The organism is Clostridioides sp. ES-S-0005-03, from assembly GCF_020658455.1.
In the GTDB taxonomy this organism is placed as follows: domain Bacteria; phylum Bacillota; class Clostridia; order Peptostreptococcales; family Peptostreptococcaceae; genus Clostridioides.
The window spans coordinates 1,730,143-1,787,813 of record NZ_JACVWI010000001.1; the positions used below are offsets into that span (position 1 = coordinate 1,730,143).

A 57,671-nucleotide genomic window follows, 5' to 3' on the forward strand; every position below is an offset into this window, starting at 1 on the left:
GCTAGTGCATCTATTGCTACTACTCTATCTGGCTTAACTTTCTCAACTAGTGACTTCACTACTTCACTAGTTTCTATCCCAGTAACACCCATAACCCCTGGACTTAGAGCTGATACCTCAGTAAAATCATCATCATAATCCTTGTTGTAATTTTTAAAGAGATGTCTAGTTACTAGTGTTTTAGATACACTTTTGGGACCCAATGCATCAGAAGTAATATTTCTATTTCCAAGACCAATTACTAGTGTCTTTTTATTTTTGTCTTGTCCAAATACATCTACTAATTCATCTTTTAGATAATTTATCATCTCTTCTCTTGACTCATCATCATCAAACTTCATAAGATTACTTTCTAGGGTTATATACTTTCCTATATCTTTGTTCATTATCTCTGAACCTTGTTCATCTATTACTTCAACTTTTGTTACAACACAATTTTCTAATTCTTTAGTTTCTATTTCCACCCCAGGAATACTACTTCCTTCTTGAGATTTTTCACACATTTCACTAGCTTCTAAAGCCAAATCTGTTCTTACATTAATCATATAAACCTCCAGTATAAATTAAATGCTAATTATAATTGTTAACAAAATTTAGTATTTTATAACAAAAAACTATAAATTTATTTAAAACAAGTAAAATTAAGGCTTTCAATGTAAGAAAATTGAGTTTGGTCAGTAAATAGTCAGTAAACTTCCTTAACTATCATCTATTTACAAATATAAAAAGGTAGCAACTATTTATATAGGCGCTACCTTTTAATCTATTTATCAATTTCATATTATCAAATTCCTGTCAAATTTTCATTCATTATACATTTCTTTTTATCAAAATAACTTTATAATTTCTATATCATTTCATTCTGTTGAAAAAATGGTTCAGTAATCTCCAACCACTCATTTGGCAAATAAATAGCTAGATAACCATGATTATATCCCTTAGCTTCATAAATTTTACAAGAAGGTACATAAGACTGAAACATCTTTGCAGAGTTTTTTACACATTTCATTTCCTTTTCACCATACCAATACATCACTTGTGCTGTAGTTTCTCTTAAACTCTCCTTAAGTGTGTACTTCATCATATAAGTACGATACATAGCATAGAGTGTTTCTTTTCTGACATGTGGCATATCTTTCATATAATAGTTCTTAATTTCATCTGGATATTGCATGTTTTTTGGAAATAATTTTGACATCATAGCAATTTGAAATCTACAAGCTTTTTCACTAAATAAAAGCCCTCTAAAAAATCGAATCGACATCATACAAGCTCGTGCCATATTGGGTCTAGGATAGCAAATACTGCCATCAATAATTGCCTTTTCAGTAATATCGGGTTTTCGAGATAAAATCTCTATAACAATCTGTCCACCAAGAGATACTCCACACAGAGAAAAAAGATGACCACCACACTCTTCATCTATATATTTCATCAATTTATCTGCTGTATCCTCTGTAGAAATATATGCAGTCTTGTATTCTTCTCCATGACCATCCAGTGTAGGAAGTATTACATGATAGTATTCAGACAATACTCGTGCTTGTCGTAAATAATTCCACCATGCATTCCCACCTCCATGAATCAGCATGATATGTGGATTGTTTTTATTCCCAAATTCATGAAAGTTCATATATAATACCTCCTTATAAAAACAAAATGTTTGTTATTTCTTCTTCTCATCATTTTTTGCAGGTGGAGAAGATATAATTGAGAGTTTTCGGAGTTTTAAATCTGATTTGGGTTCTTGGTCTATGTATGGCTTCAATAAATCAACTATACTTTGAAGAAGATTTTCATATTCTCTATCAGTTATATATAACAATGCTGAAGTGAAAAATACATTGTCTTTCTTATTGTCTTGATTTTTCAAACTAAAATATTCATTCATTTCTTGCATCAAACCCATATGAAATGCTGTAGAGAGTGAAACAGATGCATCTACTTCCATATCCAAAGCATATTCCTTTAATGAATAAATTTTTTCAATTGTACCACGTACACGATTTTCTTTAACTACTTCAATCATATTGTTATCTTCCAAAATTTTAACATGGTGGTAAACTGTTGCACGAGGAATATCACTTAGATACTTCACAATATCAGATGTACGAACACTACCATGAATTCTGATATACTGTAAAATTCGGAGTCTAGCTGGATTTAAAATTAGTTTTGTTGTATCCACTTTATCAATCCTTTCTTTAATCCATAAAATTATTATAGTCTAATTTTTTAGACTATACAAGAGTATGATATAAAACTATTAAACAGTCAACAGTAATAAAAATAGCGATAGTATAGTTCTGCTTATCTGCGACAATAAAAAAATTACCTTTAATTAATAGAAAACTTTCATATTAACCATATAAATTCATATTTTTATAAAATTTATTACTAAGTCCATAAAAATGAGTAATTTCTTGTATTATCTTATAATTATTGGAAATACTATCAAAATGTATGTTAATAATTTGTATTATTTCAAGATATATGTTACAAAAATAAAATATTAAATTGTATCTATTAAAATATTTAAAGAACAAAATATATCAACATAAAAACAAAATATTTCAAATTATTTATACATAATTTATAGTCTAAAAAATCAAAACAAAAAACATTATTAAAATATATAAATAATAATCCTTGATTTTTAGATTTATTTCTGTTAAAATCTAATATGTTGACGATGAATATGAGAAAAAAATACAGGGAGGTGAACACGGTGGCAAATATAAAATCAGCTAAGAAAAGAATAAGTGTTATCGAAAAGAAAACTGCTTTAAATAGAGTTAGAAAATCTCAAATAAAAACTGCAATAAGAAGATTCGAAGATGCTGTTGCAGCTGGAAACAGAGAGGATGCTGTTGTTAAGTTCCAATACGCTCAAAAAAGAATATACCAAGTAGCTTCTAAAGGAACTATACATAAGAATGCTGCAGCTAGAAAAGTAGCTAAATTAGCTCAAAAGTTAAACGGTATGAACGCTTAATTACCAGTTTATATTTCTTATATATAATAACCCCTATGTAGGGGTTTTTTATTTTGGAAATTTATACAATAAAAAATAAATAGTTAGACATATTATAGTAGATTATATACTCTTAGACTCAATCTAGCCTACTTGTACTTTGAACTATAACATATCTTGCTATTTATTTTTTATTAATGTATAATTTTTTTACACTGCTTGTCTTTTACAGTATCTACTAACCAACATTTCTACTGCTAAGGTATCCCTTATAAGACCTGTTTTTATTTTATAATCACTTTCTAATATATAGTTTAAAATTTCTATGATTATATCATCAGAAAAGTTCTTAGCCTGCTTTAATGCTTTTCCTATTACAAATTGATGAATTTTTAATTTATCTGCTATAAGTTTTGCTGAGTATCCCTCTAATTGTAATTGTCTTACTTGCATAACTATTTTAAACTGTCTAGCTATCATAGAAAATATACCTAAAACAGATTCGCCCTCCTGTATCATATCATTCAATATTTTCATTGCATTAGAAGCACTTTGCTCTCCAATATAATCAATTAACTTAAATATATCATTTTCAACCTTTTTAGGAGATAATTTATCTATTATATCATTAGTTACACTATTTCCCTTTCCAACAAATGAGCTAATTTTATTTATCTCGTTTTCTAAGTCTGATAAAGTCTTTTCACTACTTTTATCTCTATATCCTTCTTGTTCAATAAAATACATTATCTGAGAGTTTTCTATTATAACTTCATTTAGAGCAAAAGATTTTTTTATCCACTTAAATAAGTCCATATCAGAAAGCTTGTCACAGTTAAAAACAATTCCATTATTACTTATCTTTTTAACTAAAGATTTTCTTTTGTCAATATCTCCGTATACAACAAAAACTATGGTAGTAGTGTCTGGAGTATTATCTAAATGCTCTATCAAGTATTTTTCGTCACTATCTGTAAAATTCTTTTTCTTTCCTTTTAGTAACTCAAAGTCTTTTACTATTACTATTTTTCTATCATCCATAAAAGGAAGTGTCTCTATAGAGCTTATAAGCTGATTTAAGACTATTTCCTTTCCATCTATTATATCTAAGTTAAAATCGAGCATTCCTTCGTTTAAATTCTCTTTAAAGACTTTTATTGCATTTTCTATTAAATAATACTCTCTGCCATAAAAAAGATACATTTTCTCAAGTTTTTTATCTTTTATATTCCTTATAATATCCTTGTAATCCATTTTCTTGCTCCTTTATCTCTTTTCCTTCTATGTAAAATATGTAAAAAAATACTCCTATGTAATAAATCACTACAATATAAAGTTTAGGGTTATCTATATCAATATATGTAAAATTTAAATTGCTGAGTTTCTCTAGTAAAAAAAATATGATTTCTATCAATGTACTGTTAAATAAAGCTATTATTTTAGCTATTACTACACTTATTTTAAATATTATTAAACTTGCAATACTCAAATACATTATTATACCTATAAATGGTACTATGATTAAATTTCCTATGATTGAAACCAATGGTATACCTTTAAATGTATAATATATTATAGGCAAGGTTAATATATTTGACGATATTGTCAATGATACCATACTTAATTTTATAATACTATTTATTTTATTGTAAAATATTAGTATAGAGAATGTAGCTAAAAAAGATAATTGAAAACTTACATTATATATAACATAGGGGTTATTTATAATTAAAACTATCCCTATTAGAGACAGTGTTGATATTCCATCCTTTTTTCTATTAATAAAGACTGATAAATAGAAAACCATAACAAATGTTATAGACCTAATTATAGATGGAGACGCACCTACCATTATACAATATAAAGATATAAAAATCGACAATATTAATAATTTATACAATTTATTTATACCTCTTAATAAAAAAGCAATTACAACACATAGTATGCCTGTATGAAGACCAGATATAGATATTACATGGCTAGTTCCTGTTCTGGTGAACATTTCTTTTTGCTCATCTGTCAGATTTTCAACTTCTGCTAACAATATAGAATTTATAAAATCCGAATTTTTCTTATATAAATATCTATACGTTTTATTTATGTAAAACTTTACTTTACCTATTAAGTCATATATTTTATTCTTACCAATAATTTTATAGCTATTTATATATATTATACCTTTATATCCAGTGCTTTTTATATACCTTCCATAATCAAAATCTTCATATTTCATTTTAGCTAAACTTTTAAATTTGCCTGTAATATTAACTTTCTGACCAATTTTCAAATTTTTAGTTCTTGTGTAATCATTTATTAAGAAAGCTCCTACTTTATACTGATTATATCTAGGCTTTTCAAGTCTTCCTTTAACTGTTCCTTGTATAGTTATTATCTTATCATTAAATTTTTCATCCTCTTTCTTCTTATTTGTGATAATAAAAGATACAGCTATCACAAATATTAATATAATTAGTAAAGGTCTTCTTATTTGAATCATAATCACTCCTCTATAAAACATATTATTTAGATTATTTTCAAATAAATATTTTTTAAACAAAAGAAATTATTCTATAAACAAAAGAATACGTCAAAAGATTTATTAAAATCTTTTGACGTATTTTCATTTCTATATATATTCATTTATATAATTATCTTTTTTAGAAAAAATGCAATTAAGTATTTCTATTGTTTTTTTTGAAATACCCTTTATATTATTTAATAAAAGTGCTTCTTCAATGTCTATATAAGAAAATGCCAATTGTGTTAAAGCATTTATATCTAATTTAATATCAAAACACTCTTGAAGCTCATCTGTACATTCTTTATTTAATTTTTCTAACATTACTTTTTTATTTTGTATAGATATTTTGAATAGTCCATTATTCTCTTCTATATATTTATCTTCTATATATAATTTTATAGAGCCATTAATATCCTTATCAATATCTATATCTTCAATAAATTGCTTTACATTTATAACTCTTCCCATCATAAAAGGTTTTATTTTTATCTCACAGTCTTTAGGATTGTCTAATATAAACCTTATCTTATCTATCATAGGAGTAGCTATAGTAACTATCTTACATTGAGTATTGTGATTATATATAAATTTAAGCATTGATTTAAGGGCATCTATGTTTTTATAAAATAGCTCTCTGACAAACATTTTATCTCCTTGAAGAAAATAAATTACATATCCATCTTTTTCACTATCTTCATGGATATATAAATGTCCATCTTCACTTTGGATTTCTTTAAATAAGTTTTCATAATAATGTTCATCTTTTAACACATTACCATTAACCTCATTTAAAAATACTTTATCTATTTTAATTAAATCATCAATTTGTGATAAATTAGCTTTTATCATTTTTCCATTTGCCTTGAAAGTTTTTAAATCATCTGTTTTGATAGTATATTCAATTTGGTCATAACAATGCTCATATCCAAACCTTCTATAAAGTCTATAATCAATTGGCATTAATATAGATACTAGTTGTCCTTTCTTATACAACTCATTTAAAGTAAATTTAATAACTTTACTCATATAGCCAGTTCCTCTCCCCTCAGGAAGTGTGGAAACCCCTACTACATACGATGTATTGTATACCTTACTATTTAAACTTAATTTATACTGGTTTAGCTGAAGAGAGGAAACAATTTTTCCTTCATCTAAAGCTATTACAGTATTTTCATATTTATATTTATCATTAAAATAGTATTTCATAAAACTTTCACTATCATTAAAGCAATAACTCCATATTTCTTTTATACTTTCTATTTCTTCTTCTTTAGCATACCTAATCTCCATATAGTTTATTAAGCCTCCCTAACACTGTACTTTTCAACAAATCTACAAGGGTGGTAAGAAAGTTTAGCTTTTCTCAGACCTTCAATACCTAAGTCTTCTTCTCTATTTACAAACTCAACATCTTTAAATTCACTTACTAAAAATTGTTGGTTTATAAATGGATATAAACCTCTTATATCTGGATTGGCTTTTTCTATATGAATTAATGCCATGTTTTTATTTAAAAGCTCTCCGATACTAAATGCTTCTAATTTTCCATCCACATATACACCAAATACTTTTACTTTATCTTTTAAAATATCATAATTGTTAAATATCTTTTTGATACCAACTAATTCATCATCCATACTTTCATCAAATTCGTTATTTTCTTCTTTGTTACTTTCCCATTCTTTCATTAATACTAAACATTCATTGAAGTTTTCTTTATCTAATAATCTTGCTTCATATCTACCTGCATATTCTTTTAAGAAATAATTTATATGATTTCTCTTCTTTTGATTCTTTTTACCTGCTAGCGTTCTTAAACTTTCTGCATCATAGATATAATCAAATAAATCTCTTTCTTCTATATACTCAAATCTATTTGGGTATTTTTCTTTTAAAAATTCTACCACTTCAGTAGTAATACCTCTTAAGTATATTTTTTTGTTGTTATGTGAAAAATACTCAAGTACAAAATCTACAACTTCTGGAAGTTTGTCTTTTTTAGCAAGTGGTAATATTGAGAAACTATCTCCTTCATATTCACCAACTAAAACAGCAAAATCTTCACCTATATAGTATCCTGTCTTATAAACATGTTGCCACATATATAAAGTACTAAAACAGTACTCACAAGCTTCATAATCTACTAAATCAAAATAAGGGTCTAGCTCCTTTTTTGAATTTAGTTCAATATCTTTGAAAAACATAAAATCCTCCTACCTTTTTATTGCTTAATTTTTTAAAATTTTATTTTGTATCTATAAAAACTCCAATTTAGTTATGGTATTAATTTCACTTATATTGTCTAAAATATAAAATAGGATAGTTCCCATATATCTTATATTACCCATCATAAAATTATATAAACATGTAATGACTGGAGTGATTTTTTATTGAGAAATAAAATTTTTTTATTAATACTTATTATAATATCACTTTTAAGTGCTTGTGACAAAAAATCTCTACTATCTATACATATGATAGATGTTGGACAAGGTGATAGTCTTTTAGTTCAAACACCTACAAAGAAAAATATATTAATTGATGGAGGTGATGAAGATAGTGGAAATATAGTTACTAGTTACTTGAAACAAAAAAGAATAAAAACCATTGATATAATAATAGCTACGCATCCAGATTCAGACCATATAGGAAGTCTTGATAATGTCATAAAAAAATTTAATGTAAACTCCATCTATATGCCTGAACAATCAACAGAAAGTGAAGCTTATCAAAATCTAATAAGTTCTTGTAATGATAAAAACCTATCTATACAGTATCTATACAGAGATGATGTTTTAAATATCGATAACAATATAAATATATATGTATTAAGTCCTTCATATATACAGGAAGAACCTAATTTAAACTCAATAGTTTTTAAATTAAATTTTAATGACACCTCATTTTTATTTATGGGCGATGCTGAAGAAGCAATTGAAAAAGAAATTTTACATTATTTTAAATTAGATAACATCAATTTTATAAAAATCGGTCATCATGGAAGCAATTCATCAACTACTTTAGAATTTATTGAAAAAATTCATCCAGATATAGCCGCAATATCGTGTGGATATAAAAATCAATATGGACATCCTCATAAGGAAGTTATCAATAATTTAAAACAAAACAATATATCAATTTATAGGACAGATAAAATAGGTGATATTGTTTTTTATAGTGATGGTAAAATGATATTTACAAAACACAAATATAAAATAGACACTTAACATAAGAAATAAAACTGTAACTACATAACAGAACTAGGCTAAAAGTATCAACATAAAATGGTTTTATATTGATGCTTTTAGCCTTTAAAATATGTCCATAAAATTTATAGATAAAATATTTAGTATTATTACCCTAATAATTCATTAACTATTACAGATGCAATTACTAGACCTCCAACAGATGGCACAAATGATACACTACCTGGTGTTACCTTTTTACCATTCATGACTTTCTTTTTAAGTTCTATTGGTTGTTCAGTTGAATATACCACCTTTAATTTTTTAATTCCTCTATCTCTAAGCTCTTTTCTCATGACTTTAGCTAAAGGACAAGTACTTGTTTTGTGTATATCAGTAACAACTATTTTAGTTGGGTCCAATTTATTTCCCATACCCATAGAACTTATTATTTTTAAACCTCTTTTTTCACATGTTTCAATTAAATGTATCTTCGAGCTTACCATATCTATTGCATCCACAACATAATCATATCTTTCTGTTAGTATTTCACTACTAGTATCTTTATTATAAAGATTTCTTATTTTTTTTATATTAATATTAGGATTTATATCTAAAATTCTTTCTTCCATAACATCGACTTTATATTTTCCCACAGTTGAATGTAATGCTGGTATTTGTCTATTTATATTTGTTATATCTACATCATCAAAATCAACAATAGTGAGATTACCCACTCCAGCTCTTGCTAAAGCTTCAACAGTAAAACTACCTACTCCTCCAACTCCAAATACTATTACATTTGAATTTTTAAGTTTTTCTATACCATCATCTCCAACTAGAAAACTAGTTCTCGTTGTAAAGTTATTTTCCATTTTTCCACTCTCCTAGACTTTTATATACCTAATATTAGTATTAGAAAATTTACATTATATAATACTAGATATTATATATTACTAAAACTAAATTATCTCAAAATAATTTTTAAATTTAAAAAGGTATCTTTTAATATTAAAAGATACCTTTTATACTGGCGGGAATGCGTGGGAATCGAACCCACCTAAGAGGCTCTTAACCCCTCATACTAGTTTTGAAGACTAGAGGGCACACCGGCACCCATCCACTCCCATAACGAAACGTTTCTCAACGAAATCTATAATATCATATATTTTGACTCTTTGCAACAATTTTTATAGATTAATTTGATAGCAAATCATATTTTAAATAGTTTTTATCTATAGCAATTAATATTTATATATCTTCTTATTATATTTGTAACTATATTTATAAACTTAAAAACTGGAAACCATATTTTAATTATCTATAAAGAATTTTTCCTCTATTTAATCAAAATACAATTTCCAGTATAAATATAAATTATTTAATTATTTTAATATACGTATATCTATAGTTTTTCTTCCCCAGTTATAAACTGTCTTTGAATCATTCATAAATATATCAATTTTATTTCCTTTTATCGCACCACCACAGTCTTCAGCAGTAAATACCATATCAAACTGAGGTATATATACTTTCGTTCCATATGGTATAACCTTAGGGTCTACAGCTATTGTTCCCCACTTAGGCTTTGTTCCTGTTGCAGTTATACTATGACCAGAATATGCAGTTGCCACAACTCTCATACTTCTACCATTGTTACTACTGCTACTACTTGAAGAAGATGAAGCCATCCTTCTTGAACTTTCTCCCCTTGATGAAGCTACTTGCATTTCTACTTTTGTTCCTTTATTTACAACTTTATTAACTGGCTCAGATGTAACAACTTTTTTCACAAATTCCTTTTCTACTTTCTTACCATTGTGATAAGTTTCTTTATATACTAATTCACTTTTACCAGATTTTCCTTCTTCTTTAACTTTAGAATCTCCTTTTGATAAAGAGTTATCTTCAACAACTGTAACTTCAAACGGAATGTCTTTAGTCTCTACAACTGTTTTTTCCTTAACATCAATTACTTCTATTTTATCTCCATTAGATAACTTTGAATTTACATCCAAACTAACTATATCATTTCCATCATAGCTAATGTTTTGGGCTTCCAAAAGGTCTCCTACATTAGAACTAAATGTAGATACAGTTCTTTCTTCTCCTTTTACTACTAATGTTACTTGTTTATTAAGTGCAGAGTATCCAGATAAAATTCCAACTGATAAAACAACCGCCATTGCCGAGACTTTAACATTACTCAATTTCTTTAAATTCATATAAAATTTCCTCCCTCAAATTTTTTACACTATATATTTTGCTTCGTAATATTCTGCTTCGTAAATTTCTTTTTTGTTTTTTGTGTAACTAAATTGTAACTATTTTTTCAAGAGTTGTCAACTTGACAAAAAAATAGAAATATGCATACATAGTATTTTCAACTATTGAAGCATATTTCTATTAGTTACAACAATGTCATTGTTTATTGTTGTTTTGTTATCATTTTGTTACCTTTTATCTTTATATATTTTCTATCTGCCAATTGATAGGTTCTTTTCCTAGCTTTTCGAGAATTTCATTTATCTTAGAGAAGTGCTTACATCCAAAAAAACCTTTACTTGCTGATAATGGACTTGGATGAGGTGCTTCCAAAATATAATGCTTACTTGTATCAATCAATTCTACTTTTTTACGCGCATTACTTCCCCACAGTACAAAAATTACTGGGTCTTCACGATCACTTAAAATAGAAATCACTCTATCTGTGAAAATTTCCCACCCTTTATTTTTATGAGAATTGGCTTCATGTGCTCTAACAGTAAGTGCTGTATTTAAAAGTAACACACCTTGGTCTGCCCAAGGCATTAAGTATCCATTATTAGGTATAAAGCATCCTAAATCTTCTTTCAACTCTTTGTACATATTTAATAGAGATGGTGGAGTTTTTACTTGTGGTTGAACTGAAAAAGCTAAACCATGAGCTTGATTATCTCCATGATAGGGGTCTTGTCCTAGTATTAAAACTTTTGTATCTTTATATGAAGTGTGTTTTAAAGCTTCATATATGTTATGCATATTAGGAAAAATTTGACGTGTCTTATATTCATCTATAAGGAATTTTCTTAAATTTAAATAATATTCTTTTTCAAATTCTTCCTTTAATAATTCATTCCAATCGTTTCCTAAATTAACCATAGTTATCACCAATTCCTTTCAGCTATTTTTATTTATTGTTTTATTTAGAAATTATGTCCTCTTGATTGTCATTTTTTTCATTAGTATTTATTTTTATGCTCACTCTGTTAGGTATACAAACTATACTTTGACTTGGTTTGTTTATAAAACCTGTATGTACACACACCTTATCAGGACATGAAGCATCTATTATCTCCACACCTTTGTCATGAATTTTAACTATATTGTACCCTCCTCTATTTTCTATTTTAAATTCTTCTTTGGCATTTATTGAAACAGTCTTATACAATTTATTATCTACATAAATTTCAATACTTCCAGCATTTTTAGAATTTATAACATTTATTATTCCATAACATGCTGTGATAACAATCAAAACACCTAAAATAAGAAGAATGTCTTTTTTCTTCATTTTTTGTCCTCCTATGAAATTATGCTATAATAAGATAATAACACAATTTCATAGGAGGAATATACCATGAATAAGAAAAAAATCACATTTATTTTTGTGATATTGATTTTAGCATTAATTTTATTTTCATTTTTTAGGAGTTCAAGTCAAAATACTAAATATAGTAAGACAAGCTATTACCTTGGTACAGTAAATGAAGTTACTATATTTAATATAAAAGAATCAAAAAGTGATAAAATTTTAAATGAATGTGATTCAATTTTAAGATATATTGATAACAAGATGAGTACCCATATACCAGGAAGCGATGTTTCTAAAATAAATGATAATGCTGGTAAAGATTTTGTCAAAGTTTCTGATGATACATTTTTTGTTGTACAAGAGGCTATAGAATACTCTAAGTTGTCAAATGGATACTTTGATATAACAGTTGGTCCACTATCCAATCTATGGGCAATTGGAACAGACAAGGCTAAAGTCCCAAATGACTCTGAGATAAACGAACTTCTGCCACTCATTGATTACAAAAATATTATATTAGATGAAAAAAATAAATCTATAAAGTTAGCTAAAGAAGATATGAAAATTGATTTAGGGGCAATAGCTAAAGGATATGCTGCTGATAAAATCGTAGGCTATTTGAAATCAGAAGGTATAAAAAAAGCTTTAGTAAACTTGGGAGGTAATATATTTACTCTAGAAGATAGCAAAAATAACAAACCTTTTAAAATTGGTATTCAAGACCCAACTAGCAAAAATGGAGAATCTATAGGGAATATAGAAACTACAAATAAATCTGTTGTTACATCTGGAATTTATGAGAGATTTATAGAAAAAGATGGTAAAATATATCACCATATGTTAAATCCATTTACAGGATACCCTTTTGAAAACAACTTAAGCAGTGTTACAATAATCTCTGATAAATCTATTAATTGTGATGCTTTATCCACTTCTACATTTGGACTTGGACTTGAAAAAGGTATGGATTTGATTAATAGTATTGATAATGTAGATGCTATATTTATAACCAAAGATAAAAAAGTATATTTAACTAATGGCATACAAAATAATTTTAAACTTACAGACAAAGCTTTTTCTATTAAAAAGTTCAATAAATAATGAGTTTAAATAATAACTATATCTATTATGCATACAAATTTATACATACAAATTTAAATAACTCTAATATAACTAATGTAAATTTAAGTTTTATATAAAATATGGTATATACTAAGTAGTCTAAAACAAATTGTACTTATGTATATACCATATTTATAGCTTGATTTATATAAAACACTACCCATTACTCTTTAACTTTCGATAATAAATAACTCCTACAACATATAAAACAATCCACAAAACAAATAAATATATGATTATTACCAATGAGTTGTATATATCTAATGCATTTAGTACAGAGAAAACAAAAGCAGATATAGGAATTATTATCATACATACAATGTAAGCATATCTTCCTGCTTTATCTCTATACATAACATTTCTTTCATCATGAAGATTAATGTTTTCTATTTCGAGCTTTTCTTTGTATTCTTCTTTATGCTTATTCCAGTAAAAGTAACGATAAATGGCAGAAATTCCACCAAATCCAAAGCCTCCTGCTAGTCCAGCAAACAAAGAACCTAACTTATCACCATTCATTAAACAAAGAAACAAGAAAATAACACCTAAAACTACAAATACAATTCCTATTCTTAAATTTCTCTTTTCCATGAACTATTTCTCCTTCCATAAAAATATTTCTTCAATCGACATTTCAAAAAAATCAGATATTTGAAATGCAAGTTCTAAAGATGGATTATATTTTCCATTTTCAATAGAACTAATCGTCTGCCTTGAAACCTTAAGAATTTTTGCAAAATCTTCTTGATTAAGACCTTTTTTCTTTCTTAAATCTTCTACACGATTTTTCAAAAAGATTGCCTCCTTTTTGTAAAGTTTCCTTTACATTTATAATATACCACTTGCTTTTATTTTTGTAAAGGAAACTTTACAAAATATATATAAAAATAGACATTTCATTAGAAATGCCTATCATTAAACATATTTACTTTTATAATTGAATTACATCTTGCTGTCTATAAACCTTATTTTTTAATCTTTTTTAGTACAACTTTGAAACAACCTACATTTTTTTATTTTTAATAAATAACTCAACTAACTTTTTATAACGACTTTACAAACAAATCCATTCTATTTAATGCCTCAATTACATTTTCTTTTTGAGTTCCTAAATTTATCCTAACATACTTTTCTCCATCTTTTACAAAGTGACTTCCATCTTCTATTAGCACTCCTGTATTGACAGCTAACCTATCTGTAAATTCACTTGCACTTAGTCCTAGATTGCTTATGTCCATCCAAGCCAAATAAGACGATTCCATCTTCATTAGTTTAATCTTCTCATATTTATTTACCCAATTCTCTAAAAGTTCATAATTTGATTTTATATACTCATTTACGTTCCTTAACCACTCTCTACATTCATCATAAGCTGTTATTAATCCTATTATTCCAAATACATTTGGAGAAGTTATAGAATTTTGTTTTAGTTTCTTTCTAAAAGTATCTCTTATATCCTTATTTATAACTATTGAATAAGAGGTCTTTAATCCTCCGAGATTAAACCCTTTATTTGGTGATGTCAATAGGATAATATTTTCTAAAAGTTCCCTTTCAAGCTTAAGAATAGAATTAAATTCGCCATAATGAATATGCTCTGCATGTACTTCATCTGCAACTAAAATAACATTGTTTTCTTTACATATAGTTGCTACTTTCGTCATTTCTTCAATTGACCAAATTCTTCCTGATGGATTATGTGGTGTACAAAACATCATTAACTTAGGTTTATTTTCTTTAATTTGAGATTCTAATCTATCAAAATTTATATAATATCTATCATTTATCACATCTAATGTATTACAAACTACATTTACACCCTGCTTTTTAGCTGATGATTCAAATGGGTCATAAACTGGTGTATTTAATATTATACTATCTCCTTTTTTACAAAAAGCTTGTACTACATAGTGAAGTGTTGACACAGTTCCATAAGTCAATGTAATCCATTCTCTTTCTACATTTACTTTATGCATATCATTTTGCCACCCAATAACTGAATCATAAAATTCATCATAACAGTATGTATATCCAAATACACCTCTTTTTACAGCTTCAATAAATTTACTTTCTATTTCTGTTGGTATTTTAAAATCCATATCAGCAATCCACATTGGTACAAAATCTTCTTTAATATCTCCAAATTTATCTCTTATAATATTTAAATCCCACTTTCTACACTTTTCACTTACTCTATCTGGTCTATCATCAAAATTATACATTTAAATTTACCTCGTCTTTTCTTATTATTATAAAAATACTTAGCTACAATTTATTTTTAATTTACAACTATTAAATCTTTGGTAGATACAGTCAATCTCATACACCCATCTTGAGTTATAAGTACATCATCTTCAATTCTTACTCCTCCAAGTTCTGGCACATATATACCAGGCTCTATAGTTACAACCATGCCTTCTTTTAATACTTCATTTGATTCTGAAGTTAATGCTGGATACTCATGAACCATAATACCTACACCATGACCCAGATTGTGTCCAAAATTATCACCATATCCATATGAACTAATTATATCTCTTGCAACCTTATCTATTTCACCAGCAGTCATGCCTGGCTTTAAAACCTTTATACACTCTTCATTAGCTTTCTTTACTATATTATATATTTTTTCTAGTTCTTTATTTGTAGTTCCCATACAAATAGTTCTAGTAATGTCTGAACAATAATTATTATACTTTGCTCCAAAATCGAATGTAACAAAATCTCCATATTCTATAATTTTTTCACTAGCTTTTCCATGAGGTAAGGCTCCTCTCAAACCAGATGCAACTATAGTGTCGAATGATTCTTTTTGTCCGCCTAATTCTTTTATGAATCTTACAATTTCATTTTCTACTTGTCTTTCAGTCATACCAACTTTTATAAAGTCAATTATATGATAAAACGTAGCATCTACTATTTCACAAGCTTTTTTTATATATTTTATTTCATCTTCATCTTTCTCTTTTCTTAAAGTAGATAAATCAATTGATTTTAAAGTTACATTTAATTTGTTATTCATACTTTTATATGAGTCAAAAGATACTTCACTTCCTTCAAAGCCAATTTCTTTTATATTTTGATTTCTGCAAATATCATTAATTATATCAAAATACGTTCTATTTTTATCCATTAATATAACATCAAATAAATCTGATTTTCTTTTAACTTCTTCAAAGTATCTAAAATCTACTATTATATATTGTTTATCTTTCGTTATAAAAACATAGCCTGATGAACTAAATAGATTTCCAATATAAAACTTATTGGTAGAACTATTAATAAGAATTCCATCTACATTATACTCTTTAAGATACTTTCTTATTTTTTCTATTTTATTCATAATTTTATCTTCACCACCCTTAATTAGTCATATAGGTAAGGCTGGTAATATTGTTTCAATCAATATTACCAGCCAAGGTTATTATAGATAGTAAAATTTATAAATTAATCAATATAATCTACAACAAGTTTACCATCCTTTATTAATTTATTTCTGTAAAATACATTTCCTACAGCTATGAATATAGCACCAACTGCTATACCTATTACATATCCAAATAAGTTATCTACTAGAGGCCATGCCCATATAGCTGACTCTGGGAACCACTGAATTGCCCCTAAAACTATACCTGTAATAGCTCCTATTATACTTCCTACGATATTTAAAGGTATAACAAAACCTGGTCTCTCAAGTGCAAATGGTATTGCTCCCTCTGATATACCCATAAATGATAGGAATATAGAAGTTTTTCCTGCTTGATAGAATTGTCTATCATATACTCTTCTTCCCACTAATCTTTTATCTAATAAAGTTGTAAGTCCTAATCCAATTGGAGGAACAACTATAGCTATTGTTCTTGCTGTTATTGGTAGTACATTTTCTGTAGTCAAACCAAGTGCAACGAATCCTGCTGCTTTATTTATTGGCCCACCTAAGTCAAATGCTGTAGCTGCTGCTAAAGCTGTTGCATATACATATTCTCCCGCTGCTCCTGCTGCTGTTAAGAAGTTTTTCATACTTTCATTAATTAATCCACCAAATGGAGTTATTATAAATATCATCAATACCATACAAGTTAATGATGCTATTAGTGGTATTAAAAATGTTGTTTTAAAAGCTAACCAGTTATGAGAAACTTTTATAGATTTATTTAACCATTTTACAAAATATCCTATTATAAATGCGATTAATATGGCACCTAAGAATCCTGATGCAACTGGTACAACTTCTGTCCATTGTCCATCTACGAATTGTGGTACACCTACAGGTTTATTAGCTATATATCCACCTATAAATCCTGCGATTAGGGCTGTTTTTCCACCTATAGAATTTGCACAGAATGCTGCAAATAGTGGTATTGCAAATCCAAACAGAGTAAATCCGAAGTTTGACATTAATTGTGCCATGTTTAAAAGGCTAAGTTTAAATCCTGTAAATTCACCTGAGTTCATAGCATCAACTATACCTACAGATGGGTCAAGCCCTAATATTGCATATGGTATTAATTGAGATAAAGCTCCTATAAGTCCACCCATTACTAAGACTGGTATCATATATGATATACCTGTCATTATATGTTTACTAATTTCTTTCCATTTTCCATTTCCCTTTGATTGAGTTGGATTAGATGGAGTAGTTTTTCCTGCGTTATTGCCTCCTGTTGTAGAAGCACCTGAACTGTTTATAACTTTTTTCTTGATTGCCATTCTATTTCCTCCACAGTAAATTTATTATATTCCTAAATCCTCTTCTATTTCCTTTATAACACCTTCTGCATTCTTTATAGCCTCTTGTAATTCAACCTCATAAACTTCACAACCATCAAATCTTTCCATACCTTCTGGTGTTATTGCTACTGCATGTATTATCATAGTTGCTCCTAATATGTCTTCTCTTGTTAATTCATTTTGCACACCATCTGCACCTTGAGTTTCAACTTTTGCTTCATAACCTAATGCCTTTGCAGCTTGCTCTATTGCTTCTGCTGCCATAAAAGTGTGAGCTAGTCCCATTGGACAAGCACATAATGCTACTAATTTTTTATTCATTTTAAATTCCTCCTATTTACTTTAATTAATTATTTTTATTTTAACTTTAGTATTTATCTATAAACCTAAAGCTTCATTTATTAAATTAGCGATTTCTTCCACATTATCACTCTTTAAAAGAGAATCTTTAAAATCTTTATTTATTAATTTTCTTGAAAGAGACGATAATAATTTAAGGTGTATGTTTTCTTTACTTTTTCCTGGCATAAGCAAACTTATTGCCAACTTGACATTGTCCTCACCTTCATTCCAAACAACATTATCATTAAACTTTAGTACCACTACTGCTGGATTTTCAATTGCATCATTTTTAGTATGAGGTATTGCTATAGATTCTCCCAAATTTGTAGTAAATTGCTCTTCTCTAGCTGCTAAGCCTTCGTATACTAGATTTTCATCTTCTGTTAAATTTAATTCTTTAGCTTTCTTAGCTATAAATTTTAAAACCTCAACCTTAGACTTAGCCTCAGTATTTAAAAATACATATTCTTTGTTAAATATGTTTGTTCCCATTGTTAATTTCCTCCTTAATTACCTATCAGTGCCATTAATTTATTAAAGTCACATATTTTAATAATTCCTCTTACTCCACCTTCATCTTTTATAAAGTTGTAAAGGTATTTAAATATTGAAAAATTATGTTTTTCTTTAGTATTAAAAAATACCATAAATACTAGTTGAACTTCTTGCTTATCCCAAATTATTGGATTTTCAAGTATTCCAACTCCGATTATAGATTTTTTATCTCCCTTCACTATTGTGTGAGGTATAGCTACTAGATTTCCTATTTCAGTTGATGAAATATTTTCTCTATCTATTATACTTTTTATTGAGCTTTCTTCTATAAAGTCTCTTTCTTTTAACTTGTTTGAAAGCGAAAGTATAACTTCTTCTTTTGTATTTGCTTTTATACTGAAAAAAGCTCTTTCATCAAACATATTACTTATTATTTTTCTTCTTTCTTCCTTTTCATAAAAGGCTTTGTTTACGTTTTCAATTAGGCTATCATCAAATATATTTTCTATATATAAGACTGGCTTTTCATATCCTTTTAATTCAACTGTTGATACTACCAAATCAACATCTTGACCTATTGCCATATCAAGATATCTAAATGGATAAACACCTACAACATTTAAGTCACTTATATTCTGCTTTAATTTTTCAGAAAGAAGCTGACCTGTGCCTATACCATAATGACAAACTATACAAATTTTCTTACTTGTATTTTTTTTCATTCTTTCATTTGAAGCAGCAAAGTGAATAGCTATATATCCAAGTTCATCTTCATCTAATTTTAAATTAAATTCAGTTTCTAGCTTATTTGATAAAAACACAGCTAAGTTAAAAGCTATTGGAAATTTCTCTTTTATTTGATGAAGCAGAGGATTATTAGATTTTATATTAGCTTTTGCTCTATTTAAAAACCTCTTTATATGGTCAGAAATCGCTATCATAAACTCTTCATCTTTTGTATAGTCACTTCCTGAAATAAGCAGTATATCTTGAAGAGCACTACTTATAACGCTACTTATTCTTTCTTCAATTTCACTTGCATTTTTTATTCCTTGTGCACCTCTATATGCTATTACACCAGAATAATTGGAAATATAAATTACTTCATCTTCAATAAGTTTAAATCCAACTTTATCAGATATTTCTTTCATAAGCTTTTCTATAAAACTGTAATTATGAAATCTATATCCTGTATCTATTAAATTTATATTTTTGCTATGACCTCTCTTACTTCTAAACACAGAAACTATTATTTTTGAAAGTAAAAGATTAAAGTCTTTATCTGAAATTATTGTTTCTTTTTCTCTTAAATGCTTTTCTAAAATACTTTCTATGCAATTTATATCGTTTTCACTGATATCATCCAAAAATACTTTGATTTTACTCTTCTCATCCAACTTTATTGCATAATCAGTAATCAACTGTCTTATATTAATTTCTTCACCATATATATAGCTTCCATAATAAGGTTTAGATTTTATAACTAAGTCATACTTTTCAAGTTTTCTTTTAAGCTTACTAGATAATTTATTTATGGCTGCTATACTTAGATTTAATTCTTCTGCCATTACTTCTATACTCATATAATTTCTGTTAATCAGCATACATATTATATTTGACATCCTTGCTTCTTCAGAATCATCCAAGAAACCATTTATATATTTATTTGCTTCTTTTACAGCTTTTGATATGTTGGTTTTAGAGCCACTTAACTTATATCCTATACCTCTTGAAGAATCTATTTCTAAATCATACTTACTCAAAATACCATTTAAATCTGCTATATATCTTTTAATAGTTTTAGTAGATACATCTAATTTAATAGCTAGTTCATTTGATGTCATATATCCATCTTTATTGCTTAAACTTTTTACTATTACTGCATGTTTCTTAGTTATCATTGTATCACCTTCTCTTTGATTTCAATTATATATCAAATAAAATTTTAGTTGTATATATAATATGTCTATATAAGGGACATTTTGTATTTATATATTATTGCATAATGTAACTATTGCCTCCGCATAGATACCTATCGCAGTTATAAACCTATCTAAACTGGCAAATTCATTTGCACTATGAACATTTCCAAAACTACCATCAGGAAATTCACACCCAAATATTACTGAATTCTTCATTTCAGCTGCATAGCTTCCTGCACTGGTTACTCTAACAACACTTTTTGAGTCTCCAGAATACTTTACATATATCTCATGTAAACGTCTTACAAGTTTCGAATTCTCATCTATATAATTTGCTTGCTTTAAATTTTCCCCAATAAACTTAAATTTATTAATATTATTTATTTTTATATACAAATCAAATTTTTCTATTATTTCTTCAACTGTCAATACTTCAGGATACCTAACACTTAAAATTACTTCAAGCTTTCCTTCTTTTATATTTATTATTGTTGGAACCATTGAAAGAATTCCACATTTTCCTTCAACATTTAAGCCAAACAGTTTTCCATCTATATTATCTTTATTTATTAGCCTGTACAAATCTTTTGCCCAATCTTCATCAAGATTTTCTGCTAAAATTTTAATTGTATCTAATATGGGATTTATTGCTTTTTCAGGTTTAGATGAGTGTCCACCTTTCCCATTCACAATATACTTACCATCATTAAAACTTATTGAAACATTATTAAAATCAGAATTTATATAATCATTACTTAAATTTTCAATATTTTTGATATACACTTTGTCTGGAATTGTATTAAACTCTATTCCACCACTTATATCTAGATATTTATCATCTATATCCAGCATTAGCTTTATTATCGCTCCACCCTTTTCTCCATTTAATACAGGAAATTTAGCATCTGGAGTAAATCCATATACACCATGTGGCTCTTTGCTATAATAGTGCTTTATGCACTTAAATCCACTTTCTTCATTTCCTCCAGCAATTAATCTAACTTTTCTCTTTAAATCTATATTTAGACTTTTTATCATTTTTAATGCCAAAAAATTTGCTATCATAGGGCCCTTATTATCGGAAACACCTCTAGCAACTAATTTGTCACCCATAATATCTAGCTTAAATGGCTCACTATCCCATCCTTCTCCTGGATTTACAACATCACAATGCCCAAATATGTCTATATAATCTTTACCATCTCCATATTCAATATAAACAGCATGATTATCTATATTTTTAACAGTAAAATTATTTTCTCTACCTAAATTTTCAAACCACTTTAATGCATCATATACACCTTTTCCAAAAGGCATATCTTTAGATACAGTATTTTTATCATAAAAGGAAGGTATACTTACCCATTCCTCCAACAATTTCAAGAATTCTTTTTTATATTTTTGATTTTCTTCTTTAAATCTCTCCATGATTATCACTCCAATTTAAACCTTTATATTATATATCATAGTTTATCTTGTTTCATAAATCCTTATACTTTATGTCATTTCAAGGGACAAAACTTTTTTGCTATTGATTTTATAATCTATTTATATATAATTATTTGTAGGATAAATTTAATATCATAGGAGGAACAAGATTATGGAACCATTATTTTTAAAGCCTATTTTTATGGATAGAATATGGGGTGGTACTGCACTTAAAGATAAATTTAACTATGAGATAAAATCACCTACAACAGGTGAATGTTGGGCTATAAGTTCTCATAAAAATGGAGATTGTCTGATAGAAAATGGAGAATATAAAAATAAAAAGCTATCTGAATTATGGGAGAAAAATAGAGAATTGTTTGGTAATACACCTGGAGATAAATTCCCTTTGCTTACAAAAATACTCGATGCCAATGACAATTTATCGGTTCAAGTTCATCCAAATGATGAATATGCTCAAAAAAACGAAAATGGAGAATTGGGTAAAACAGAATGCTGGTATGTAATAGACTGTTCTGATGATGCAGAAATTATAATAGGTCACAATGCAAAATCTCGTGAAGAATTTATAGAAATGATAAATAATAACGAATGGGACAAACTGCTTAGAAAAGTTAATATAAAAAAAGGTGACTTTTTCTATGTTCCAAGCGGAACTATACATGCTATATGTAAGGGAACATTAATTTTAGAAACTCAACAAAACTCAGATACTACTTATAGAGTTTATGATTATGATAGAACTGATAACTTAGGAAATAAACGTGAACTTCATGTTCAAAAATCAATAGAAGTTACAAATGTTCCTCATACAGATTTTGATACTGATTATAAAATTGTATCAACACCAAACTTTAAATGTACAACATTTGTATCAAATGAATTTTTTAGTGTCTATAAATTAGATATTTTTGGAAAATGTGATTTTACTCACAATACACCTTTTTCTTTGTACAGTATCCTAGATGGAGTTGGTAAATTGATACACAATTCTATAGAGTATGATTTAAAGAAAGGTATGCATTTTATATTACCAAATAACTTTGGAAGTTTTGGATTTGAAGGTAATCTAGAAATCATATGTTCTCACATATAGATACAAAATACAATTAACATCAAAAAAAGCTAGACTATCATAAAAACTTATTTTTATGATAGCCTAGCTTTTTATAATGTACTCTATTAAATATAGAATATTTTATTTTACTTTTACAATTTAATAACTTTCTAATAATATATATCAGAAAATTCTATTTTTATTTTTTCTTGAAGATTGTATATTCTCTTATCTTCTGTATAATACTCATTACTAAAGCTTTTCATTGGCAGTGAGATTAAAAATTCTGTACCCTTATTAACTTCACTTATTACTTCTATATCTCCACCATGAAGACTTACTAGGTTCTTAACTATAGCAAGTCCTATTCCACTTCCTTCAGTATTTCTAGATAAAGTCTTGTCAACTTGTGAAAACTCTTCAAAAATCAACTCCAATTTATCTTGAGGTATACCAACACCAGTGTCTTTAACACTTATTATTACTTTATCAATTTTATAGTAGATGTTTACATATATCCATCCTCCATTATCAGTAAATTTAATACAGTTTGATAATAGATTTAGTATAATTCTCTCAATTTCAGCCTTGTCTACATAGACATTGATTTCTTCAAGCTCTGTATCAAATAGAATTCTTATATCTTTTCTGCTTGCATACTCTTCTATATTCATAAACAAATCTTCTATTACAGATACAATATTGTATTTTGCAAGTTTAAGTGTGTAAAATCCTGACTCCATCTTTGTCAAATCTATAATATTATTTATCAATCTTTGAAGTCTATAGGAACTTTGTCTAACTAAATCAACATGAGATTTAATATTATTATTATAGTCTTTTATTTTTTCACTTCTATAGAAAGAATCTACCAATTGATTTGAACTTGATATAACATTTAATGGTGTTTTTAACTCATGAGACATATTTGCAAAAAACTCAGTTTTTATTTTATCTGTTTTAAATCTTTCAAGTAATTCTTTTTCAGCTTGTTCAGAGTATTTTTTATGTGCTAAATCTTTTATAATAAGCATTATATATCTAGTGTTATATATCGAAAAAGGCAAGGCGCTTAATTCTACTTCTACTATATCATCATAATTATTTATTAATTCATATTCTAGTAAAAGTATACTCTTATTTTCATTTAAAACTTTAGTCATATTTTCAGTAAATTTCATTTTTTCTTCAGTATTTGCATTCATTAATATCTTAATATTAGAATCTTTTACATCATCTATACTTGTAAAAGATAGCATATCCAAAAATGATTTATTTGCATAATTTACACTTAAGTCTTCTCTTAACAAGCATATACCATCAGGTAGTATATCTATAAATCTTGAATAAGAGGATTGACTTTCTTCAAGTTTTATTTGAGATATCTTTCGAGAAGTTGTATCACGTATTACAATAATAGTTTTATAAGTTCCTTCATTATTATAATGAGAAAAACTCATCTCTACATATTTTACTTCACCCTCTATTACATACCTTTTTTCTATATTTTCTTCACTTTTACATATTGAGGAAAAATCGATGTTTTCTAATGTCTCTTTAAATATTTGTCTACATGCATTATTTACATATATTTTATTACTACCTTCAAGTACTACTATACCATCTCCAACACTTTCCAAAAAGTCTTCACTTCTCTTATTTGCTTCAATAACTTTTCGTTCGTATTCCTTTTTCTTAGTTTTGTCCTTTAATACACATAAGACTCCTTCTATTTGTGTAGCTATAATTAAAGGAGCAAATATAGCTTGGTAAACCTTATTGTCACTTGTATCAATAAATTTTTCTATATTTTTTTTATTGATAAATACATAATTAATGCTTTCTATTAAATCACTAAAATTTTTAACTTTATAACTTAATTTATCTTGTTCTTTATAATCTCCAAAAATATTTCTAAAACTTTTATTTGCATATGTAATTTCTCCATCCTTACTAAACACAACTATACTCTTTACAGCAACATCTAAAGTAGATTGTAGTCGTAACTCTCTTTTTATAAGTATTTCTTTAAGTTCTTCTATTTTTTCTGTTTCATATATTAATTTTTTATTTTTTTCTTTCAAACTTTCCGTTTTTATTGTTAATTCTTCATTTGTATCATGTAATTCCAATGCTGTTTTCTTAATATTCTTAGATACTATATAATTATATAAATAATATAATGCTACATTTATTGTTATTTGTGATAACATACCTTCTATATGTATATTACCAATTACTATATGTAGTAAATTTGGAGCTCTTGATAAGATTGTTATTATTATTATTCTATTAAAAAACTTTTTCTCACTATATTCCCATTTATTTGCGTTTGAACTTGAGTTTAGTTCAATTCCACTCATAATAGAGACAATTATCATAAATATAGATGTAACAACCCCTAAAGTATAGTGTAATGTCCCTCTATCTAAAGAGTTACAAATTTCAGATATTATGAATAAAGATGATATTGTCAAAACTACAGTTACTACAAATAAAATTATGCTCGAATGAATTTGTTTATTATCCTTAACAAATTTAAAACTTAAATACACACCTAATATAGGAAATAAATCTGTCATTGCTGATATTGTAATGTTAATTCCAATTACAGCTTCTGCTCTAGTACCTAAACAATTAAATAAATATATACACTCCAATACTCCAGTTGCTGCAAATACTAATCCTAAAAATGTAGAAAATGAATCTACTTTAAATTTTGTAGTATTAAATATAATCATTCCTGTAGCTATTAAGAATGTAGCATATACAGCATGCAGTAAAATTTCATATTTATTTGTATCTTTTATAATAAATAACAAAAGCACTGAGCCCATTATTATAAATAAAAGGCTCATGTCTTCTCTTTCTTTTATATCTGGTTTCACAGCAGGTATTATATTCTTCAATACTTTACACTTCCTCTTAATTAATATTTTATACTAATTAATTTATACGATACTCGACATTATAATTCCTTCTTTATACCTCAAAGCAAAAACAGACATTTTCCGCTAAAACAAAATTCTTTTGTTTTCTACTCTTTTAGTTATTTTGTTTCTATCAAAGTTTTCTAATATAATCATACAGTTTTTTCTACTAGAATCTATCAAATCTCTGTATTCTCCTAATGTTATTTCCTTATTTTCTTTTATATAATTTATTAAAGTATTCTTTGCATCTTCATAAATATCTTTATCCATTATATACAAATCATCCAATTTTTCTACCTTGTTACCTATCATTGACTCTAATACTTCAGCATAGTTATGATTTCCTTCAGAAACTTCATCTATTGTCAATATTGAAGAAACTCCACATGATTTTAGCTTTTTTTCTATTTTTTTTGCTATTTCTCTTTGTTTGTCATTTAAGATAACTTCAAAATCAAATAATGATATTATATTATTTTCTATTTTTATAATATTTTCTGTAGATAATTTTTCTAATAAGATATCCATTTCTCTAGTCTTAAAATTACTTTCTACCTTAGACCTTACTTCTTCTTTTAACATACCTTTTCTCAATCTATACTTCTTATGGTACTCACTTAAAAGATTTATTGTACTTTCCTTCAGTTTATTGTATTGATTTATATGCATGTACATGTTTCCAATAAGCAATACTTTATTTTCTGATATAAGTATCTCAATAGCTTTTTTTACATGCTCTTCATGAGCACCACTATAACTCATTATTTCTTTTAGATTTGGATAATTTTTTAGATTTCTCTTTAAGTATTCTTCTATTATATCTTTAAGTTCACCTTTTTCTTTTATTTTTAATCCCTCTATAACTTTTTCATCAAATCTCTTATGCTTTTTAGGAGATGGGTCAATTATCACACCTCCACCTATAGTTTCCATTGGAGAATAACGTCTGACAACAAAAGTATCACCCTTCTTAGATACTATACTTTCTTCAAGTCTTAATTGAACATATCCATTCTCTCCGTTTTCAATTAAATCTTTATCTAGTGGAACTGCTCTACAAAGTATTTCTCTAGTCCCATGATACAATCTCAATCTATCCCAATGCTTTATCCCTTTTTCTAGATGATTTACCAATGATAATTTCACATCTAACATCATTGATTCTTCTAATGAATTTGGAGCAGCCAAAACATCTCCTCTTTTTATATCATCTACCTTTACATTTGATATGTTGATTGCTGTTCTTTGTCCTGCATAAGCTGTATCTTTACTTTCCCCATGAACTTGTATACTTCTTATCTTTGTTTTTAATACTTGTGGATATATAACCAAGTCATCCTCTATACTTATCTTTCCTTCTATTAATGTACCTGTTATTACAGTACCAAATCCCTTTATAGAAAATACTCTATCTATATTAAGTCTTGCTGGAGAATTTTCGTTTTTATCTTCTATTGCCTCACTCATCTTATCTATTTTTTCAATAAGAGTATTTATTCCTTTTTTAGATACAGAATCAACTTCAATTATTTCTGCACTTTCAAGAAAAGTACCTTTTATTTTTTCACAAACATCCTCTTTTACTAGTTCTCTAAATTCTTCGTCTACAGTATCAGATTTAGTCAAAACTACTATTCCATTTTTTATATTTAAAAAACTTAAGATGTCTAAATGCTCAACTGTCTGTGGCATAACACCCTCATCTGCCGCTACAACAAGTAAAACTATATCAAGTCCTGATGCTCCAGCTAGCATGTTTTTTATAAATTTTTCATGTCCTGGTACATCTACGATACCAGCCCTTCTATTGTTTGGTAAATCAAAATAAGTAAACCCTAAATTTATTGATATACCTCTCTTTTTTTCTTCATCCAAGGTATCAGTTTCTCTTCCAGTCAATGCTTTTATAAGAGTTGTTTTTCCATGGTCTATATGACCTGCTGTTCCAATTACTACGTTTTTCATTTTTTGCCCCCTATCAAAGCTTCTATGCTTTTAATTTTCAATTAAAATTAATAGTATTACTATATCAAATTTAGTTAATTAAAGGCTTTTCTTAATTCCTCAACTACTACATCAAATTCATCATCAAATATAGTTCTTACATCTAAAACATATTTATTATCATATACTCTAGCTATTATATGAGCTTCACTGAGTCTTAATTTTTTTTCTAAAGATGATACATTCATATGCTCAGGAGTTATTGTTATTACCTTTGTGGCTATTGTTTCAAGAGGCATAGACCCTCCTCCTACCTGAGAGAATCCATCTTCTATGTTTATCTTAGCATTTAGATTTAAGGCAGTTATTTTTTCAAATAATTTATTTGCCTTTGCTTCTAATTCTCCAATGCTATATGTCAACATTTTTAAAGTAGGTATGTTTTCTACAGCCTTTGTTTCATCTAGGTACATCCTTAAAGTTGCTTCAAGTGCACATATTGTAAGCTTATCGACTCTAAGAGCTCTAGTAAGTTGATTTTTCTTCATTTTTTCTATATACTCTTTTTTCCCAACTATAATACCTGCTTGTGGCCCACCAAGCATTTTATCTCCACTAAAAGTAACTACATCCGCACCTTGTCTTATAGAATCTAATACAGTTGGTTCATAAGATAATCCATATTTTGATAAATCTATAAATACTCCACTTCCTAGGTCTTCTATTACAGGTAACTTATATTTTTTACCCAAATTAACTAGTTCTTCGATAGATACACTCTCTGTAAATCCCATAATTCTATAGTTACTTGTATGAACTTTCATCAATACATTAGTTTCTTCTGTAATAGCTTCTTTATAATCTTTTAAGTGTGTCTTATTAGTTGAGCCTATTTCCACTAATTCTGCACCACTAAGAGCCATTATACTTGGAATTCGGAAAGAACCTCCTACTTCCACTAACTCTCCACGTGATACAATTGCTTCTCCTCCTTTTGCCATTGTACTAAGTACAAGAAGCACTGCTGCTGCATTATTATTTACAACTAGTACATCTTCTGCACCAGTAAGTCTTTTTATTGTATTAGTTAAATGAGAATATCTTGAGCCTCTTTCTCCATTATCCAAATCATATTCCAAGTTTGAATATCTTGAAGCAGCACACCATAATTCATCTTTTATATCTTCACTAAGTAAAGACCTCCCCAAATTTGTATGAATAACTGTACCAGTTGCATTTATAACTTTTTTTAATGATAATGAGTAATTTAATTTAACTCTCTCTATTGAAGATTCTATTATCTCATCAAATTCTATTGTTACAGAATTAGATGCATCCTCTTTTAATCTTAAAATAAATTGTCTCTTAAAATCTATCACTTCTCTTACAGATTCTAAAACTAAACTTCTAGGATATTCCTCTATTATTTCTACTATTCTATTATCACTTAATACTTCATCAACTGAAGGTAACATTGCAAATAATTCTCTTTTGCTCAAAATAATCACTCTTTCTCTACATATAATATTTTATAAAACTTTAATATATTTTTCCCCTTTTTTCACTACAGAACCTATGATTTTTGCTTCTATTGCTCCATTTAACTTCATATCTCTTACAAGTTCTTCTGCTAATTCTTCTTTTACAGAAATCAATAACCCTCCAGAAGTTTGTGGGTCATATAAAATATCTTGAACTGCAACTTCTACATCTCCTACAATTTCTACATCTTTTGATACATAATGCATGTTTTTATACATCCCAGCAGGTATGATTCCCATTTCTGCCATTTCTACAGCACCCTCGATAATTGGAACATGCTTTGAATCAATTTCAATACTCACTTCAGAAGCTTTAGCCATTTCTAAAGCATGCCCAAGTAAACCAAATCCAGTGATATCTGTAACTGAATTTACATCAATTTTATCAAAACTCATTGCTGCATATTTATTTAAATGTATCATTATTTCTACTACTTTGTCACATACATGTTGTTCTACCATACCTTCTTTCATGGCTGTATTTAATACACCCACACCAATTGGCTTTGTTATAACTAACTTGTCGCCAGGCTTTGCAGTAGCATTTGATAAAACTTTATTTGGATTTACAATTCCAGAAACTGAAAGACCATATTTAGGTTCTTGGTCATCTACAGTATGCCCTCCGACTAATAGTGCACCACTTTCTTTTACTTTATCAAATCCACCTTTTAATATTTCTGCAAGTACATCCATATCATGACATGATGGAAAACAAACAATATTCATTGCAACTAAAGGCTTTCCTCCCATAGCATATACATCTGATAGTGAATTTGATGCAGCAATTTGACCAAATACAAATGGGTCATCTACCATTGGTGTAAAGAAATCCAGTGTTTGAATAAGTGCCATATCATCATTTAACTTATACACAGCAGCATCATCTGCTGTATCTAATCCTACTAATAAATTTTCTATATTATCATTTTTAGGCAGTTGAGATAAAACTGATGCCAGAACCTCTGGCCCTATTTTAGCTGCTCATCCACCTGCTGTTGTCATCTCTGTAAGTTTTTTTTGTTCCTTCTTCATAAAAGTACCTCCTTTACTAAATTTCCGCATATACACACATATACATACATATTTATAATACCATATCTATAAGTGAGTTTTGTATTATATTTTTAGTCTATACAAATTAAATCTTTTAGATTTTCGTATTTTTTATCTCCTATCCCATTCACATTTTTTATATCTTCAATTGAATCAAATTGTCCATTTTCTTCTCTATGTTGTAAAATTTTATTAGCTGTAGCTTCTCCAACTCCAGGTAAAGCATCCAGTTCTTCTAATTTTGCTGTGTTTATATTTATTTTTGATTTATCAGATAGATTTTTATTATTTTTACTTTCAGATTCATTTTTAGGTTCGTTTTCTAGACTTGGCTTATTAGAATCGCTGTTGCTTGTAACAGATATTGTTTCTCCTATTTTAGGTATTATGTAATGTTGTTCATCTTCTAACTTTAGTGATAAATTAATTCCATTTAAATCAGCTTCTTTTGTTGTTCCACCTAATAATTCTACAGCATCATAAAGTCTCTTATCTGATTCTATAGTTACAATCCCTGGTCTATTCACTGCTCCACTTATGTATATAGTTATTTTATTAATTTGAATATTTTTATCTATTTTCCCCTCATATTTATTATGCTTATTTACTTCATTTTTAACTATTTTGTCTACCTTATCTGTTTTTTTATTATGGGAATTATTTTTACTTACAACATAAATATCTTCTTTGAAGACATCTAACCGATTAATGATTATTGCTGACAATGTTAAAAAACATACCATAGAAAACAAAATAATTTTTACCTTTTTTTTCATATATTAATCACTCCTTCATTTTAATTATTGACAAAAATATGCTATACTAAAAGATGAATTTAAATTTTGGAGGCTCACAATGAAAAGAAATTTATCACTTTTATTAATCTGTTTCTTGATATTTGCTTCATTTTTAGGAAGTTCTAATATATCTTTTGCAGATGATGAACCAGCTATAGTTGCCAAACATGCCGTTTTAATGGACTATGAAACTGGAAAAATATTGTATAATAAATCTGGAGATTCTAAGCTTTATCCAGCTTCAACAACTAAGGCATGGACAGCTTGTTTAGTTCTGAAAAAGGTTAAGAATTTAAATCAAGTAATAGAAATTAAAAACCTACCTCAGATAGAGGGTTCTAGTATGTACTTGAAAGAAGGCGAAGCTTTCACTGTAAGACAATTATTAAACGCTCTTTTGATTCATTCTTCTAATGATGCTGCCTTTGTATTAGCTAGATATGTTGGTGAAGGAGATGTACAAAAATTTGTTGACCTTATGAATTCTGAGGCAAAAGATATTGGAGCTACTGGCACTCATTTTAACAATCCTCATGGATTACCAGACCCAAATCATTACACTACAGCTCATGATATGGCTCTTATGGCCAGAGAAGCTATGAATAATGATGTTTTTAGACAGATTGTAAAAACTAAGTCACTTAAGTTTGATGCTACAAAAGCATACCCTTATGAAAGATATTTTGTAAATACTAATAAATTTTTAACATCACATGATAAGATTACATATAAAGGTCAATCTATAGATATAAAATACGATATAGTTGATGGTATAAAAACAGGATATACTGATGCTGCTGGTAAATGTCTTTTATCTAGTGCAGTAAAAGATGGAAGAAGAGTCATTGCTGCTGTATTTAATTCAACTAATTACGATTTATATTTAGATTCACGCATCTTAATTGATTATGGATTTGATAACTTTAAATGCGCTACTATTGTTGATAAAGAAAAATATACTGATACTAAAAAAGTATTATTTACAAAACAACATGAATTAATTTATGAACCAAAATATAGTTATAAGATAACTTTAGGACAAAATGAGTCTCAAGGTGACTACAATACTAAAACTGAACTAGATAAAATTGATTTACCTGTAAAAAAAGGTACTAAGGTTGGTACTTTAAATATATATAATAGTGGTAAGCTAGAAAAGAGTATAGATTTAGTTGCAAAAAATAACCTTGATAGTAGTCTTCCATTTATAACTGAAAATAAAACTTTGATGCTTTCTATTAAAATTATTATGGCTATTTTAGTACTTCTAGTTATATTTATAATAGCTTCAAATATTAAAAAGAATAATAAAAGAAAGTCTAGAGGAAAAAGAAATATGAGAAAATAGCAATACCACTTATTTATAACACCCTTATCTGCTATAATTATAATGTTTTTTTAAAGAACAATTATCACATAGAAAAGGAGTTCTTAGGAATCCCTTTTCTTTTTTATACAAAAAAGGAGATACCCAAATTTTTATTTTGAGACCTCCCATATAATTACAATTAATCATAATCTTAAGCAAATCTAATTTTTAAATTTTTCTTTTTATAAAATATCATTTTTTTAATTATCTATACTGTATAAAACAACAACCTATATATCAAATTGAAATGTAAAGTTATCAATTAATCTAGTTTTTCCTATGAAAACAGCACTTGCTACAAGTACAGAATTTTCTATATGTTCAACAGGTTGTAATGTCTCACTATCTACAATTTCAACATAATCTATTTTTGTTGAATCTTCAGAATTTATTTTAGATGTTATTAATTCTTTTATTTTTTTTACATCTAGATTTCCTTTTGCCAGTTCTTCTTTTGCCAAGCTTAGGCTTTCATTTAAAACTAAAGCAGTTTTTCTTTCTTCTTTTGAAAGATATGTATTTCTTGAGCTTTTTGCTAAACCATCTTTTTCACGAATTATAGGGCATCCTATTATTTTTGTGTCTATATTCAAATCTTTGACCATCCTTTTAATTACTGCTAATTGTTGAGCATCTTTCTCTCCAAAATAAGCTTTATCAGGAGTTACTATATTCAGAAGTTTTGAAACAACTAGGCATACACCACCAAAATGAACAGGTCTTTTAGAACCACAAAGAAAATCTGTAAGTCCAGACACATCTATGGTAGTACAATTGCCTTTCAAATACATTTTTTCTGATGATGGGTTAAAGACTACTGATGCACCACTATCTATACAGTATTTAAAATCTTTTTCTATATCTCTCGGATAACTGTTAAAATCTTCATTTGGTCCAAACTGAGTTGGATTTACAAATACACTTACTACTACCTTATCATTTTCTTTTACAGCTTTTTTAATAAGGCTTTGATGTCCTTCATGTAAAAATCCCATAGTAGGAACAAGTCCTATAGAATAGCCAGTTTTTTTCCAATCTTTAATTATATTTCTTAGTGATTTTATTTCTTTTACAAGCATTTTGTACCATCCTTAATCTTAGTATAATTTTTCTAATTCAGATTCATTTATTGAAAAGCTATGTTTTTCTTGTGGAAATACGCCAGTTTCAACTTCTAGTATGTAATTTTTAATTGAATCTTTCATTATATCTCCTATATTTGCGTATTGCTTTACAAATTTAGGTACAAAATCTCCAAACATCCCCAACATATCTTGATAAACTAAAATTTGACCATCACAATTAATTCCTGCTCCTATCCCTATTGTGGGAATTGAAATAGAATTAGTCACCTTCTCAGCTATTTTAGCAGGAACTCCTTCAAGGACAATAGAAAATGCTCCTGCTTTTTCTATTAATTTAGCATCTTCAATAAGTTGTTTTGCTGTTTCACTAGTATTTCCTTGAACCTTAAATCCACCAAATGAATTTACAGATTGAGGTGTTAGTCCTAAATGGCCCATTACAGGTATTTGAGCATTTACAATGTTTTTTATTTGTTCTATAACGTTTGAGCCACCTTCTAATTTTACAGCATGTGCCCCACCTTCTTTTACAAGTCTGCCCGCATTTTTAACAGCCTCTTCTGTAGAAACATGGTAAGATAGAAATGGCATATCACTTACAATTAAGGCATTTTGGGCACCATTTTTTACAGCTTTTGTATGATATATAATTTCATCTATAGTAACAGATAGAGTGTTTTCTTCACCTTTTATGACCATTCCTAATGAATCTCCTATTAAAATACCATTTATGTTACATTCATCCATTATTTTTGCTATTGAGTAATCATAAGCAGTAAGCATAGATAGCTTCCTTCCATCACTTTTAGCATTTTTAAAAGTCAGTATAGTATTTTTCATTGTTTTTTCCTCCTAAAATTTTGTAAATCTCTTTATATTTTTCAGATTTACTCATTAAATCTTCGACTGCATTTTCTATAGAAATATTTTTTGTACATTTTAATGAATCTTCATTTTCCAAGGCTATTATTTTTAGTAGATTTAAGGAAAGTATTTTGTAAATATCTTCATCTTTTTTATCTAATGCTGATAAATGTTTTTTTATTGGTGTTATATCACCACGAACAACAGGTCCAGTAAGGGATTTAGTAAATCCCTTATCAAGTATATTTTCTATATTTATTTTGACCAAAGGATTTATAGCTTTTAAAGCTTCTTCTTCAGATAGACCCAATTTAATAAAGTAACTTACTCCTACATATAGTAAAGATAACACTAAATTTGAAACTAAAACATTGGCCACATGATAAGTGGATGAAGTATTTTTATCTCTTATGAAAAACCGATTTCCTAAGCTATTTATAAAATTTTGAATAAATAAATCATCTTTTTCATTATCACCTTCTATGGAAAAACAAATGTCTTTCATTTTTTTAATATCAGTATTTTTATTGGAAAATGCAAATATAGGATGGACAGAATAAATTAATGCACCTGCTTTTTTTGAACAGAACAATATACTAGATTTTAAAGAGCCACTTGTGTGGCAAATGTATTTATGTTTTAAATTAAATTTGGAAAGTTTTTTGTCTATGATTTCAATAGAATCATCTGATGTTGTAATAAATAATATATCATTTTCATAAATAATGTCTTTCAAGTTACTATAAATCTTTGTTTTTGTTAAATCTGTTGATTCTAATAAAGATAATTGATTTCTTCCATAAAAGCCCGTTACACAATAATCTTTTGACAAAAAATAATTTGCTAAAGATGTCCCAACTTTTCCAGAACCAATAAATCCTATTTTAATAGTATCACCTCCAACTTGTGATACAACATCTTAATTTCCAATCTCATTCATGAAGATATGAGTTATATAAGACAAAATAATTAAAAACATTTAAAGTATAGTTCTTATAACAAGATACCATCCATGAATATTCTACCATTTAAATAAAAAGTTGACAATTAATTCTACAAAAATTAAGTTAATATGTTTTTATTTATGTTTTCTTATTTTACTAAAAATGCACTTAACTTAAAAATAATTAAAATAATATTTTTCAATAATCTCTTTAACATTTTATTTTTGTTAAAAAATAAAAATGTGCTCCTTCCTTGTATATTGTGATATCTTTACTACCACAACTTTTTGGAAGAATGCACACTTTATTTCATACACTCAACACATATTGAATATGTATTCTCAAACTTATTAAATTATATATTTATGTATTTTTCTGTTTTTGCTTATCGTTAAGTTTACATTTTGAACAGTTTCCTAGACATTCATCAACCATATCTAGACATTCATTAAATGCTACCTTACTACTATTTTTATGTCTTACAATTAGTATATCCTGTTTTTTAGCCTGAGACTCAACTGTTCTAGACATCTTATGTGAAACTGTTGATGTAAGTATAACAACAGCATCAGGTTTTCCTATAGAGTTATTTAATTTAGATGACATAGTAGTATATACTTTTGTTTTATAACCTTTTTTCTTGGCCATAACCATATAATCTTTTTCCATTCTTTCATGGCCACCAATCACTAATAAGTTCATTAGACTGCCTCCCGCCTTATTTGATATTGATTTTCATTATTATTTATACTATATATAATAATATCTAAAAATAATTTTGTCAATACTTATTGATATTAATTATCATTTTAATAATAGAAGGTTTTATTTTTAGTAACTTTTTAGTGTTAATAAATTTAAATTTATTGGCTCTAAAAGTTATTGATATTGCATTATAAATAATGTTTTGTATAATAAAAAGCTGTAAGTTTTAATGATACCACTCATTAAAATTCACAGCTTTTAAAACTTAATATCCTATATTATTTTAAATTCTTTTTTATTCCTTTGTTTAATATACTTTCATAGTTAATAAAGTCATAAATATCTTCCTTAAATTCATCTGAAAACTTATGTAATTCTTCTAGTGTCAAATCTTCTATTGCTTTTTTATTATCTTCACAATATATTACAATACTTCCAACAATTCCATGTGCATCTCTAAAGGCAACATTATTTTTAACTAGATAGTCAGCAACTTCTGTAGCATTTAAAAACCCATTTTTAACTGCTTGTTTCATTTTATCTTCATTTACCTTTAATGTAGCTATCATTCTCTCCATTATTTGTATACACATTTCAAGAGTGTGTACACTATCAAAGAAGCCTTCCTTATCTTCTTGCATATCTTTATTGTAGGCTAGTGGTATACCTTTCATCACTGTAAAAAGACCAAATAAATTTCCATATACTCTACCAGTCTTACCTCTTATAAGTTCTGCACCATCAGGATTTTTCTTTTGAGGCATTATACTACTTCCAGTAGTATATAAATCATCTATTTCAACAAACCCAAATTCTTGAGAACTCCAAAGTATCAATTCTTCACTAAGTCTACTTAAATGCATCATTATAATTGAAAAATCACTCATTAGTTCTAATAAATAGTCTCTATCACTTACACCATCCATAAAATTATCTACAACTTTTTTAAATCCTAATTGCTCACAAGTTATATTTCTATCTATATCATGTGTAGTTCCTGCCAAAGCTCCACAACCTAAAGGTGATTCATCTAATATTTCTATAGCATTTTTTATTCTTTTCTCATCTCTATCAAACATACTATAATATGCCATCAAATGATGTTTAAAAGTTACCACTTGCGCTCTTTGAAGATGAGTATATCCTGGCATCATTACTGAATTTTTATCAGCAACATCTTTTATAGTTTCTTTAAATCCAGATATTAACCCCACTAAATCACTTGCCTTTTCTTTGGCATATAATCTCATATCAACTGCAACTTGGTCATTTCTACTACGAGCTGTATGAAGTTTCTTCCCAACATCACCTATTCTTTGAATCAAGTTTATCTCAGTAAAACTATGTATATCTTCATAATCTCCATCTAATGCCAATTTCCCATTTTCAATATCTTCAAGTATTCCATTTAGACCTTCTGTTATAGCTTTTCCCTCTTCATCTGTTAAAAGCCCACATTTTACTTGCATATAGACATGTGCTATACTTCCTTCGATATCTTTTTTGTATAGTATACAGTCATACCCAAAAGATTTATTAAATTCTTCCATAAGTTGATTTTCAGCTTTTCTAAAGCGTCCACCCCATAATTTCATATTTTTCACCTCATATTTTAATTTTTTATATTTTAATTATAATATTTTTACTTTAGCTAAAAATAAAAAATCTCTTGGTCAAAAAGACCAAGAGACGAAATATTCCGTGTTACCACTCTAGTTGATAAACTATGTTTACCCACTCTATTCTCTTAAGGCGAGATTACCTATTACCATACTGAATTTCAAGTAATATTCTCCAAAGCTCTATTCAATATAAAGTATTATCATTAGGCTTACACCATCCCTAACTCGCTGAGACCTGCTTTATATCTACTCTCTTCTTCACTGAATCTAAATTTTTATATTTTACCTATTTGTATTATAATTACTATCTATAAAATAGTCAACCTATTTTTTCCTTTAAATGCCTTTTTTAAGAACTAAGTGACTCTTTTAACTCAAAAAACTTATAAATTGCTTTTGCAACTCCACTCTCTTGATTGCTATCTGTCACATAATCAGCCTCTTGTTTAATCAATTCTTCTGCATTTCCCATAGCTACACCAAGACCAGCAAATTGTATCATTTCTATATCATTGTAATTATCTCCAAATGCAATTATATCTTCTCTATCTATATTCATTTTTTCAGCTAAAATTTTAACCGCATTGCCTTTATCAACACCAGTATTCATAACCTCAATATTATTTGGCCAAGAAGAAGTTATTTTTATGCCTTGAACTTTTTTTAATTCTTTTCTTATTTCGTCTAAAATAGCTGGATTTTTTTCTTCTATTATTACAAACTTTAATATGTCATTTTTAGAAATCTCTTCTCTTAAATCATCCCTTATAATTACTTCTGTTTCAGAGCCCAAAAACACACTTATTCTATCTTCACGCCCTTCTATTTTTTTTGAAAGCATGGAATCTATACTATTACATTGATAGTAAATATTATATTTGTCTAACACATCTAAAATATCTAGACATGTTTTTGTATCAATTTTATTTGAATATATTATATTTCCATTTTGTTCCCTTATCAATGAGCCATTACAAGCTATTATTGGCATATCTTCTTTAAGAAAATCTACATTGCATTTAGCTGAATCGAAAGTTCTTCCTGTTGCTAAAGTTACATTAATACCACTTTTAATAACTTTTTGCAGTGCAATTTTATTTTCATCAGTAACTTTATGGTTATTTCCTAATAAAGTTCCATCCATATCTGTTACAATCAATTTATATCCCATCATCCAACTCCATAACATTTTATTGTATACTTATATTTCCTTAATCTAATTTAAAGAATTACCCTTATTAAATTATATCATAACTTTACACTTAAACTATTCCAATTTATAAAATTAATAACATTCCTATACTTCCATATCAAGGCAAAATAAATCGTTTCTTGTAGTATTTTTCTGAATATTTTCAATTTATAGTCTTATAATGCTAGAAATTTTACAATATATGATATATAATCATATTAAATAAAGTGAGCTATTATAATATTTATATTTGTTTTTTACTATTATGTATTTTCACAATATTTTAAATCTAGCAACTTTTTTAACATTTATTATTGACTAAATAAGGAGTGATAAGCTATGAAATTAAAAATTAACAAAGCTATTGAAATGCAGTTGAAAAAAAGTTATGCCATAGAATCTGGTCATTGCGAAGATGTATTTGAGATAGATTGTGGCGAAGGTATAAATACAGTATCTTTCTCAAATAAAGCTGTAGAAGCTTTTAATGCTTTAGAATTTGATATGATAAGAGGATACCCTCATTCAATTAGTCTAAAAAATAATATAGTTGATTATTGGAAAGACTTTACAGCACTAACTACTGATAGAATTTGTCTAGCTGATGGTTCTATACATGTTATTTATCTTTTAAATAGATTATTTATTGAAAAAGGAGATAAGGTTTTAGGATATTCACCTCAATTTTCAGAATATGAAACAGATATAAAAATGCATGGTGCTACTTATGACTATGTTCTTTTAAAGAAAGAAAATAATTTCAAGTTTAATGAAAAGGAATTTATTGAAAAAATAAATTCAGAATATAAATTAATTTACATAGATAACCCAAATAATCCTACTGGACAAATTATACCTCTATCATCAATTGAAAATATAGTAAAAGAGGCAGCAAAATATGATATAGCTGTTATGATAGATGAGGCTTATGGTGAATATATGCCAAAAGAAAATTCAGCTGTAAAACTTTTAAATGATTATGACAATGTAATTGTTCTAAAAACATTCTCAAAAGGTTTTGGTTTGGCTGGACTAAGAGCAGGATATGCAGTCCTTCCTGAACAACTTGTTAATCCTATTAAAAAGATTTCTACTCCTTACGAAGTATCTGAAATCTCTCGTAGTATTGCAGCTAATTTATTAGATGATGTTCAATTTATAGAAGAATTAAAAGAAAAAACAAAAGCTATAAAAAATCAACTATTGATTCCATGGAAAAACCTTAACATAGCTGAGACTAGTGATACTGTATCTATAATGACAGTTGAACATAAAAATAAAGATATAAATTTACAACAAGAATTTGCAAAATTAAAAATAAGAGTTATATCTGGTAGCGATTTTACTGGACTTGATAAAAACTTTATAAGATTTAGAATGCCTGAAGAAAAAGAACTTCCTGAGGTTATAAAAGCATTCCAAATAATCGATAATCTAGAATAAATCTAACTATATAAGGGACATATTGATAAAATCAATATGTCCCTTTAGTTTAGTATTTTTAATTATTCTACAATATTTCTATTCATTAATTTATTAAGTTCCATCAATATTGATGAAAGTAATGCTAAACCTAAACAAATTCCTAATTCATATAAACCAAATACTGTTGGTATAGAGAATATCCCTCTCAACACTGGCATTAATGTTAAAGAGTAAAGTCCAAAACATATTAAAACTGCTCCTATAACATATTTATTACTAAAAAAGCCTAGTTTTACTATTGTCTGATTATTAGAACGCGCAGGCAATGTTTGCATTATTCTCGCTAATATTAAAGTTGAAAACGCCATTGCTACACCAAGTTCTGGTGACACTTGTAGTCCTATATATTGTGCAATTATTGTAACTATACCAATTATACAACCTCTTATAGCCACTGCTTTTAATGTTCCTCCTGCTAATATACTTTCATCTGGATGTCTAGGAGGTTTATTCATTATATTTTTTTCTGATTTTTCAAATCCTAATGCTATTGCTGGCAAAGAGTCGTTTACTAGGTTTATAAATAAAAGTTGTAAAGCTGTAAATGGGTTCGACCATCCTGCAAATACTGCAAACAAGATAGCCACTATAGCACCCAAGTTTCCTGCAAATAAATAAGTTATTGCTTTTATTATATTGCTATATACTGTTCTACCAACTTCAACAGCATTTACTATACTTGCAAAGTTATCATCAACTAAGACCATAGCAGAAGCATCTTTTGCTACATCAGTACCACTTCCCATACCTATACCTATATCTGCTTGTTTTAAAGCTGGTGCATCATTGACACCATCACCAGTCATAGCAGTTATGTTATTCTTATGTTGCCATGCTTTTACTATACGAATTTTGTTTTCTGGTGAAACTCTGGCATATACACTTATATCTTCTAATTTTTTATTTAATTCTTCTTCACTTAATGCATCCAACTCTTTTCCAGTAAGTGCTAAATCTCCATCTTCCATTATACCTATTTCTTTTGCAATTGCTGCTGCGGTTGTTTTGTGATCTCCAGTTATCATAACTGTTTTTATGCCAGCGCTCTTTGCTTCTTTTACTGCGTCCATTACTTCTTCTCTTGGTGGGTCTATCATTGCCATTATCCCAACCAATATCATATCATGTTCGTCATCAATTGAAGGTGTAAAACCTTCTTCTGGAACATCTTTTATTGCAAATGCTAATACTCTAAGTGCTCTATTTGAAAACTCTTCATTTTTATTCTTGTATTCTTCTATTATCTCATCTGTTATGTCTACTTTTGAGCCATTTTTTAAAGCATATTTACATCTGCTAAATACAATATCTGGAGCACCTTTTGTAAACATTATATAATCTCCATATATACTATTTACTGTAGACATAAGCTTTCTATCTGAATCAAATGGTATTTCATTTATTCTAATATATTTACTTCTTAATCTATCATAATCTAAATCATTTTTGCTTGAATAATTTATTAGTGCAACTTCTGTTGGGTCACCTACTTCTTTTCCATCACTAGTTATATGAGAATCATTACATAATGTAGAAACCATAGTCAACAATTTAGCATGATAAGAATAATTTATATTTTCTTTATTAAGCTCATCATTGTTAGTTCCATACATATAACAGTCCACAACTGTCATTTTATTTTGTGTAAGAGTACCTGTTTTATCAGTACATATGACACTTGTTGAACCTAAAGTCTCGACAGCTGGTAATTTTCTTATTATAGCTTGTTTCTTTGCCATACTGTTTGTTCCAACAGCCAGCACTATAGTAACTATTGATGATAAAGCTTCTGGTATTGCTGCTACTGCTACTGCTACAGAAAACATGAATGAATCGAGAATAATTTGTGTCATTTCTCCATTTCCAGCCATCATATAATTTCTTGCTACCTGAATTATAAATATTAAGAGTGCAAGTACTACAATACCTACACCAAGCTTTTTACTAAAAGCTTCTATTTTTTGTTGTAATGGTGTCAACTTATTTTCCGCAGTTTCTAAAAGACCAGCTATTTTACCCATTTCAGTATTCATACCTGTTCCAGTTACTACAAATGAACCTCTACCATAAACGACTACAGCACCACTAAATACCATGTTTTTTTGGTCACCTAAACTTACATCTTCGCTTATTTTTTCTGTATGTTTTAGAACTGGTTCTGATTCACCAGTTAACATCCCTTCTACAACCTTTAATGATTGTGCTTCTATAAGTCTTCCATCTGCTGGTATGTAATCACCAGCTTCTAAAAATACAATATCTCCAACTACTAAATTTTTTGCTGGAATTGTCATTTTCTTATTATCTCTTATTACCTTTGCATTTGGTGCAGATAAATTTTTCAAACTTTCTAATGAGCTTTCTGCTTTTTTTGTTTGTACAACTCCTAAAACAGAGTTGATAATAATAACTGCAAAAATTATTATTGACTCTACAGTTTCACCTAAAAATATTTGTACTAAAGCAGCTATCAATAGAATTATTACCAGTGGGTCTTTAAAACTTTCTAAGAAAAGCTTATACGTAGGAACCTTATCTGCTTCCTTTAATTCATTAGTTCCATTTTTTTCTAATAGCTCTTCTGCTCTTTCCTTGCTCAAACCATTTAAGCTTGAGTCTAAATTTTTAATTATTTCTTGATAAGTACTTTTGTAAGACATTTGTTGCCCTCCTCTTTAATAAATTTATTTTATGTTTGGGGACTCTTATGTATACTTGAAATTTTAAATTTTTTAAATAAAAAATTCCTTGAATAAAAAAAGACCCCAAAACAAACATACTTAATGCTTATTTTGAAGGTCTTGCTATCAAGGAATTCCTTGTTAATTAACCGAGTATCTCTACTGTCCTGACGATTAATTACCACTTTCGTGTAAGCTACTCCCCTTCGAGTAGTTATCTTTAATTGTATTTACATTATAACACCTTACATAATTAATAGTCTAGATTATTTTTTATTTTAACCTAAATTTAACAAATTATGGCTTAATCTATATGTAAATATTCTTCTAGTGTTAGATTGTTCATTGCAAAGTTTTTACTGTGTTCAGTTCCAACATATCTATAGTGCCATGATTCATACATGTATCCTGTTATGCTTTCTTTTCCCTCTGGATATCTAAGTATAAATCCATACTTATATGCATTTTCGTACAGCCACTTAGCTTCTTTTGTATTATTAAATTTTTTATTTGCCCAACAAGATTGGTCGTCTCCTCCAATATCAAATGCAAGTCCAGTTTGATGTTCACTTTCTCCTGGCTTAGCTGAAAATCTGTTTGCTTCCTTCTCACCATGTTTCTCTGCATATGTGTTGAATAAATTTTCTTGATATTTATAACTTCTATATGTACTGAAGGCTTTTAGATTTAATCCTGCTTTTTGAGCCTCTTTATTCATTTTATAAAAAGCATCTTTTGCTTCATTACTTTCTTGTGGAGAATAGTCTTCAGGTAAGCTATACTTTTTGTTTGCTACTACAATATTATTTATTGATAAAACGTTCACACCTTTTCTATACTTACTTATTTCATATGCCATGATTTTATTTTCTCCACTAGATATATTAATAAACATTTTTGCGAAAACTAGAAAAAATGCAAAAACTATAATCAAGCCTCTTTTCTTTTTCATATACTGCACCCCCATAATTTAGATTTAATATCTAAAAAATTTAAAGACATTTTACTTCATAGTATAATCATATCATTAATTTATTGCAAATTCTTTAAACAATTCTTAAGAAACTCTTAAATTCTTCTTTATGTTACTAAAACTAACAATATTTTTTCAATTTTTTTATATCACAGGTCCAGATATTGATTTTTTTTCCAAATGATGTATAATGTATTTATGGAAACTTTAAAGTACTACTTAGTACTTATCGTTTTTACATGAAAGGAGATAGCCAATTGACTGACAAACAAAAATTTATTATAACTATTGCTCAAAGAATCTTTGACCAAAAAGGTTTTCAAAATACTTCAATACTAGATATTGTAAAAGAATGTAAAATGTCTAAAGCTACTTTTTACAAACATTTTGAAACTAAAGAAAGTTTTATCTGTGAAATAATTAATTATTATGACGAAAAATTTTTAGAAATTATACATTCTATTAATGAAAACAATGATATTCATCCATCTGAAAAATTAAAAAGAAAAATAATAGCTGTATGGGGAAATATTTTTTCTAGAACTACTATAAATACTTATGTTAGGGAAAATTTTTCTGAAGTGCAACGTAAAACGACAAGTAAGTTACAAAAAAAATCTCGAGCTAATTTATTAAATGAATATAAGCTGAGTTTATTTGATAATTATGGCGACAAAATAGAAAACATTCTATTTGATTTAGTTTTCTTACTAGATGCTCTAATTCACCAGTTTACATATATTATTCATATACAAAAAAGAGAAATAAATGTATACTTTATTGCTGAATTTACTATACAAATGCTTGATTTAGTTGTAGAAAATGCGGATAACCTAAATCCTTTAATTGAAAAATCAATGTTTTTATATGAACAAGAAGATGAAGCTTATTCTTCTCTTTATAGTAAATCATTATTTTTTAAAACAATAGAGGATATAGAAGAGCTAATCAAAACAAACACTTCTCTTGTTGAAAACCCTAAGTTACTAGAAGCATCAAAAAAATTATATGAAGAAGGAAAAAATCAACTATATGATTCTTTAATTATGGATGCAATGATTACATATCTAGAAAAAGAAGACATTTTGAGACCAAAAGTACTTTTATTGAATAGTATTAAAAATCAATTAAAAAAGGAGACGTTATAAACTATGGAAATACAAAGTAATAGCAAAAACAATAAAAAAGGAAATTTGATAATAGCAATCGTAATGACTGGTGCTTTTATAAGCTCTCTTAGTCAAACATTACTGGCAACTGCACTTCCCAATATAATGTCAGATTTTAAAATTACTGCTGATGTTGGTCAGTGGTTAACTACGATTTATCTACTTATTGCAGGTATCATTATTCCTACAACAGCTTACTTGATAAATAGATTTAGTACTCGAAAATTATTTATTACATCAATGACTATCTTTTCTTTAGGATGTGTTATTGCACTTTTCTCTCGTGATTTTTCAACTATGTTGATTGCTCGTGTGTTACAAGCAGTAGGTTCTGGCTCTTTAATGCCACTTTTACAAGTTATTATATTATATTTATGTCCTATAGAAAAACGTGGTACAGCTATGAGTCTAGTTGGTATTACAGTGGGATTTGCTCCAGCAATAGGACCAACTTTATCTGGATGGTTAGTAGATTCATTTGGTTGGCATAGTTTATTTTTGCTTCTTTCACCTATAGCTATATTAGATGTTATACTTTCATTTATATTATTAAAAAATGTTGGAGAAGCTCAGAAACTAAAACTGGATATACCTTCAATAATACTATCTTCTTTAGGTTTTGGTGGTTTATTGATTGGGTTTACTAATCAAGGTAATTATGGCTGGACTAATAGTGCAACATATCTACCAATAATATTAGGAATTGTATCATTAATTTTGTTTACATGGCGTCAATTAAAATCTAAAGAACCATTCTTAGAACTAAGAGTTTTTAAAAATAAACCATTTCTTATTTCTACATTATTAATTATGATTGTATATGCTTCAATGATGTCTGCTACATTAATGATACCTCTATATATTCAATCTGTAAGGGGATTCTCTGCACTTGCTTCAGGTTCTTTAATGATGCCTGGTGCTATACTAATGGTTGCATTAAATCCAGTCGCAGGACGTCACCTAGATAAATATGGTCCTCACGCTCTATCAATATTAGGAACTGGATGCTTATTTTTAGGAACTTTATCTTTTGCATTTTTAGGCAAAGATACATCTTTAATTCATATATCATTAATGTATTGTATTCGTATGATTGGTATTTCAATGGTTCTAATGCCATTAACTACATGGGGAATTAAAACACTAGATAGAGAACTTATATCTCATGCTACAGCAATTAATAGTACACTTCGTCAAATATCTGGTGCTATAGGCTCTGCTGTACTTATTACTATAATGACAACTGCTACTAAAAAAGCTCACATGAGTTCAGCTATCCTGTCTAATATCCATGGAATAGATGTAGCATTTTCAATAGCAGCTACACTTGCATTTATTGGATTAATTGTATCAATATGTTTTATAAAAGAGCGACAAACTGTTAGAAGTTAAAATAAAAAAAGAGATGTTTTAAGATTAAAATCTTAAAACATCTCTTTTTTTCAGTTTGAAAAATATTGTAATCTTATAATACAGCTATTACTTCTATTTCAACTTTAACGTCTTTTGGTAATCTAGCAACTTCTACACAAGCTCTTGCTGGTTTATTTTCTCCAAAATACTCAGCATAAACTTCGTTTATAGCCCCAAATTCATTCATATCTTTTATAAATACTGTAGTTTTAACTACATTTGAAAAATCAGCTCCACTTTCAGCTAATATTGCTTTAAGATTTTTTAGAGATTGAGCAGTTTGAGCTTGTACATCTCCTTCAACTACTTCCATAGTTTCTGGCACAAGTGGAACTTGTCCAGATACAAATAATAAGTTTCCAGCTTTTATAGCTTGAGAATATGGTCCTAACGCTGCTGGTGCATCATTAGTATGTAATACTTCATGTTTCATATTAAAATCCTCCTAATTGGTTAATCTACTATACATAAAATGTATCTTCATACACTATTATACTATTTTTCTTGTATATTATATACACTTTTATTATAATTCTATAATTTTAAAACCTTTTTCTTCTATTGCGTTCTTTATTTTTGCTATATGGTCATAATCTATTGTTTCTAATATAAATTCCGCACTTTGTTTTCCTAGAGCTTCACCTGCTGATAATTTACCTTGATTAGCACTTAAAATATTTCCACCATTCTCACTTATTATTCTAGTTAATTCAGCAAAGTTTCCTGGCTTATCTTCCATAATTGTACTAAATGAATATCTTCTTCCTTCTTTAGCTAGAGCAACACCTATTATTCTATATAATGTATTTATATCTATATTACCACCAGATATTATACACACTACGTTTTCATCTTTTGCTGGTGCATATTTACCACTTAATATTGCAGCTGTACACACAGCCCCTGCACCTTCTGAAACTATCTTTTGACTTTCCATCATAAATAATATTGATTCAGCTATTTCTATTTCTTCAACTACTACTATTTCATCAACTAATTCATTTATTATTTCAAAAGTTAAGTCTCCAGGAGTTTTAACAGCTATACCATCAGCTATTGTACTATCATTAAATGCTGTTGTTACTTTTCCGTTTTTAATTGACTCTTTCATTGAAGGTATATTTGCAGTTTGAACACCAACTATTTTTACATTAGGATTTAATGCCTTTGCTGCAACAGCAACACCAGATATTATTCCTCCACCACCAACTGGGCATAGTATAGTATCAACCTTATTATTTAATTGTTCGAAAATTTCAAGAGATATAGTTCCTTGCCCTGCTATAACATATTTATCATTGAATGGATGTAAGAAAGTTGCTCCTGTTTCTTTTTGTATTTCAACAGCTTTTGCATATGCATCATCATAAACTGCACCATTTAAAACTACTTCTGCTCCATAACCTTTAGTTGCACTAACTTTTGCCAATGGTGCCGTTGCTGGCATTACTATTGTAGATTTTATACCAGTCATTTTTGCGCCTAATGCGACACCTTGTGCATGATTTCCTGCACTTGAAGCTATTACTCCACTTGCTTTTTCTTCATCGGTTAAACTTGCTATTTTATTACAAGCTCCTCTTAATTTAAAAGACCCTGTTTTTTGAAGGTTTTCACATTTATAGAAAACATTCGCTCCTGTTTTTTCGCTAAGTTTAACGCTTTCAAGTAAATCAGTTTTTTTAACTATGTCTTTAATGGTCTCTCTAGCTTCTTTCACATCTGTTAAGGTAACATTTATCATTTTATTCCACTCCCGTAAATCCAATTTTTATTTATTACTTTCTATATAATTCTATATCTTTTTTTTTTAAAAATCAACATGTAAACGATTTTTATAATTTTTTAATTAATCACAAAAAAACTAAAAATACAACAATTGAATACAATAAACACATCTATTCAATTAAGTTAGATTACGCTAAATGATAATATTAAAATAATTTTTACATTTTTATCAAAATAACAGTTTATTCTTTATTATTTTTATTAAAATTTATATTTATATTATTTTACTTAATTAAAAATTGTTTTTTTATTCTCTTTAATAACATTAATATTACCACATCTAACCTAAAATATTTTTATAAACAACATTAAATAAAAAAAGTTTTATTTTACACATTTTCATAATAATAAAACTGTACCTTTTACAACAAATATAACAAAAAAAATAAAATGCAAGTTAAATTAGAGTTTTATTTTATATAGTAATCATTTTTTATTAAAAGGTATTTTATCTTTTAACATACATTTTATAAAGCTAAATAGAGTTATTATTTTAATTTTATACTTTACTTTTTCTATAAACCTATTATAATTAAAGTATAATCATTTTAGGAACTTGTTTATTTTATTATAAAAATGTGAAACTTATTACATAAGGAGGAATTAAACATGAAAAATAATACTTATAAAGAAATCAAAAACATATATGGAAAAATAAGTCCTTTTGAATTTAAGGACAAATTAATAGATATTGCGAAACATACTGCAAATGAAAATCATAGAGAACTACTTGATGCAGGTCGTGGAAATCCAAATTGGACTTGTTCAACTGCTAGAGAAGCTTTTTTCACTTTTGGTCATTTTGCGATTACTGAAACACGTTCTAATTGGGATTTAGGACATTTAGCTGGTATGCCTCAAAAAAAGGGCATTAAGGAAAGATTCTTTAAATATATAAATGAAAATATAGATATGCCTGGAGCATACTTAGCTAGAGATATTATAAATTTTGGTATAAATGAACTTGGATTCGATGGCGATGAATTTGTTCATGAACTAGCTGATGGGATTATTGGTGATAATTATCCACTTCCAGATAGAATGTTGCCTCATATGGAAAAAATAGTGCATGATTATTTAGTTCAAGAAATGAAATATGATATATCAAGTAAATATGGTGATGTAGAAATATTCGCTGTTGAAGGTGCTACAGCTGCTATGTGTTATATATTTGATTCATTAATGGCAAATGAACTTTTAAAAAAAGGCGATACAGTAGCTTTAATGACTCCTATATTTACACCTTATCTTGAGATACCTAATCTTCCTCGCTATGATTTTAAAGTTGTAAACATAAACGCAAATGCAGTTGATGAAAAAGGTGCTCATACATGGCAGTATACTAAAAAAGAATTGGAAAAGCTTCGTGACAATTCTATTAAGGCTTTATTTGTTGTTAATCCTAACAACCCTGCATCTATAGCTATGGATGAGACATCTTGTAATAATCTAATAGATGTAATTGAAAATTATAATAAGGATTTAATGATAATATCAGATGATGTATATGGGACTTTTGTAGAAGATTTCTCATCATTAATGTCAAAACTTCCTTATAACACTGTTGGAGTTTATTCTTATTCAAAATATTTTGGAGTTACAGGATGGAGACTTGGTACATTCGCTCTTCATAAAAAGAATGTTTTTGATAAAAAAATAAATGATTTAACTGGAGAATTGAAGAAATCAGTAGATAAGCGTTACAGTGATATGAGTCTTAATCCTTCTAGTCTTTCATTTATGGAAAGAGTTGTTGCTGATAGTAGACTTGTTGCTCTTAATCATACTGCTGGTCTTTCAACTCCACAACAAGTTCAAATGTCATTTTTCTCTGCCTTTGCATTAATTGATAAAGTTGATGCTTACAAAAAACTTAATATGAGTATATGTCATAGACGTCAAAAACTATTGTTTGAAGCTTTAGAGCTTCCAGTTAATAAAAATAAAAATAATGCTGCATATTATACTCAATTTGATATTGAAGAATGGGCTAAAATAAACTATGGAGAAGATTTATTCAAATTTATAAGTAAGAATGCCTCTCCAGTAGATATACTTTATAGATTGGCTAATGATTATTCAGTAGTCTTACTTAGTGGAAATGGATTCTATGGACCTGAATGGTCAATTAGAATATCTTTAGCAAATCTATATGATGAAGCCTACACTAAAATAGGGAAAGCAATAAGAGAAATATTGAATAGCTATATTGCTGAATGGGAAAAAACAAAAAAATAATCCTATTACACTGAAATGTCTAAATTATGTGAATAAAAGGATTTATATAGACCTAAATAATTTTTTTTGATATAATCCTATCGGAATTATAAATTTTATTTGTGAAAGGCAGAGAATATTATGAGTATTAAGAAAAAAGTTGCCATAGTCTTTACTGGTGGAACTATATCTATGACAGTAGATGATAAAGTAGGTGCTGCTATACCAACTTTATCTGGGGAACAAATATTATCTATGGTCACTAATATTGATAAAGTTGCAGATGTTGAAGTTTTTAATTTTGATGAAATTCCAGGACCTCACATAACACCTTGTAGAATGATGGAATTAAAAAATTATGTAAATGATTTATTAGCAAGAAAAGATATCACAGGAGTTGTAATAACACATGGTACTGATAGTTTAGAAGAAACTGCTTATTTTCTAGACCTTACAATTGATAATATTAAGCCTGTAATAGTTACAGGTGCTATGAGAAGTAGCTCTGAACTTGGCTATGATGGTTCAAGCAATTTATCTGCATCAGTTTGTACTGCTGTATCTAAAGATGCTATGGGTAAAGGAGTTCTTGTAGTTTTAAACAACGAAGTGCTATTGGCTTCTGAAGCTACTAAAACAAATACACTTTCTTTAAATACATTTAAATCTTTAACTAGTGGTCCATTAGGAATAATCGACTGTAACGAACTTGTTCTTACGAGAGATATTGTAAATAGAACCATTATAGATACTGATAAAGTAGAATCTAAAGTTGCACTATTTAAAGCATATGTTGGAGAAGATGCAGATTTTATAAGATTTGCTGTTGATAGTGGATATAAAGGTATAGTTATTGAAGCTATGGGTAGAGGCAATATTCCTCCTCTAATGCTTTCTGGTGTTGAATATGCAAGGGAAAAAGGACTTCCTGTTGTTATAGTTTCTAGATGCCATTCAGGTAGAGTATTTGATAGTTATGGTTACTTTGGTTCTGGTAGAGACTTAAAAAATATAGGATGTATATTTGGTGGAGACCTTCCAGGTCAAAAAGCTAGAATAAAACTTATTTTAGCTCTTGGAAAGACTAATAATATTGATGAAATCAAAGACTTCTTTGAAAAAGGAATCTACTGTTAATTATATTATAGAGTTTAAAATAAAACGTCCCCTTACTGCAATCTTTTACTTATATTGCAATAAGGGGATTTTATTTTATAGTTCTCTTTTTTTATTTATTCCACAACTTTTTTATTTCACAACTATATTAACTAATTTCTTAGGCACTGCAACAACTTTAACTATAGTTTTATCTTCAACTAGAGCTTTAATTTTTTCATCTTCTAAGGCCACTTTTTCCATATCTTCTTTAGATATATTTGAGCTAACAGTTAACTTTCCTCTAACCTTTCCATTAACTTGTACAACAACTTCTATTTCATCTTTTACTAAAGCTTTTTCATCATATTTAGGCCAGTCTATATCAAATACACTTCCTTCTTGACCTATCATAGTCCATAATTCTTCACCTAAATGAGGTGCAAATGGTGAAATTATAGTTACGATTGTTTGTACACCTTCTTTTATAACTGCTTCATTGATATTATCTAGCTCCTTATATTTGTACATATCATTTATTAATTCCATAAGAGCTGATATAGCAGTGTTAAATCCAAATTTCTCACTTAAATCTACAGTAACTTTTTTAAGTGTAGAATGTATAGTATATCTCATATCTTTATCTTGAGAACTTAACTCGCCAAACTCAACATCTTTTTTGAAGACATCTGCTAACTCATCAACTAATCTATATACTCTATTTAAGAATCTAAAGCATCCATCAACACCTTGTTCTGACCAGTCTAAATCTCTTTCTGGTGGTGCTGCAAATAATACGAAAAGTCTTGCAGTATCTGCTCCATATTCATCAATTATATCCATAGGAGATACTGTATTTCCTTTAGACTTACTCATTTTAGAACCATCCATAAGAACCATACCTTGAGTAAGTAAGTTTTTAAATGGTTCATCAAAGTCTACCATGCCCATACTCTTAAATGCTTTTACAAACCATCTAGCATAAAGTAAATGCATTATAGCATGCTCTACTCCACCTATATATTGGTCTACTGGATGCCATCTGTTAACTAAATCTTTACTAAATGGTTCATCTTCATTTTTATTGTCTACATATCTTAAGAAATACCAAGAAGAATCAACAAATGTATCCATAGTGTCAACTTCTCTTCTCGCTGGTTTTCCACAGTGAGGACAAGTTGCTGACATAAACTGTTTTGAAGTAGTAAGTGGAGACTCACCTTTTCCAGTAAATTCAACATCTGTTGGTAAAAGAACTGGTAAATCTTCTTTCTTAACTGGAACTATTCCACACTCATCACAATAAACTACAGGTATAGGACAACCCCAATATCTTTGTCTTGAAACTAACCAGTCTCTTAATCTATAATTAATTGTTCTCTTTCCTCTACCTTCTTTTTCTAATTTATTTATTATTCCTTCAAATCCTTCTGAAGCATCTAATCCATCAAATTCTTCTGAATTTATCATTTTATTATCTTCTGTTATTACATCTATTATATCTAGATTATATTTTTCAGCAAAATCTCTGTCTCTTTCATCATGTGCAGGAACTGCCATTATAGCACCTGTTCCATATTCAACTAATACATAGTTTGCTATCCATAGAGGAACTTTTTTTCCATTTAAAGGATTTATAACATATCTACCTATAAACATACCTTCTTTTTCTACATCAGCTGCTGTTCTCTCTATTTCTGTCATAGTGTGCATTTTTTGAACAAAAGCTTCAACATCTGCTTCATACTCAGTACCAGCAACCAATTCTTTAACTAGTTCATGTTCTGGAGCAAGTACCATATAAGTAACTCCATAAGTTGTATCTGGTCTAGTTGTAAATACTGTCATAGATTTGTCAGTTCCATCTATATCAAATACTAAATCTGCTCCTGTACTTTTTCCTATCCAGTTTCTTTGCATTATTTTAACTTTTTCTGGCCATCCATCTAATGTGTCTAAATCATTAAGTAATTCTTCTGCAAATTCAGTAGTTTTAAAATACCATTGTTCCAAGTCTTTCTTTAATACTGTTGATTTACATCTTTCACATGCTCCTTGAACAACTTGTTCATTTGCAAGAACAGTCTCACAAGAAGGACACCAGTTAACATAAGATTTTTTCTTATATGCAAGTCCATGTTCTAAAAATTTCAAAAATATTTCTTGAGTAAATCTATAGTATTCTGGAGTTGAAGTTGCTACTTCTTTATCCCAATCATAGCTAAGCCCTAATAAATTTAATTGTTCTTTCATTTCTTCTATATTTTCCATTGTCCATTTATGTGGATGTATTCCATGTTTTATAGCTGCATTTTCAGCTGGTAAACCAAAAGAATCCCATCCCATCGGATGAAGTACATTATAACCTTCCATTTTTTTGAATCTTGCGACAACATCGCCTATAGAATAATTTCTAACATGTCCCATGTGTATCTTTCCAGATGGATAAGGGAACATTTCTAATGTGTAATAATTAGGTTTTTCAGTTTGTGCTGTATCCATTTTGTATTGGTCATTATCTTTCCAAATTTTTTGCCATTTCGATTCTACTTGTTTAAAATTATATACGCTCATATTTTGCCTCCTGTTTTTAGTTGTGTTCAACTACTTTGTTTAATATTATTTACTTATAATTTCCAAATAATTCTTTGAAAATAAAAAATCCTCGTCACTAAACTTGCGTTTAGGGACGAGGATAAATCTTCGCGGTACCACCCTAATTAGCCTACTTTTATAGACTCTCTTAGATAGCTTTTAATCCAGCCATGGAGAATAGGTTTTAATCTAGTAAGTTCAAAGTTATATAATATTAGTTCTCACCTTCCACTAACTCTCTGAAAAAATATAATCTTTTACTGCTCTAGTCTATTCAATTCAATACAATTTTTGAAATTTTCTAACTATAATAACATATATTATCATGTTTATGCTAATGTGTCAATATCTATATAAGGTGCATCTTTCCATAATTTTTCTAAATTATAAAATCCTCTATTTTCCTCATTAAATACGTGAACCATTATATCTCCATAGTCAAGAAGTACCCAAGTTTGAGTTCCTTGTCCTTCTTTTCCTCTTGGTTCTAATCCTAGTTTTGCTAATTCATCTTCAACATTATCAGCTATAGCTTTTACTTGTCTTTGAGAAGATGCTGTAGTAATAACAAAATAATCACATAAACTAGAAACTTTTCCTATATTTATTATAACTGTATCTTGACCCAGCTTATCTTCTATGGCATCATATGCTATTTTTGTCATTTGTTCCACTGTCATATAAAATTTCCTCACTTTCCTAATTTAAATACACTTAGTTATTCTAACATATTAATACGATTTTGTAACATAGTCAACTTTAATTTTATTAATATGTTTGCCTTTATATAAGATTTTTATAATAACTTTTCTTTAATTAGGTAGTTTCTTGCCATAACAGTTCTTGGATGTATTTCTTCTTTTTTATTAATAACAAACATTAAAGTATTATTAAATGAAGTTAAAAGTGCTTCGTCAAGCTTACCTTCATAGGCTAATTCTCTCAATGTATCTACAACTGGAAATTTTCTTCCTTCTTCAATTAAATCTGCTATGTAAATTATTTTTTCTAAAAGAGACATATCTTCTCTTCCTGTTGTATGGTATTTAATTGCATTTATAATATCTTCATCTTCTATACCAAACTCATATTCACATATGTATGACCCTATCACACTATGTGATAGAGAGCGGTTTCCATCTTCTATTGGGTCTAAGTATATTTCATACTTATTAACATAATCCTCTACTTCTTTATCACTTAAGTATTTCGCACAATCATGAATCATCCCCGCTATATAGGCTTTTTCTTTGTCACATCCATAAATTTCACACAATTTTACAGCACATTCTGCAACATTTTTTGAATGGCTAAGCCTTCCTACTGGTAGCATTTGATTTAATCTCTGGTTAATATTCTCTAAGTTCATTTAATCATCTCCATATTGATATAGTTTATTTTCATACAAATAATTTTCTACATTTTCGGGTACTAAGTAACGTATAGACTTTCCTTCATTTAGCTGTTCCCTTATATATGTGGATGATATATCCAATGATGGAACGTAAACTGTTATAATGTCAGCATTATATTTTTTAGTCAGTTTCTCTATAGTTTCTTGTGACCTTAATAAGCTAATACCTGGTCTAGTTGCAGCTATAAAAGTAGCTAACTCAAAGTTTTTCTTTACATCTTTCCACTCTTCAACACTACAAATAGCATCTGCCCCTGTTATAAAGTAAATATCAGCATTTTTGTATTTTTTCTTTAAATATTTTAATGTATCGATTGTATAAGTCCTTTTATTTCTTTCGATTTCTACTTTTGAAACTAAAAAATCTTCATTGCTTTCAGTTGCTAGAAGTGTCATATTGTATCTATCATACTTATTTGTAGTGATACCTAGTTTATGTGGTGGATTTCCTGATGGTATAAAGATAATTTTGTCAATCTCATACTTATCTCTAATAAACTCTGCTGTTGCTAAATGAGCATAGTGTATAGGGTCAAAAGTACCTCCTAATATACCTATTTTGATTTTGCCTTTATGGCGATTAAATTTCTCTAGTTTTTCAGTATTTTTCAATTCTGCCTTCTGAACTAGATTTTTACTTCTCATATTTTGTCTCCTTTTAATGTTATAATACTATTGTACCATTATTTTTTATTTCTTAAAGCTTATAAATTATTTTTTTTGGTATATAATCATATTTATATGGTAAAAAACACTTTAAAAAATAATTATTTAACATAGTTTCACTTAACTTTTTAATAAAAATAACTTTTTATTATTTTGTCTTAATTTAGATTAAATATAACCTATAATTATAAGTTTTTTATTAAATTTTATTAGTTACTTTTGTTAATATAATTACATATAAAAAAGGAGCAATTATGAGTATAATTACAAAAATAGAACAACAAAAAAGAAATGATGATAGAGTAAATATTTATGTAGATGATAAATTTTTTATTGCTATATTTAAAGAACTTGTTTATACATTTAATTTAAAAAAAGGAAATGAAGTAAATGAAGAGGAATTAAAATCCATTTTAGATGATGAGATGTATATAAAAGCTAAAAATAAAGCATTAAATATTTTGTCTCGTGCTGACCAGTCTGAAAAAAAAATGAAAGAAAAACTATCAGCAGATTTTGAAGAGGATACAATTGATAGAGTTATAGATTTTCTTAAAAATTATAATCTGGTAAATGACAATATATTGGCTCAGAAAATAGTTAATACCAATGTTAATTTAAACAAATGTGGCAAAAACAGAATTAAACAAAATTTATATAATAAAGGTATTGAAAGAAGTGCAATTGATGAAGCAGTATCAGAATTAGACAAAGATACTGAATTTGAAAATGCCATGTATCTAGCAAAAAA

Annotated in this window: 50 protein-coding genes, 1 tRNA gene and 1 other annotated feature (2 of these 52 only partly in view); of the genes, 11 read left to right on the forward strand and 40 right to left on the reverse strand. The window is 27.9% G+C overall.

Going from position 1 to position 57,671, the window contains the following annotated elements; translation table 11 throughout:
• The 3 genes from gpr to IC218_RS07945 form a co-directional block, all read right to left on the reverse strand.
• Positions 1-545, reverse strand: partial view of a GPR endopeptidase gene (gene gpr, locus IC218_RS07935; RefSeq protein ID WP_227432564.1) — the 5' portion only. The gene continues 406 nt to the left of window position 1, outside the view; the window shows 545 of its 951 coding nt (coding positions 1-545); its start codon is at positions 543-545; its stop codon lies off the left edge, out of view.
• A gap of 302 nt (positions 546-847) precedes the next feature.
• Positions 848-1,633, reverse strand: coding sequence for an alpha/beta fold hydrolase (locus IC218_RS07940; RefSeq protein ID WP_227432563.1), 786 nt, complete (start codon positions 1,631-1,633; stop codon positions 848-850).
• A gap of 33 nt (positions 1,634-1,666) precedes the next feature.
• Positions 1,667-2,188 carry a helix-turn-helix domain-containing protein gene (locus IC218_RS07945; RefSeq protein ID WP_227432562.1) on the reverse strand — a complete coding sequence of 174 codons (522 nt, stop codon included), beginning with the start codon at positions 2,186-2,188 and terminating at the stop codon, positions 1,667-1,669.
• A 540-nt stretch (positions 2,189-2,728) separates the two neighbouring features.
• On the opposite strand from IC218_RS07945, the gene rpsT reads away from it, so the two are divergent.
• Positions 2,729-2,995: a 30S ribosomal protein S20 gene (gene rpsT / locus IC218_RS07950; protein ID WP_227432754.1), complete on the forward strand. Its 267-nt coding sequence runs from the start codon at positions 2,729-2,731 to the stop codon at positions 2,993-2,995.
• A 189-nt stretch (positions 2,996-3,184) separates the two neighbouring features.
• Here rpsT and holA read toward each other — a convergent pair whose 3' ends face one another.
• The 4 genes from holA to IC218_RS07970 form a co-directional block, all read right to left on the reverse strand.
• The gene (gene holA / locus IC218_RS07955; RefSeq protein WP_227432561.1) at positions 3,185-4,228 is read right to left on the reverse strand and encodes a DNA polymerase III subunit delta; all 1,044 of its coding nucleotides are present in this window, start codon (positions 4,226-4,228) and stop codon (positions 3,185-3,187) included.
• Positions 4,191-5,471: a ComEC/Rec2 family competence protein gene (locus tag IC218_RS07960; RefSeq protein WP_227432560.1), complete on the reverse strand. Its 1,281-nt coding sequence runs from the start codon at positions 5,469-5,471 to the stop codon at positions 4,191-4,193. Before IC218_RS07960 ends, holA begins: the two co-directional genes overlap by 38 nt.
• Before the next feature lie 129 nt (positions 5,472-5,600).
• The gene (gene eis, locus IC218_RS07965) at positions 5,601-6,785 is read right to left on the reverse strand and encodes an enhanced intracellular survival protein Eis (protein WP_227482854.1); all 1,185 of its coding nucleotides are present in this window, start codon (positions 6,783-6,785) and stop codon (positions 5,601-5,603) included.
• Positions 6,786-6,793: 8 nt separating this feature from the next.
• Positions 6,794-7,699, reverse strand: a complete 906-nt coding sequence (locus IC218_RS07970; protein ID WP_227432558.1) for a DUF2156 domain-containing protein — start codon at positions 7,697-7,699, stop codon at positions 6,794-6,796.
• A gap of 186 nt (positions 7,700-7,885) precedes the next feature.
• Between IC218_RS07970 and IC218_RS07975 the strand changes: the two genes are divergently transcribed.
• On the forward strand, positions 7,886-8,722 hold the full coding sequence (locus tag IC218_RS07975) for a ComEC/Rec2 family competence protein (RefSeq protein WP_227432557.1): 837 nt from the start codon (positions 7,886-7,888) through the stop codon (positions 8,720-8,722).
• A gap of 128 nt (positions 8,723-8,850) precedes the next feature.
• On the opposite strand, the gene IC218_RS07980 is transcribed toward IC218_RS07975, so the two are convergent.
• The 5 genes from IC218_RS07980 to IC218_RS08000 all read right to left on the reverse strand — a co-directional run bounded on the left by IC218_RS07980 (position 8,851) and on the right by IC218_RS08000 (position 12,233).
• Positions 8,851-9,555 carry a ThiF family adenylyltransferase gene (locus IC218_RS07980; RefSeq protein ID WP_227432556.1) on the reverse strand — a complete coding sequence of 235 codons (705 nt, stop codon included), beginning with the start codon at positions 9,553-9,555 and terminating at the stop codon, positions 8,851-8,853.
• Between the two features lie 156 nt (positions 9,556-9,711).
• Positions 9,712-9,808 (reverse strand) — tRNA-Sec (locus IC218_RS07985).
• A 257-nt stretch (positions 9,809-10,065) separates the two neighbouring features.
• Positions 10,066-10,905, reverse strand: coding sequence for a G5 domain-containing protein (locus IC218_RS07990; RefSeq protein WP_227432555.1), 840 nt, complete (start codon positions 10,903-10,905; stop codon positions 10,066-10,068).
• A gap of 241 nt (positions 10,906-11,146) precedes the next feature.
• Positions 11,147-11,821 (reverse strand): uracil-DNA glycosylase, encoded by a 675-nt coding sequence (locus tag IC218_RS07995; RefSeq protein WP_227432554.1) that lies wholly within the window; start codon positions 11,819-11,821, stop codon positions 11,147-11,149.
• 40 nt (positions 11,822-11,861) lie between these two features.
• The gene (locus IC218_RS08000; protein ID WP_227432553.1) at positions 11,862-12,233 is read right to left on the reverse strand and encodes a NusG domain II-containing protein; all 372 of its coding nucleotides are present in this window, start codon (positions 12,231-12,233) and stop codon (positions 11,862-11,864) included.
• Between the two features lie 66 nt (positions 12,234-12,299).
• Between IC218_RS08000 and IC218_RS08005 the strand changes: the two genes are divergently transcribed.
• Positions 12,300-13,355, forward strand: coding sequence for an FAD:protein FMN transferase (locus IC218_RS08005; protein WP_227432552.1), 1,056 nt, complete (start codon positions 12,300-12,302; stop codon positions 13,353-13,355).
• A gap of 177 nt (positions 13,356-13,532) precedes the next feature.
• Here IC218_RS08005 and IC218_RS08010 read toward each other — a convergent pair whose 3' ends face one another.
• The 9 genes from IC218_RS08010 to IC218_RS08050 form a co-directional block, all read right to left on the reverse strand.
• Positions 13,533-13,967 (reverse strand): tellurium resistance protein TerC, encoded by a 435-nt coding sequence (locus tag IC218_RS08010; RefSeq protein WP_227824185.1) that lies wholly within the window; start codon positions 13,965-13,967, stop codon positions 13,533-13,535.
• Positions 13,968-13,970: 3 nt separating this feature from the next.
• A complete protein-coding gene (locus tag IC218_RS08015; protein ID WP_227432550.1) occupies positions 13,971-14,168 on the reverse strand; it encodes a helix-turn-helix transcriptional regulator in 198 nt (65 codons plus the stop codon).
• 251 nt (positions 14,169-14,419) lie between these two features.
• Positions 14,420-15,598, reverse strand: coding sequence for a MalY/PatB family protein (locus tag IC218_RS08020; protein WP_227432549.1), 1,179 nt, complete (start codon positions 15,596-15,598; stop codon positions 14,420-14,422).
• Positions 15,599-15,654: 56 nt separating this feature from the next.
• The gene (locus IC218_RS08025; protein ID WP_227824186.1) at positions 15,655-16,719 is read right to left on the reverse strand and encodes an aminopeptidase P family protein; all 1,065 of its coding nucleotides are present in this window, start codon (positions 16,717-16,719) and stop codon (positions 15,655-15,657) included.
• 104 nt (positions 16,720-16,823) lie between these two features.
• Entirely contained in the window at positions 16,824-18,086 is a 1,263-nt protein-coding gene (locus IC218_RS08030; RefSeq protein WP_227432547.1) for a PTS fructose transporter subunit IIC, read from the reverse strand.
• Between the two features lie 24 nt (positions 18,087-18,110).
• A complete protein-coding gene (locus IC218_RS08035; RefSeq protein ID WP_227432546.1) occupies positions 18,111-18,428 on the reverse strand; it encodes a PTS fructose transporter subunit IIB in 318 nt (105 codons plus the stop codon).
• 57 nt (positions 18,429-18,485) lie between these two features.
• Positions 18,486-18,941, reverse strand: coding sequence for a PTS sugar transporter subunit IIA (locus tag IC218_RS08040; protein ID WP_227482860.1), 456 nt, complete (start codon positions 18,939-18,941; stop codon positions 18,486-18,488).
• A gap of 14 nt (positions 18,942-18,955) precedes the next feature.
• A complete protein-coding gene (locus tag IC218_RS08045; RefSeq protein WP_227432544.1) occupies positions 18,956-20,845 on the reverse strand; it encodes a BglG family transcription antiterminator in 1,890 nt (629 codons plus the stop codon).
• Positions 20,846-20,932: 87 nt separating this feature from the next.
• Complete coding sequence (locus IC218_RS08050; protein WP_227432543.1) at positions 20,933-22,294, reverse strand: Sapep family Mn(2+)-dependent dipeptidase; 1,362 nt, start codon at positions 22,292-22,294, stop codon at positions 20,933-20,935.
• A 172-nt stretch (positions 22,295-22,466) separates the two neighbouring features.
• Between IC218_RS08050 and manA the strand changes: the two genes are divergently transcribed.
• Positions 22,467-23,411: a mannose-6-phosphate isomerase, class I gene (gene manA, locus IC218_RS08055; RefSeq protein ID WP_227482861.1), complete on the forward strand. Its 945-nt coding sequence runs from the start codon at positions 22,467-22,469 to the stop codon at positions 23,409-23,411.
• Between the two features lie 131 nt (positions 23,412-23,542).
• On the opposite strand, the gene IC218_RS08060 is transcribed toward manA, so the two are convergent.
• The 5 genes from IC218_RS08060 to IC218_RS08080 form a co-directional block, all read right to left on the reverse strand.
• The gene (locus tag IC218_RS08060; protein ID WP_227824187.1) at positions 23,543-26,281 is read right to left on the reverse strand and encodes a PAS domain-containing sensor histidine kinase; all 2,739 of its coding nucleotides are present in this window, start codon (positions 26,279-26,281) and stop codon (positions 23,543-23,545) included.
• Positions 26,282-26,386: 105 nt separating this feature from the next.
• Positions 26,387-28,270 carry a selenocysteine-specific translation elongation factor gene (gene selB / locus IC218_RS08065; RefSeq protein ID WP_227432540.1) on the reverse strand — a complete coding sequence of 628 codons (1,884 nt, stop codon included), beginning with the start codon at positions 28,268-28,270 and terminating at the stop codon, positions 26,387-26,389.
• A gap of 74 nt (positions 28,271-28,344) precedes the next feature.
• Positions 28,345-29,724: an L-seryl-tRNA(Sec) selenium transferase gene (gene selA / locus IC218_RS08070; protein ID WP_227824267.1), complete on the reverse strand. Its 1,380-nt coding sequence runs from the start codon at positions 29,722-29,724 to the stop codon at positions 28,345-28,347.
• A 54-nt stretch (positions 29,725-29,778) separates the two neighbouring features.
• Positions 29,779-30,825, reverse strand: coding sequence for a selenide, water dikinase SelD (selD, locus tag IC218_RS08075; protein WP_227432539.1), 1,047 nt, complete (start codon positions 30,823-30,825; stop codon positions 29,779-29,781).
• 92 nt (positions 30,826-30,917) lie between these two features.
• Positions 30,918-31,622 carry a DUF655 domain-containing protein gene (locus IC218_RS08080; RefSeq protein ID WP_227432538.1) on the reverse strand — a complete coding sequence of 235 codons (705 nt, stop codon included), beginning with the start codon at positions 31,620-31,622 and terminating at the stop codon, positions 30,918-30,920.
• Positions 31,623-31,701: 79 nt separating this feature from the next.
• Here IC218_RS08080 and IC218_RS08085 point away from each other — a divergent pair, with 79 nt between their 5' ends.
• Positions 31,702-32,991, forward strand: coding sequence for a D-alanyl-D-alanine carboxypeptidase family protein (locus IC218_RS08085; protein ID WP_227432537.1), 1,290 nt, complete (start codon positions 31,702-31,704; stop codon positions 32,989-32,991).
• 251 nt (positions 32,992-33,242) lie between these two features.
• Here the strand turns inward: IC218_RS08085 and panC are convergent, their stop codons facing one another.
• The 6 genes from panC to IC218_RS08115 all read right to left on the reverse strand — a co-directional run bounded on the left by panC (position 33,243) and on the right by IC218_RS08115 (position 39,403).
• Entirely contained in the window at positions 33,243-34,091 is an 849-nt protein-coding gene (gene panC / locus IC218_RS08090; RefSeq protein WP_227824188.1) for a pantoate--beta-alanine ligase, read from the reverse strand.
• Between the two features lie 18 nt (positions 34,092-34,109).
• Positions 34,110-34,937: a 3-methyl-2-oxobutanoate hydroxymethyltransferase gene (gene panB, locus IC218_RS08095; protein ID WP_227824189.1), complete on the reverse strand. Its 828-nt coding sequence runs from the start codon at positions 34,935-34,937 to the stop codon at positions 34,110-34,112.
• Entirely contained in the window at positions 34,912-35,850 is a 939-nt protein-coding gene (locus tag IC218_RS08100; protein WP_227824268.1) for a DUF2520 domain-containing protein, read from the reverse strand. Before IC218_RS08100 ends, panB begins: the two co-directional genes overlap by 26 nt.
• Positions 35,851-36,268: 418 nt before the next feature.
• Positions 36,269-36,607, reverse strand: coding sequence for a DUF2325 domain-containing protein (locus IC218_RS08105; protein WP_021385441.1), 339 nt, complete (start codon positions 36,605-36,607; stop codon positions 36,269-36,271).
• A 281-nt stretch (positions 36,608-36,888) separates the two neighbouring features.
• A complete protein-coding gene (argH, locus tag IC218_RS08110) occupies positions 36,889-38,205 on the reverse strand; it encodes an argininosuccinate lyase (protein WP_227432534.1) in 1,317 nt (438 codons plus the stop codon).
• Positions 38,206-38,292: 87 nt separating this feature from the next.
• Positions 38,293-38,503: a binding site (T-box leader), on the reverse strand.
• A gap of 78 nt (positions 38,504-38,581) precedes the next feature.
• Positions 38,582-39,403, reverse strand: a complete 822-nt coding sequence (locus tag IC218_RS08115; RefSeq protein WP_227432533.1) for a Cof-type HAD-IIB family hydrolase — start codon at positions 39,401-39,403, stop codon at positions 38,582-38,584.
• A gap of 360 nt (positions 39,404-39,763) precedes the next feature.
• On the opposite strand from IC218_RS08115, the gene IC218_RS08120 reads away from it, so the two are divergent.
• Positions 39,764-40,867, forward strand: a complete 1,104-nt coding sequence (locus IC218_RS08120) for a pyridoxal phosphate-dependent aminotransferase (protein ID WP_227432532.1) — start codon at positions 39,764-39,766, stop codon at positions 40,865-40,867.
• Positions 40,868-40,929: 62 nt separating this feature from the next.
• Here the strand turns inward: IC218_RS08120 and IC218_RS08125 are convergent, their stop codons facing one another.
• Together IC218_RS08125 and IC218_RS08130 are read right to left on the reverse strand one after the other, a co-directional pair.
• Positions 40,930-43,569: a cation-translocating P-type ATPase gene (locus IC218_RS08125; protein WP_227432531.1), complete on the reverse strand. Its 2,640-nt coding sequence runs from the start codon at positions 43,567-43,569 to the stop codon at positions 40,930-40,932.
• A gap of 325 nt (positions 43,570-43,894) precedes the next feature.
• Positions 43,895-44,542, reverse strand: a complete 648-nt coding sequence (locus tag IC218_RS08130; RefSeq protein WP_227432530.1) for a D-alanyl-D-alanine carboxypeptidase family protein — start codon at positions 44,540-44,542, stop codon at positions 43,895-43,897.
• Positions 44,543-44,820: 278 nt separating this feature from the next.
• On the opposite strand from IC218_RS08130, the gene IC218_RS08135 reads away from it, so the two are divergent.
• Together IC218_RS08135 and IC218_RS08140 are read left to right on the forward strand one after the other, a co-directional pair.
• A complete protein-coding gene (locus IC218_RS08135; protein WP_227432529.1) occupies positions 44,821-45,711 on the forward strand; it encodes a TetR/AcrR family transcriptional regulator in 891 nt (296 codons plus the stop codon).
• Between the two features lie 3 nt (positions 45,712-45,714).
• On the forward strand, positions 45,715-47,124 hold the full coding sequence (locus IC218_RS08140) for an MDR family MFS transporter (RefSeq protein ID WP_227432528.1): 1,410 nt from the start codon (positions 45,715-45,717) through the stop codon (positions 47,122-47,124).
• A gap of 73 nt (positions 47,125-47,197) precedes the next feature.
• Here IC218_RS08140 and IC218_RS08145 read toward each other — a convergent pair whose 3' ends face one another.
• Both IC218_RS08145 and ilvA read right to left on the reverse strand, forming a co-directional pair.
• Positions 47,198-47,578 (reverse strand): RidA family protein, encoded by a 381-nt coding sequence (locus IC218_RS08145; RefSeq protein WP_227432527.1) that lies wholly within the window; start codon positions 47,576-47,578, stop codon positions 47,198-47,200.
• A gap of 93 nt (positions 47,579-47,671) precedes the next feature.
• Positions 47,672-48,889 carry a threonine ammonia-lyase gene (gene ilvA, locus IC218_RS08150; RefSeq protein WP_227432526.1) on the reverse strand — a complete coding sequence of 406 codons (1,218 nt, stop codon included), beginning with the start codon at positions 48,887-48,889 and terminating at the stop codon, positions 47,672-47,674.
• 653 nt (positions 48,890-49,542) lie between these two features.
• On the opposite strand from ilvA, the gene aspD reads away from it, so the two are divergent.
• Positions 49,543-51,171 (forward strand): aspartate 4-decarboxylase, encoded by a 1,629-nt coding sequence (gene aspD / locus IC218_RS08155; protein WP_227824190.1) that lies wholly within the window; start codon positions 49,543-49,545, stop codon positions 51,169-51,171.
• Positions 51,172-51,291: 120 nt separating this feature from the next.
• Positions 51,292-52,287: an asparaginase gene (locus IC218_RS08160; protein ID WP_227432524.1), complete on the forward strand. Its 996-nt coding sequence runs from the start codon at positions 51,292-51,294 to the stop codon at positions 52,285-52,287.
• 111 nt (positions 52,288-52,398) lie between these two features.
• Here IC218_RS08160 and leuS read toward each other — a convergent pair whose 3' ends face one another.
• From leuS to nadD, 4 genes are all read right to left on the reverse strand, one after another.
• On the reverse strand, positions 52,399-54,819 hold the full coding sequence (gene leuS, locus IC218_RS08165) for a leucine--tRNA ligase (RefSeq protein ID WP_227432523.1): 2,421 nt from the start codon (positions 54,817-54,819) through the stop codon (positions 52,399-52,401).
• Positions 54,820-55,169: 350 nt separating this feature from the next.
• Positions 55,170-55,520: a ribosome silencing factor gene (gene rsfS, locus IC218_RS08170; protein WP_227432522.1), complete on the reverse strand. Its 351-nt coding sequence runs from the start codon at positions 55,518-55,520 to the stop codon at positions 55,170-55,172.
• A 116-nt stretch (positions 55,521-55,636) separates the two neighbouring features.
• Positions 55,637-56,209 carry a bis(5'-nucleosyl)-tetraphosphatase (symmetrical) YqeK gene (gene yqeK / locus IC218_RS08175; protein WP_227432521.1) on the reverse strand — a complete coding sequence of 191 codons (573 nt, stop codon included), beginning with the start codon at positions 56,207-56,209 and terminating at the stop codon, positions 55,637-55,639.
• Positions 56,210-56,899 (reverse strand): nicotinate-nucleotide adenylyltransferase, encoded by a 690-nt coding sequence (gene nadD, locus IC218_RS08180; protein ID WP_227432520.1) that lies wholly within the window; start codon positions 56,897-56,899, stop codon positions 56,210-56,212.
• A 275-nt stretch (positions 56,900-57,174) separates the two neighbouring features.
• On the opposite strand from nadD, the gene recX reads away from it, so the two are divergent.
• Positions 57,175-57,671: the 5' portion of a recombination regulator RecX gene (gene recX / locus IC218_RS08185; RefSeq protein WP_227432519.1), read on the forward strand. The gene runs 142 nt beyond the window's last position; the window shows 497 of its 639 coding nt (coding positions 1-497); its start codon is at positions 57,175-57,177; the stop codon falls past the right edge of the window.

What these genes read in the sequence shown, in the direction of transcription:
- IC218_RS08040 (WP_227482860.1), bottom strand. Translation starts at nt 18,941, where the DNA reads ATGGGAACAAACATATTTAACAAAGAATATGTATTTTTAAATACTGAG.
- IC218_RS08045 (WP_227432544.1), bottom strand. Translation starts at nt 20,845, where the DNA reads ATGATAACTAAGAAACATGCAGTAATAGTAAAAAGTTTAAGCAATAAA.
- eis (WP_227482854.1), bottom strand. Translation starts at nt 6,785, where the DNA reads ATGGAGATTAGGTATGCTAAAGAAGAAGAAATAGAAAGTATAAAAGAA.
- IC218_RS08000 (WP_227432553.1), bottom strand. Translation starts at nt 12,233, where the DNA reads ATGAAGAAAAAAGACATTCTTCTTATTTTAGGTGTTTTGATTGTTATC.
- IC218_RS07990 (WP_227432555.1), bottom strand. Translation starts at nt 10,905, where the DNA reads ATGAATTTAAAGAAATTGAGTAATGTTAAAGTCTCGGCAATGGCGGTT.
- ilvA (WP_227432526.1), bottom strand. Translation starts at nt 48,889, where the DNA reads ATGATAAATGTTACCTTAACAGATGTGAAAGAAGCTAGAGAGACCATT.
- IC218_RS07960 (WP_227432560.1), bottom strand. Translation starts at nt 5,471, where the DNA reads ATGATTCAAATAAGAAGACCTTTACTAATTATATTAATATTTGTGATA.
- IC218_RS08130 (WP_227432530.1), bottom strand. Translation starts at nt 44,542, where the DNA reads ATGAAAAAGAAAAGAGGCTTGATTATAGTTTTTGCATTTTTTCTAGTT.
- IC218_RS08105 (WP_021385441.1), bottom strand. Translation starts at nt 36,607, where the DNA reads ATGAACTTATTAGTGATTGGTGGCCATGAAAGAATGGAAAAAGATTAT.
- IC218_RS07940 (WP_227432563.1), bottom strand. Translation starts at nt 1,633, where the DNA reads ATGAACTTTCATGAATTTGGGAATAAAAACAATCCACATATCATGCTG.
- IC218_RS08160 (WP_227432524.1), top strand. Translation starts at nt 51,292, where the DNA reads ATGAGTATTAAGAAAAAAGTTGCCATAGTCTTTACTGGTGGAACTATA.
- IC218_RS08080 (WP_227432538.1), bottom strand. Translation starts at nt 31,622, where the DNA reads ATGAAAAAAAAGGTAAAAATTATTTTGTTTTCTATGGTATGTTTTTTA.
- holA (WP_227432561.1), bottom strand. Translation starts at nt 4,228, where the DNA reads ATGGATTACAAGGATATTATAAGGAATATAAAAGATAAAAAACTTGAG.
- selA (WP_227824267.1), bottom strand. Translation starts at nt 29,724, where the DNA reads ATGTTACCTTCAGTTGATGAAGTATTAAGTGATAATAGAATAGTAGAA.
- IC218_RS08145 (WP_227432527.1), bottom strand. Translation starts at nt 47,578, where the DNA reads ATGAAACATGAAGTATTACATACTAATGATGCACCAGCAGCGTTAGGA.
- IC218_RS08035 (WP_227432546.1), bottom strand. Translation starts at nt 18,428, where the DNA reads ATGAATAAAAAATTAGTAGCATTATGTGCTTGTCCAATGGGACTAGCT.
- aspD (WP_227824190.1), top strand. Translation starts at nt 49,543, where the DNA reads ATGAAAAATAATACTTATAAAGAAATCAAAAACATATATGGAAAAATA.
- IC218_RS08120 (WP_227432532.1), top strand. Translation starts at nt 39,764, where the DNA reads ATGAAATTAAAAATTAACAAAGCTATTGAAATGCAGTTGAAAAAAAGT.
- IC218_RS08125 (WP_227432531.1), bottom strand. Translation starts at nt 43,569, where the DNA reads ATGTCTTACAAAAGTACTTATCAAGAAATAATTAAAAATTTAGACTCA.
- IC218_RS07980 (WP_227432556.1), bottom strand. Translation starts at nt 9,555, where the DNA reads ATGGAAAATAACTTTACAACGAGAACTAGTTTTCTAGTTGGAGATGAT.
- IC218_RS08025 (WP_227824186.1), bottom strand. Translation starts at nt 16,719, where the DNA reads ATGAATAAAATAGAAAAAATAAGAAAGTATCTTAAAGAGTATAATGTA.
- argH (WP_227432534.1), bottom strand. Translation starts at nt 38,205, where the DNA reads ATGAAATTATGGGGTGGACGCTTTAGAAAAGCTGAAAATCAACTTATG.
- IC218_RS08085 (WP_227432537.1), top strand. Translation starts at nt 31,702, where the DNA reads ATGAAAAGAAATTTATCACTTTTATTAATCTGTTTCTTGATATTTGCT.
- IC218_RS08020 (WP_227432549.1), bottom strand. Translation starts at nt 15,598, where the DNA reads ATGTATAATTTTGATGATAGACCAGATAGAGTAAGTGAAAAGTGTAGA.
- rsfS (WP_227432522.1), bottom strand. Translation starts at nt 55,520, where the DNA reads ATGACAGTGGAACAAATGACAAAAATAGCATATGATGCCATAGAAGAT.
- manA (WP_227482861.1), top strand. Translation starts at nt 22,467, where the DNA reads ATGGAACCATTATTTTTAAAGCCTATTTTTATGGATAGAATATGGGGT.
- IC218_RS08030 (WP_227432547.1), bottom strand. Translation starts at nt 18,086, where the DNA reads ATGGCAATCAAGAAAAAAGTTATAAACAGTTCAGGTGCTTCTACAACA.
- yqeK (WP_227432521.1), bottom strand. Translation starts at nt 56,209, where the DNA reads ATGAACTTAGAGAATATTAACCAGAGATTAAATCAAATGCTACCAGTA.
- IC218_RS07995 (WP_227432554.1), bottom strand. Translation starts at nt 11,821, where the DNA reads ATGGTTAATTTAGGAAACGATTGGAATGAATTATTAAAGGAAGAATTT.
- IC218_RS08005 (WP_227432552.1), top strand. Translation starts at nt 12,300, where the DNA reads ATGAATAAGAAAAAAATCACATTTATTTTTGTGATATTGATTTTAGCA.
- leuS (WP_227432523.1), bottom strand. Translation starts at nt 54,819, where the DNA reads ATGAGCGTATATAATTTTAAACAAGTAGAATCGAAATGGCAAAAAATT.
- selB (WP_227432540.1), bottom strand. Translation starts at nt 28,270, where the DNA reads ATGAAAAACGTAGTAATTGGAACAGCAGGTCATATAGACCATGGAAAA.
- nadD (WP_227432520.1), bottom strand. Translation starts at nt 56,899, where the DNA reads ATGAGAAGTAAAAATCTAGTTCAGAAGGCAGAATTGAAAAATACTGAA.
- IC218_RS08115 (WP_227432533.1), bottom strand. Translation starts at nt 39,403, where the DNA reads ATGGGATATAAATTGATTGTAACAGATATGGATGGAACTTTATTAGGA.
- panC (WP_227824188.1), bottom strand. Translation starts at nt 34,091, where the DNA reads ATGCTTGTAAAAGAAATAAAATCACTAAGAAATATAATTAAAGATTGG.
- IC218_RS08140 (WP_227432528.1), top strand. Translation starts at nt 45,715, where the DNA reads ATGGAAATACAAAGTAATAGCAAAAACAATAAAAAAGGAAATTTGATA.
- IC218_RS07970 (WP_227432558.1), bottom strand. Translation starts at nt 7,699, where the DNA reads ATGTTTTTCAAAGATATTGAACTAAATTCAAAAAAGGAGCTAGACCCT.
- IC218_RS08050 (WP_227432543.1), bottom strand. Translation starts at nt 22,294, where the DNA reads ATGGAGAGATTTAAAGAAGAAAATCAAAAATATAAAAAAGAATTCTTG.
- panB (WP_227824189.1), bottom strand. Translation starts at nt 34,937, where the DNA reads ATGAAAAATACTATACTGACTTTTAAAAATGCTAAAAGTGATGGAAGG.
- IC218_RS08010 (WP_227824185.1), bottom strand. Translation starts at nt 13,967, where the DNA reads ATGGAAAAGAGAAATTTAAGAATAGGAATTGTATTTGTAGTTTTAGGT.